Here is a 57,671-nt window from a genome sequence, read left to right as displayed (position 1 = left end):
ACCTAACACTAAACCAATTTCAGATGATAATTGCAAGACACTTGTTGTAATTGCCCAAATGATGAAAAATAACAGAGGAACAGCGGCACCAAAAGCGCCAAGCCGAAAATCTAATTGCTGAATTTTATTTGTACCGATAGCTCGTGCTAATTCTTTATTGTGTTCCACTTGCATCACTCCCTTTTACGATCTATTTTCAAACATAAGTTGTTTACAATGTAAAAACAGCATTTTATATTGTACCATATATAATTTATCTAATAAATAGGTGACCACCTGGTTATACTATAGACTTTGATAGTTAAGTGGAATTCGAGTAATATAATGCTTCTTTTTAATAGAAAATTTAAGAGTGTGCTAATTTAAGGAATATATTGTAAGGAAACTGCATAGATTTCATTAACTGAAAGGGCTTAAATCGTAATTGTTATGATTTATTGGCAAATCTATAAAATTCTATCATTAAAAAGTAAAGGTGATTATATGAGGAGAAATTTGGTATCCATTAGTCTCGATTTGTTTTTATTGTGCTTTTTTGCGATTGTGGTCTATGTAATGACACTTAATGGTTCCGTCTCTTTGTTTACTGTCCCCGATTCAGTCTATCAAGTAAATACTATATTTTTAAGTATTCTAATTGAGGCATTACCTTTCGTTTTAATTGGTGTATTAATTGCTGGATTCATTCAAATTTTTATAACAGAAGAGCAAATACGCCGTTACATCCCGAAAAATAAATATGCAGCTATTTTTATGAGTTGTGTTGTTGGGTCTTTATTCCCTGCATGTGAATGTGGAATTGTGCCAATTGTTCGCAGATTGCTGTCGAAAGGTGTTCCTATTTATGCAGGGGTAGGTTTTTTACTAACTGGACCGTTAATTAATCCTATTGTGATCTTCTCTACTTATATGGCATTTGGTAGTGACTTGCAAATAGCATTATTAAGAATGGGGGCAGGTTTTCTTGCTGCATTAATGATTAGTATACTGATTGGATTCTTTTATCAAACACATCAATTAAAAGAAAGCAGAGAATCAAATGGGTGCTGTGACCACGATCTTGAAAAAGGCGGAATAGAAAACAAAGTCGGAAAAACACTGCTTCATTCAGTTGATGAATTTTTTGATATGGGAAAATACTTAATTATTGGGGCACTATTAGCCTCATTTGTACAAGTCTATGTTTCAACAGATGTACTGGCAAGTATAGGGGATGGGCCATTCTTATCCGTATTCGTTATGATGGGACTAGCTTATCTGTTATCACTTTGTTCAGAAGCTGATGCTTTCATTGCCTCATCATTTTCGGGTGTATTTCCAACAGGGGCTATTTTAAGCTTCCTTATTTATGGTCCAATGATTGACTTGAAAAATACCTTAATGATGATCAGCGTATTTAAAAAGCGGTTTGTTGTTGTTTTAATATCCCTGATAACTATCTGTGTATTTATAATTATCACTTTCATTCAAATTTTTCTTTAGGAGGTATATGAATGTCGATAAATTGGCAACAATTTTTTCGTGCTGTTATTTTATTTTTTTTCTTTCTATTTATCCTTCGATTACATCAAAGTGGAGAATTATTAAAATTAATAAACCCGAAGTATGAGACATTGAGTAAGATAGGAGGAGCCTTCCTTTTTCTTTTACTATTTGTTGCTCAATTATCCAGGATATTTTCTACCCCAATGAAAACAAAGTGCCATCATACAACCCATCATCATGATCATGGCGATCAGCCGATGAATTGGAAGAAAGGGATTAATTATCTAATATTGATTGGCCCATTAATAACAGGATTTGTCTTTCCGCTTGTAAGCCTTAATGCCTCGATAGCACAAAATAAAGGGGTAACAATGATATTAACAAATCAAGAGGGGAATAGCAGTCCCTTGCAGGGTGAAGTGAAACAGTCTCAACAAGAGTTGCCAGTAGAGGAGTATGAAATAGATCCAAATGTGTATAAGAATACGATATCAAAGCCAGACTACGACGAACTCAAAGTCACACTGGTTAATCAATCACATATAGATATGAAAGATCCACTTTTCGCTACTATTTATCAAGAGATAACAGAGAATCCCGAATCCTTTCAAGGGAAAGAAATCTCATTAACTGGTTTTGTTTTTCGCGAATCTAGCTTCCATCCGAATCAATTGGTATTAGGAAGGTTTTTAATTACTCATTGTGTAGCTGATGCTAGTCTGATTGGATTTCTAACTGAATTTGATGAGGGACTTATAGTAAAAGATGATACATGGATGAGGATTACAGGAAAAATTAAGATAACTAATTATCAAGGATTTCAAATACCATTAATAGAAGTATCACAAAAAGAAATAGTAGAAGCACCAATTCAGCAATATGTATATCCTCTTACAGTTGAGATATTAGGACCAAGTGGGGAATAAAGTATTCTATGTTATAATCATAGATACGTTAGTAAGGAGGTTTTTTTATGGAAACAAGACTTCAAAAATGGGGGAATAGCCAAGCTGTTCGGCTTCCTAAAGCAATTCTGGAACTTGTTAATATCTCAGAGGACGATCGAATAGAGCTTAAAGTGGTTGATGGTAATATTGTCTTAGCTCCAATTCGTAAGCACCTTACCTTAAAAGATCGGATCAATCAATATGGTAATAACAATGTTAATCGGGCAGGTGAATGGGAGATAGGAAAAGATGGAGAGGAGTTGTTGTAATGTATTTACCCAATCCAGGAGACATTGTTGTATTAGAAGTCGAGACAGACTCATGGTATCAACCAAGGGAACAGCAACACCTTCTGGTGATTAGTAATGACACATTTCATAAATTCACAGAAATGGCTATTGTTTGCCCGATCATTCAAGATGGGAATCCATCCCCGTTACATATTAATTGCGATAAGCGAACAAAGACAAAAGGTATGATTTATTGTGAACATCTGAAAACAATTGACATAAGAACAAGAACCCTTACATTTAAAGAAAAAATCTCCCAAGAAATATTGACAGAAGTAAGAGATATTATTTTTGGGATAATGGAAAAGGAAGAATAATCGTTATATATAATGAAAAGCTCTTGCAGACTTTGCGGAGCTTTTTTAATTGCAATAACTTACGTGAAAAACAATCGTATGAACAAAAACTTTGTTAGATTATCTAACATAATAATATTTTCCATACTATTTGTTATGCTAGTCTTAACAATGGATGGAAGAAAACACTCGGATTCCATAATGGTTGGGAGGGAATTTAATGAAACTTAATCCTGTTGAACAAGAGAAGTTGTTACTTTTCCTTGCAGGAGAATTAGCGCAGAAAAGAAAAGATAAAGGATTGAAGCTTAACTATCCTGAAGCAGTAGCATTAATAAGTTCATATTTGTTAGAAGGGGCCCGTGAAGGGAAGACTGTTGCGCAATTAATGCAAGAAGGCAAGCATGTCTTAACATCAGAAGATGTCATGGAAGGTGTACCTGAAATGATTGAAAGTGTTCAAATTGAAGCAACTTTCCCTGATGGAACGAAACTGGTTACTGTTCACCAGCCAATTATTTAAGGAGGGATGCTTATGGTTATTCCAGGTGAAATTCGCTTACATAACGAAGATATTGAAATAAATAAAGATAGAAAAGTAATGAATATATTAGTTGCCAATATTGGTGATCGACCAATTCAAGTAGGGTCCCATTATCACTTTCCGGAAGTAAATCGCTATTTAAAATTCGATCGTGAGCAGACAATAGGGATGCGGCTCAATATTGCTGCAGGAACCGCGGTAAGGTTTGAGCCGGGTGAAGAGAAAGAAGTGGAACTAGTTGAAATAGCCGGTAAGCGTAAGGTGTTTGGATTTAATAGTCTAACAGATGGCAGTGTGACAGATACAGCTGCAATTGCTCGCAAATTACAAGATTTTGAGAGGGAGGATGGGCAATGAAGCTATCAAGAAAACAGTACGTGTCATTATATGGTCCTACAGTAGGGGATCAAGTCCGTTTAGCAGATACTGATCTGTGGATTGAAATAGAAAAGGATTATTCTGTTTATGGAGATGAAAGTGTTTTTGGAGGTGGTAAAGTACTAAGGGATGGTATGGGACAAAGCAGTACCAGAACACGTGCGGAAAACGTGCTGGATTTAGTATTAACAAATGCTATCATTATTGACTATACAGGGATTTATAAAGCAGATATCGGCGTGAAAAATGGCAGAATTACAGGGATCGGCAAATCTGGCAATCCGGATATGATGGAAGGCGTCGATCAAACCATGATTGTAGGAGCATCAACAGAAGTTATTGCTTGTGAAGGTAAAATTGTTACAGCAGGCGGAATTGATGCACATATTCATTTTATTAGTCCGCAGCAAATCAATGTTGCTTTAGCTGCAGGTTTTACCACACTAATAGGTGGAGGAACAGGGCCGGCAACTGGTACAAATGCTACTACCTGTACACCAGGTGAATGGAATATTCACCGAATGTTAGAAGCGGCAGAAGAATATCCAATTAATATTGGATTTCTGGGTAAAGGAAATGCTTCCACTCCTGAGCCGCAAAGAGAACAAATAAGTGCTGGGGCAATTGGGTTAAAGCTGCATGAAGATTGGGGAACTACTCCTGCTACGATTACACAATGTTTGAAAGTAGCAGATGAAATGGATGTACAAGTGGCAATTCATACAGATACATTAAATGAAGCAGGGTTTCTCGAAGATACTGTTCAGGCAATTGGGGAACGTATCATTCATACATATCACACAGAAGGGGCAGGGGGCGGACATGCACCAGACATTATGAAAATTGCTTCATTACCAAATATTTTGCCTTCTTCAACTAACCCTACAAGGCCGTACACTATTAATACAATTGATGAACATTTAGATATGTTAATGGTTTGTCACCATCTCGACCATAATGTGCCTGAAGATGTTGCATTCGCTGATTCAAGAATTCGTCCCGAAACAATAGCAGCAGAAGATATTTTGCATGATGAAGGGGTTATTAGTATGATTTCATCCGATTCACAAGCAATGGGTCGTGTCGGGGAAAGCATTACAAGAATCTGGCAAACTGCAGACAAGATGAAGAAGCAACGAGGTTTTTTAGAAGAAGATAAACAAAAGGCAAACGACAATACTCGTGCAAAAAGATATGTTGCTAAATATACGATCAATCCTGCCATTACACATGGAATGAGTCATGAAATTGGTTCGATTGAAATTGGTAAACTTGCAGATATGGTGATTTGGGATACGAAGTTTTTTGGTGTAAAGCCAGAAACGATAGTAAAAGGTGGCATGATTGCATATGCGCAGATGGGAGACCCAAATGCATCAATACCGACTCCTCAACCTGTCATGATGCGGCCAATGTTTGGTTCATTAGGAAAAGCGAAATACCAAACATCGATAACTTTTCTATCACAGGCTGCTTTCAATAATAAGGTGCATCAGCAATTACGTTTAGAAAAACAAATAGGTATTGTGAGAAATTGTCGAAATATTCAAAAAAAAGATTTACCATATAACGATAAGACACCGACAATCGATATCAATCCTGAAACATATGAAGTTAGATTGGATGGTGAGATTATTACATGTGAACCATTTGAAGAAGTTGCAATGGCACAACGGTATTTCTTATTTTAGAGAAAAGGAGAAAATAATATGTTAACTAAAGAAATTATCGGAAACATTGAAAAAGAACAGCAAAATCATCCTAATAGAGAGTGGATTGAATTAGATTGGGATGAATTAAATAAGAGAATTTTACGCAAAACGACAGACAAAGGAACAGATGTGGCAATTTCATTGGAAGAGAAAGTACCACTATCAGTAGGAGATATTGTTTATCAAGATCATGAACGGCAAATTGTTATTCGTACAAGGAAGGAAAAAGTCTATATTGCATATCCAGATTCGATTACTCAGATGGGGAAGACTGCTTTTGAATTAGGTAATCGCCATACACCATGTTTAATAAACGAGAATGAAATCATTGTCCGTTATGATGAAACACTGGAAAGGTTATTTCAAGAAGTAGGTGTGAAATATGAAGCAACAGAGCGAAGATTTACAGAACCATTTAAATATCGAGGACATAAGCACTAAGTTTCTATATTTAATGCATATTCATGATTCTGCTTTTCCGATTGGCACTTATACTCATTCGTTTGGGATGGAAACATATATACAGGAAGACAAACTAAGAACAAAAGAAGACTTATTTCAATTTTGCCTTAACTATATGAAGGAGAATATAGGATATACTGATGGGATATTTGCAAAGCTAGCATATGAGAAAGTCTCAGCGAATAATTGGGATGACTTGTTGAAATTAGAACAAATTTGTCATGCCAGTAAAAATGCTGAAGAAACACGAGAAGCAAGTATGATGATTGGGAAACAATTTATTAAAGCAATATTACCAGTTAGTCATTCACCTTCTTTAATAAAGTGGCAAGAAGAAGCTGGTGTATATAGTCATTTCCCGATTGTATATACATTGTATGCACATGATATGGGCTTCGATGTATACACTACCATTCTTACCTATATTTATTCTTCAACGGTTGGTCTTGTTCATAATGCCGTAAGAGCCATTCCTTTAGGACAAAAAGCAGGTATAGAGATTATCCACCGGTTAATTACAGAAATGGATTCTATTACGAGACAAATCTTAACACGTAATTTGCAAGATTTGTCCAACCATACATTGGGATTAGAAATTGCCTCAATGAAGCATAAATTTTTACAAGCAAGATTATTTATTTCTTAAGGGTATAAAAGGAGGAGATTGTATGAAACCAGTAATAGTTGGCGTAGGAGGACCAGTTGGTTCAGGAAAAACATCATTAGTAGAACAATTAACCAGAAAGATGGTTAATCAATACAGCATTGCGGTTATAACAAATGATATATATACAAAGGAGGATGCACAATTTTTAATAAAGCAGGGGATTCTTCCGGAGGAGCGAATTATTGGAGTGGAAACCGGCGGTTGTCCGCATACTGCGATACGAGAAGATGCTTCAATGAATTTTGAAGCAATTGATGAATTAAAACGTCGCTTTGATGATTTAGACATCATTTTACTAGAAAGTGGTGGAGATAATTTGTCCGCGACTTTCAGCCCAGAACTTGTGGATGGATATATCTATGTCATCGATGTTGCAGAGGGTGGAGATATTCCTAGAAAAGGCGGGCCAGGAGTGACAAGATCTGATTTATTGTTAGTAAATAAAATTGATTTAGCTCCATATGTTGAAGTAGATTTGGATAAGATGAGAGTGGATGCAAAAGCAGCAAGAAAAGACCGGCCATATGTTTTTACCAATGTAAAGAAAGGTGAGGGAGTACCGGAAGTTATTGAGTGGATTCAGCATAATATGCTGCTCGAAGGAAGTGAAGTGTGAACAAATGAATCTAGTCAAGAAGGAAAAAATGGACGGGAGACTAGATCTTACCTTTACTTATAAAAACAATAAGACGATTATAAAAGATGTGTTTCAAAAGGCGCCATTAAAAGCCAGCAGAGGACTTTATGTTGAAGATGAAAGCCGGCTAACGATGTACATTATGGAATCATCTGGTGGTCTTGTTGCTGGTGATACAAATACCTTTTCATTTGAATTGGAAGAAGGTGCAAATGTAATCATTCACCCTCAAGCAGCAACAAAAGTCTACCCGACATTAGATAATGAAACTAGCAGGCAATCAATAGAGATTACTCTTGCAAAAGATACTAATCTGACTTGGCAAAGAGAAGAAGTTATACCATTTGATGATGCGATATTTGAGAGCCGTACGACTATTCAAATGGATCAAAAAGCTTCTTTGTGGTGGGAAGAAATTTTATATCCTGGCAGGGAAAAGCGAGGAGAGTCCTTTACTTTTCAAAAATATCAAACTATTTTTGAAGTGTGGAGAGAGGATAATTGTCTTATTTATGATCCGCTTATCTTTAGGCCAGCAGAGCAAAACTTATCAGCAATTACCGTTATGGAAAATTATCATTTTATTGCGAGTCTTTGGGTAGTCAATCCTGACAAACCATATTCTATCACGCATATCCAAGCCATATTAACTGCAACTCAGGACCATCAAGTAAGCATCACCTCAATTTGCCAAGATGGATTTTTAATCAGATGGCTTTCTAACCATCTTTCGCAAATAAAAAAGGACATGGATCAGTTGAAAGAAGCCCTGGCTCCTCGATAGAGCCAGGGCTATAAGTCATAAATAAATCCTTTTTTTCCTTGTCTTTTTGCTTCATATAGGGCATTGTCTGCTTTTTTGAGCAAGGTTTTAATGTCTGAATATTCTTTGGTATATTCTATGATACCTGCACTAGCAGAAACATTTATTTGATAATCTATATTGTCCCAATTCGACAATTGATTAATTATATTCTTAGCAATTTGTTTGTTCTTTTCGCTGTCTGTCTTTCCTGGCAGGACAAGGATAAACTCATCACCGCCTATTCTAACTAACCGATCAGAAGGCTCTATTATTTCCAACATTCTATTACTAACCTCGATTAGAATCTCATCACCTATATCATGGCCATACAGGTCATTAACTTCTTTAAAATTGTCTAAATCAATAAACATAAGGCTACCATTTTCCTCAATTCTAGAAAAAAATAGATCCAGATATCTGCGATTATATAAATTAGTTAATGGGTCATAAATTGCCAACTTTTCTAGTTCTAAAACATAGGAGAATAAATTGGAGAAACTTGTTAGCGTTTCTCTATCTTCTTCAGTAAAATCAACTCCATCATTGCCTATAGCACACAATGTACCAAACATTTCGCCATTTTTGTAAAAGACAGGTACACCAAGATAGGAATGAATATTTGCTTCAGTTGTAATAGGTAGTTTACTTGTAAAAGGATGTTCTCTCGTATTATTAATGATGAGAGGTTCTTGACTCCCAAAGAATATTTGCTGGCAATAAGAACCTCTTATATCGATTGATTGATTATCAAAAACTTCAATTCCAGTATTGCTTGTATCAATTGTTCTTACTATAGTAAATGTATCATCAGTTGTTCGTCCCAGAAATATTCGCTTTCCTTTGATTGATTGGTTTACTAATTTAAGCAAATCATCAACTGCTTTGTATTCGATGCGATCACCACCTAACCTTACTATACATTATAAGTAAATCAGTAATATTCTACAAGGGTAGGATATACAGGAACTTATAATTTTTATGTTAGGTTTTCTGACATCTTATTTGTATGGTCAGATAATCTCCCTTAGCATTGGTATTGTTAAATTATCTAACTATTCAAATAGTTTTCCGGAAAAGCTGTTTAACAAAAGATGGGGGAGTAATGATGTTATCATCGACAACAGGTTATCTAATTTTACTTATTTTTGGTGTTTTCTTTACGGGCTTAACAATTATTATGCAAAAACGGAGAAAAGTAGCAATGACTGCAGAGCAATTTAGTACTGCTGGAAGAAGTGTAGGAATAGGATTGGCTAGTGCATCGATTATTGCTGCATGGACGTGGGCTGCCACATTAATGATGTCCTCATCAACTGGTTTTAAATATGGAATCAGTGGGCCGTATTGGTATGCGGCTGGTGCGTGTATTCAAGTGCTGTTATTTGCTATTGTAGCGATTCATTTAAAGCGTAAAGCACCACTGGCGCACACTTTTTTAGAGTTTGTCGGAAAAAGATTTGATAAGAAAAATCATAAATTAATGATGGGCTTCGCATTAATGACAAATATAATCGTTACAGCAATGGTTATTCTCGGTGGAGCGATTGCGCTTAATTCTCTAACAGGCATGAATGTGTATGTAGCAGCATTTTTAATTCCGCTAACATTTACTATTTATACAATGATAGGTGGACTTAAAGCTTCTTTTATCGCGGATTACTTGAACACTGTAATGATCTTCATTATCTTAACTATTTTTGCTGCGGTTGTCTATTTCAAATTTGGTATTGAATCTGTATATGAAGGCTTACGCTCTATACCAGAATCACAGCAAATGCTGACAATGGCGTCTATTCCTGGCTTATTTTTTGGAATGATAAATATTATTGGTAATTTTGGAACAGTCTTTGTTGACCAGTCTTATTGGCAACGTGCTATTGCAAGTAAAGATAGTGCTGCTTCCAAAGCTTATATCTATGGAGGAATTGCATGGTTTGCTATTCCATTCGCAATCGCGACATTCTTGGGTGTAAGTGCAGCAGGTCTTGGTTTAAATATTGGTGATCCAGATGCATCTGCTCCTTTAATGGCAGAATATTTATTAGGTTCCGTTGGTTCAATTTTATTCCTAGTAATGTTATTTATGGCTGTTATGTCAACAGGAGCAGCGGAACTGACAGCTATCACGAATATTATTGTTACCGATATTTACCGCCAGTCAATTAATCCGAAGGCATCAGGGAAACAGACACTAAAAGTTTCTCGTATCGTTACTTTAAGTTTTGGTTTAGGTATGGGATTACTGTCGATTCTATTATTTAAAATGGGGATTGGCTTAGGTTTTGTTTATATGGCAATGGGCATTTTCGTCAGTGGTGCTGTTATTCCATTGACAATTGGACTTATGTGGAAGAGAGCGACAAATACGGGTTGTTTCTATGGAGCAATTTTAGGGATGCTTTCTGGTATTACTGTTTGGTTATTGACTGCATCGCTCAAATATGGAGAAATAAGTGTGAGTACTTTAGGTGAGTTACATTCAATGCTTTATGGAAATGTGACAGTGTTTGTTGTTAGTGGTGCCATAGCTATTGGCCATGCGTTGATTAGCAATGAGGTATTTGATTTTGATTCATTAAAAGACAAGTTTCACAGCTTTGATGAAGAAGAAAAGGAACAGGTGAAGTCAGAGGTTAGAGAGGATGCTGTATAATGGAAGATTCCAAATTGATTAGAGATGCGAAACTTTGTACAAGATGGGCACTTGGTTTAACCTTTATTCTGATCATATTATTTCCAAGTATTATGTTCATAACAGGCTATACGTATAGTTTAACTTTTTTTAAAGGATGGACTTTACTTGCAGTTGTTTGGCTAATTGTTGCCGGTCTGTACACTACCATTCGCCCATTGGTGGAGTATTATTTGGAAAGGAAAACGGATGTATAATTGAGACTGGGACAAAAATATTTCTTATGAATCAATCTGGATCGATTTTTCTCGATAAAAATCTGTCCAGATTATTTATTTGTGGAAAGCAGATTCTTCATCGTTCCTTGTAAATATGCGGACCAAAGCATGCTTGGTATCGTATTCTTTGGTCGTGCACGGCGATCTGCTTTCTGATAAAATCCATAACATCAAAACCAAGGGGAGAGAGTGAAGTTATGCAGTTAAGAAAGCATCATACCATCAAAACCAAGGGATGTGAGTGAGGTTATGCAGTTAAGAAAGCATCATACCATCAAAATCAGGGGATGTGAGTGAGGTTATGCAGTTAAGAAAGCATCATACCATCAAAATCAGGGAATGTGAGTGAGGTTATGCAGTTAAGAAAGCATCATACCATCAAAATCAGGGGATGTGAGTGAAGTTATGCAGTTAAGAAAGCATCATAACATCAAAACCAGGGGGGAAGAGTGAAGTTATGCAGTTAAGAAAGCATCATAACATCAAAACCCAGGGGTGAGAGTGAAGTTAAACAGTTAGGAAAGCGCCATGGCCATCAAAACTGGGAGTTATGTTAGCTAAGAAAAAATTTTCTGCAATTTAACTAAACGGAAGTGCCTTCAAACAGTTCGGTTTTTAATTCGCTTCTTTGACTTTTAAAAAAAGATGGATCAATGACTGACTGTGTATGCTGTCCCAGCCTCATGTTTCTTCGCTGTGAAATGGTAGTATATTCAGCTCATGCATTAGCCCTCAGACTTCTAAGAAGATTAGAACGGTTTACTAATCATAAGAAGAATGACAATAATTAATAAGCTGTTTTCAACATATTCTACTTTTAATAATTTTTGAACATTTGTTTCATAGTTATCTGGTACTTTACTTAATGTTTGATCCTCGAGCATTTGTTTAATTGGTTTTGAGTACTTTTTTAATAGAGTTGGTCCTAAACCGAGTGCAGTGAAGAAGACGATCATACTTGTTATGTACCAGCCTTGTTGAAATAGATATGGTCTTAATATACCCATTAATAGTCCTGTTATCAGTACTAAGGTACCACCGATCATGGCAAAGTGATGTATCTTTTTCTTTAATGCAAACGCATATCGAATCTCATCGATGGTGTGGGAAGACTTAACTATGGTAGTCAGAATAAATCCTGGACCTATACCAACAATAGCGGAAAAGACATGAATCACTACTAACCAAGTATAGAGTGATTGCATTTTATCACCTTCTAACGATTATTATTGTTTGGGATTAAATATATCGATACCAAATGCGGTTAAAAGTCCAAATATGACAGACCAGCATCCGATGCTTATTGTTGACCACAGCAATGTTGCTTTCTTTGTTGCACCCAGTGTCATTCCGATAAATGCAGCAATGTGTGAACCAATTAATATTGGCCCGAGCATTATCATTCCAGGTAGTCCATACTTATTCCAAAACATTTTCGCACGTTCTGAACGTTTTGACTGTTTTCTTTCTCTTCGCTTATTGAGCAAATTCTTCATTTTATCATAAGCAAATATTAGTGGAATTATCGTGACCATGTTTCCGGTAAAAGCAAGTGAAATAACAATGATTGGATGTAAGCCTTTAATAATGCCAAGTGGTATGACGATGGCAATTTCAAACCATGGTATAGCAGCGCCTAAAAAAACGAGCAAGTATTCCATCATATAAATCTCCTTATATGTCTTATTGTTTATTATAATATAGAGTTAAGGGATTAACCAATTAATCATTTTCAGTAATACGTAAGTTTTTCGAACTGGTTTAAATATGTAAAAAGAATGATGCACAAATTATATGCATCATTCTTCGCTTATCTTTAGTAAGTTTTTAGGAGACTACTGCAACTTCACTTATTAATCGATCACAAAATTTCTCACAACGAATAATGTCTTCGTCTTGTGGAGTCAACTCTACTTTTAATGTGACAGCTAAATTGGTATGAACGTAAAGCATGTCACGGAATAAATCGACTGCCCCGCAATAGTAAGGGTAGAAACTATCACCAGTTCCGAAAACGCCTGTTGCCAGTTTTTTTACATCTTCTGTTTCGAAAGCTTCATATACTTCTTCCATTTCGAGCGGTATTTCACCATTATCCCAAGAGTACGTGCCTACTGCCATAATGTCATATTCATGAAAGTGGTGCTTATGGAATTCCTCCACTGGAATTAGATCTGCCGTTATCCCTTTTTCTTCCATTTTTTCATGGATAAGCTCAGCCAGTGCTGACGTATTTCCAGTAATAGATGTATATATAATGGCCGCTTTCATCGTTTCTACCTCCTATTAATTGCTTCCAAAACTTTACTTACAATTCGTCAAAACCATTGGATGAGGATACTTTGGTATAGGTGCGTGATTTCTGTTCAAAGAAGTCTGATTTCGTTTCATTCATCATTTCATCACTGAATACATGAATCCATTCCATTGGATTGTCACGTTCGGGATAATAATTATCTAAACCAATTTGCCGGAATCGTTTATTTGCTAAATATTCTACATATCCATGGAATTCTTCTAAATCAATACCTTCTATATCTTTTAAAATATAATCGGCCCATTCTTTTTCCAGTTGTACTGCCTGATCAATTGTATTATATACGAATTGAATGTTTTCTTCTGTATTCAATTCTGGATTCTCCGTTAATAGAATTCGTACAAATTGTGATACGAAGTAAGCGTGTTGCATTTCATCACGTTGAATATAACTGATCATCGTACTTGTTTTTAACATTTTTTGCTGACGAGCCAAATGATAGAAGAAGGCGAACCCGGCATAGAAGTAAATTCCTTCTAAATTAATCGAGTTAATTGCTAATTCAAATAAACGTTGAGGTGTCGGATTCTCACGGAATGATTCATAACTATCCAGAATTAACTGATTCCGTTTTCGGACGATTGGATCCTCTTTCGCTTGGTCAAAACGTTCGTTTTGCTCACGTAATGGAACTAGTGAACTTAAAATATAGGAATAAGATTCATTATGAACAGCTTCTTGTTGAGCTATAACGGCGAATATTGCCTTAAAGCTGGAATCTGTAACATAATCCATAACATGTGTCATTGTAGGTGTTTGCAGACTATCTAAAGATGCAAGTTGTGTATTGATTCTTAAAAAGATATCTTTTTCTGTTTCTGTTAAATGATCCCACTGCTTAATATCGTCTTGCATATTGATTTCCTGAGCTTTCCAGAAGTTCGCAAGTAATGTTTGGTATAAATCATACATTTGTGAATATGCAATATCGTTCCAATTTAATAACCCGGAAGATTCTCCGTTAATAATACCTGTAGCTTTGTTTGGGTAGGTGGGATTTAATAATTTAATTTTTGAAAGCGGTTGGTTGATATCAGACATAATGTTGCCTCCTTGACTTTATGTTAAATGAAAAATGTATGTAGATGGCCTCCCTGTATAGGAAAAGCAATGCCATAACAATTAGCTATGGCATGCTTCACATTCTTCAATTTCTGTTTGAGACGTACTGCGAACATAATAAGTTGTTTTTAGTCGGTTTTCCCATGCAGTGATGTGTAGATTTAATAAGTCCTTTGCTTTAATATCGTGACGAACATAGAAGTTAAAGCTAATTGCTTGGTCAATATGGCGTTGTCTTTTTGAATTTTGCTTGATGCTCCATACTTGATCTAATTCATGACGAGCACGTCGGTAATAATTATAAGTTACATGGTCTAAGTCTGGTGCAGTTACTTTAAATTTAAAGTTTTTCTTCTCTTCTGCAAATTCTACGGCGTATAGTGGGTCAATTCCATCTGTGGAACCACCGATTTTTGCTGTAGAAGAGTTTGGAGCAACAGCCATTAGCCAGCCATTACGAATACCGTTTGTTTTTACCTCTTCTCTTAGTTCATTCCAACGATCAGATTTGTATTCTCGGCGGTCGAAATAAATCCCTGTATGCCATTCTGATCCTTCGAATTCAGAGTAAGCACCTTTTTCTTTTGCTAATTCCATCGATGCTTTAATAGTGTAATAGGCAATATCTTCATACACTTTATCAGCATAATTAACAGCCTCTTCTGATTCCCAATGAATACTCTCAAGTGCTAGTAAGTGGTGCCATCCAAATGTTCCCAACCCAACTGCGCGGTATTTTTTATTAGTAACTTGGGCTTGTCCTACACTAATAGTGTTAAGATCAATAACATTATCAAGCATACGAACCTGAATGTTGATAAGACGTTCCAAAACTTCAGCACGAACTGCATTCGGTAAATTTACCGAAGATAAGTTACATACAACAAAATCACCAGGTTTACGAACAATTACAATATTGCCATCTTCGTCTTGATATTCTTTTGAGATTGTTGTTGGTGACATATTTTGAGCAATTTCTGTACAAAGATTACTGCAATAGATAGAAGTTTTCCCAAGGCCGCGTTTATGTTTGTTTGGATTTTGACGATTTACTTCATCACGATAGAACATGTATGGTGTACCTGTTTCTAATTGGGCAACCATAATACGTGCCATAATGTCCATTGCACGGTATGTTTTTCTTGGAAGTAGCGGATGATTGACAGCTTCCCAATATTTTTCGGTGAAGTATTTTTCGTTTTCTTCATCATAGAAGTCTTCTAAGCCTAATGGATTTCCATTTTCATCTTTCCAGCCCATTGTTTGTTTCACCTGGTGTGGACAGAATGTATGCCATTCCCCAATACTTTTTCCATTAGCGTCTGTTTCTTGTAATTGTTCCATAAATAAGTCAGGAATAGAAACACCAGTAAAAATATCGTGAGCTTTACGACGTTCGTCACCATTATTTGTTTTTAAATCAAGGAAACCGTTCATTATATCCTTATGGAAGACGTCTAGATAAATGGCAACAGCCCCTTGACGTTGACCAAGTTGATCGACACTTACTGCTGTATCGTTAACCAGACGAATCCATGGCACAACACCTGATGAGTTCCCTTTAAATTTCTTAATATCTGAACCTAATGCACGGACTTTTCCGTAGTATATTCCAATACCACCACCGTCTTTACTTAAACGTGCAATATCCCAGTTATTAAGATAAATTCCGTCTAATGAGTCATCAACCGTATCGATGAAACATGATGATAGCTGACCGTAGCTTTTCCCGGCGTTTGACAATGTTGGTGTAGCAACAGTCATATATAAGTGGCTTAATGCCCAATAGGCTTCTTTTACAAGTTCTAATCGTTTTTCTTTTATTTCATTTTGCATTAATGTCATTGCGATAATCATAAATCGTTCTTGAGGCAATTCATATAAATTACGGTCATGATCACGTGCAAGATATCTGTCTGCAAGTAAGAAAAGACCGATATAATTAAATAGTTCGTCACGCTCAGGCGCAATCACTTTTTCTAATTGATTAATTTCTTCTTGAGAATAGTTAGCTAATAGATCTGGGGTGTAAATTCCTTTTTCTGTGAGTGTCTCAATTAATTGATGTAAATTTCCATATTTATTGTTTGGATTATAATTACGGTTATTGGCTGCTTCTTCATACAATTGGGTTAAATGGAAATGAGCAGCAACAAAGGTCCATTTTGGTTGATCCATGGAGATTCGATTTAATGCATAAAATAGTGCTTCTTGTGTTGCTTCAGGCTGCGTTTTTGTTGAAGCTTCGATTTTTCTTTGGATTTCTGCAGTATCTAGGCCATATTTGTCTGCAGCTATCTTCAACGCTTCTGTTACACTTTGTTTAATTGATTCTACTTCTGTTGTCATGTAAAAACCTCCATTACATAATAAAAGCGCCCTTTTCTTAGAGCGGTTGGTGCTGTGATAATTTGTGGGTAATATCTAAATAAATACAATATATTGATTTTTTGAATGCTATTATAACTATATATTGTATTGTAACTTATTTTTCGTATGATTACAATAAAAAATATGAGCTGATTTTTTTGAGAAATAAACCAGCTCTATGTATTTAAAAGTTAGTGCAGCGTTATTTATTATAACGATGAGGGAGAATACAAACAAGTTATATGACCAAAAAATATGTAAAAAGTATAAATAAATTATCTATTACAAAATAGGATAAACTTTCTCAAAATAAGAGATAAAATAAATAAAAAAAGTAAGGCTGTTTAGCCCTACTTTTTATACTGAATTGCATGCAATCTGGCGAAGATACCATTTTTAGTCAGCAATTCCTCATATGTTCCTTCTTCTTCAATCCCGTCTTTCGTAACAACGATCACCCGGTCAGCATTACGAATTGTCGCAAGACGGTGGGCAATGACTAGTGTTGTCCGATTTGCTGACAGTTCATCTAAAGATTTTTGAATAAGACGTTCTGTTTCCGTATCGAGTGCGGAAGTCGCTTCATCCAGAATCAAGATTGGCGGATTCTTTAAGAAAGTACGAGCAATAGCGAGCCTCTGTTTCTGGCCACCTGAAAGCTTTAAACCACGTTCTCCTATCTGGGTATTATAACCATCAGGAAGTGCGGCAATAACTTCATCTAAGTGTGCTTTCTTGGCAGCTTCTATAATTTCTTCATCTGTTGCACTCAACCTACCATAAGCTATATTTTCTTTAATTGTCCCAGTAAATAAAAATACATCTTGTTGTACAATTCCAATTTGGGATCTTAATGATTGTATCGTCATATCCCGTATATCCATCTGATCGATTGTAATTGAACCATTATCTATATCGTAAAAGCGAGGAATTAACGAACAGATGGTTGTTTTGCCAGCTCCAGAAGGACCAACGAATGCAACAGTTTCACCAGGCTTTATCTTTAAATTAATATTATTTAAAACGGCATGATAACGATCATATGAAAAATCAACCTGATGGAATTGGATGTTGCCTTGCAGCTTGTCTACTTTCATAGCATCTGGCTTATCTTTAATTTCAGGCTCTTTGGCAATTAACTCACGAAAACGTCTAAATCCGGCCATCCCTTTAGGGTATAACTCTAATAGTGCACTTACTTTTTCAATTGGACGAATGAGAACATTTGTGTATAAAACAAAACTTACTAGTTCTCCATATTGTAATTCATCATTGAAGACGTACCATGCTCCAACGACAAGCACAACGAGTGTTAGCAAACGGGTCATCATATATATACTTGAATGGGTACCGGACATAACGCGATAAGCATTTATCTTCTCTTTTCGGAATAAACCATTATCTTTCCGGAATCGTTTAATTTCGAATTCCTCATTAGTAAAGGACTGTACGACACGTACACCTGATACTGCATCCTCTACCCGTGCATTAACATCTGCAATTTTTCCATACATATTTCGCCATGCACGGTTCATTGCATAATTACAATAAGTAACAAGCACGATTAGAAGCGGAACCATGACAAGGGCAATGAGCGCTAATGATGGGTTAACAGTAAACATAATCCAAAATGCCCCAGTAAATGTCATCAATACGATAAAAGCATCCTCGGGACCATGGTGGGCCAGTTCTCCAATATCGAATAGATCGTTTGTAATTCTGCTCATAATATGACCTGTTTTCGTATTGTCGAAGAAGCGAAATGATTGGCGTTGAACATGGGTAAACAATTGTTCACGCATATCTGTTTCGATGTTAATACCGAGTTTGTGACCGAGATAACTGACGATATATTGCAGAAATGTACTTAAGAGATATACCGCAAATAATATAACACAAACAGTAATAATGACATTCCAATCTCTATCAGGTAATAATTCATCAATTAGCCACTGTACTGCAAGGGGAAAAGCAAGTTCTAATATTGCTACAAAGACAGCACTGCTAAAATCGATAATAAACAGTCGTTTGTGTGGCTTATAATAGGAAAAAAACTGTTTTAACATAGTCTAAATACTCCTTACTTTATTTGATTAACATATTATAGCAGATAAGTTTATAAAAATAAAAAACAGTGGAAGAGTTAGAGCTCCACTGTTTCTATACTTCAGTTACTCAGTTAGCTGGTAATGATTAAAAGGAAAAATTGATGCATCGAGGAGGAATGTCGGCTGCCAAGTATGAGAGAATTAAGATCTACGCCTCATGAACTTGGGGGAGTACCATTTTTTCTTCATTAATACACCTTGAGAGGGACTGAATAATAATGCCATTAAGAAAAAGACACCAGTCATTGAAGCCATTGCTCCTGAAATGGACACGTTATACATGGAGGCAATAAAATAGCCAAAGATTGCTGATGAGATACCAATTATCCCACTCCATACCAGCACATCGATGAATTTATCTGATAGTAAATAGGCGGTTGCTCCTGGAACAATCAGCATGGCTACAACTAAAATTGCACCAACACTGTCAAAGGAAGCAACAGTGGAAAGTGATACCATTGACATCAGTAAATAATGAATATAACCAACAGGGATCCCAATTAGTTTGGCATAATTTGAATCAAATGTAGAAATCTTAAGCTCTCGATAAAAAAGTATAATGATCAGGATATTAATCACTAGAACAATGCTAAGCATCCATACAGCGACAGGTCCTAATGTGTATTTACCCAAGCTCAATGTATTCCATGGTACAAATGTGATCTCTCCCATTAACGCATGTTTTACATCTATGTGGACTTGTTTTCCAATCAAAGAAATGAGAACAACTCCTATGGCAAACAATGAGGTGAAAACAACACCAATAGCTGCATCAGAAGGGATTCCTGTTCGATGCAATGACTCAATGAAGATTGCAGTAAATAATCCGATAATTAATGCACCAACTAACATCGGGATTCCAGATAATGATTGAGTGACAAGGAATGCTAATACAATTCCAAGCAAGACTGTATGACTGATAGCATCAGAAATCATCGACATTTTACGTAGAACTAAAATAGAGCCACTTACACCACAGGTTAATCCAACTAGACTGCCGGTAATCAAGATCCAGGTTGTATATAAAGTCATGTGATCAACCTCCTTATCAAGGCTCGGTTCTGTATGCCGAATAGCAAGGAAAATAAGAAGAGCGAAGTAGCTGCAAGTACAATCATAGGCCCTGTCGGAAGCTTATAGTATATCGTACTGAAAAGGGTCCCAATCAAACCGGAGAAAGCACCAAATATTCCTGAAATCATAACCATTCTTAATAATTGTTCCGTCCAATAACGAGCTGCCAGTGCAGGAATAATTAATAGTGCTACAATTAGAACAACCCCGACCATTTGTATACCGATAATAATTACACCAACTACTAAAGAAAATAACAGACCATTAATAAAAGTAACAGGTATGCCTACACCTTTCGAGTAGGCGTAATCAAATGTAGTAAATTTAAACTCACGAAAACAAATGAAAGTAATTCCTAAAACGAGTATTGTGACAATTGCAATCGTTAGAACATCACTCCTGATAATGGACGCAGCCTGACCGAAGATAAATGAATGTATTCCAGCTTGGTTACCAGTCATGTTCTGCTGAATAAAGGTTAGTAAAACAATCCCGAACCCGAAAAATACCGACAGAATCACACCGATCGCGGCATCGGACTTTAATTTCGTCTTCTTTTCAATATACTGAATTGAAAAAGTTGCTATTAAACTGGTAATAGTAGCACCAATTAATAAAACAGGAAGAGATTTCGATTGAAACAATATATACATAAGAGCAACACCCGGTAATGTGGCGTGTGCCATTCCATCACTTATCAGACTTTGTTTCTTCAGCAAGACGAAGCAGCCGACAACGCCTGCAGAAAAACCCAGCAGGAGGCTGCCGAGAGCTACCCATCTAAAGTTGGGACTGCTCCATAGCATTATCAACTCTTCCATCATTGATCATTCCCCGCCATCGATATATCGGGAAAAACCGTTAACTTTCCACCATATGCTTTTTGAATATTGTTCACATGAAATATTTCATCTGTCTTCCCACAACCTATTGTTTTTATATTTAACAACAATACATGGTCGAAATATTCTTTTACAGTTTGTAAGTCATGATGGACAACAATAACGGTTTTTCCTTCTTGTTTCCATTTTTTCATTAAATCAATCATAACTTTTTCTGTTGCTGCATCAACACCAGCAAATGGTTCATCCATAAAGTAGATTGGTGTATCTTGCGCAAGTGCTCTTGCAAGAAATACACGCTGTTGTTGGCCGCCGGATAATTGACTGATTTGACGGTATGCGAAGTCTTCCATTCCGATTGATGATAAATGGTGGAGAGCCAACTCTTTATCTTTTTTAGAGATAGGCCGAATTTTTTTGAAATATTGATATCTTCCCATTAATACAACATCTAAAGCGTGGATGGGGAAATCCCAATCCACCTCACTGCGCTGTGGAACATAACCAATCATTTTTCGCTCTGAGTGAACAGGCTTATCATACAGGAGTATATTTCCAGACAAGATTGGTACAAGTCCTAAAATTGCTTTCATGAATGTTGATTTTCCTGCACCATTAGGTCCGATAATCCCTGTCATTGATCCTGTCGGAACTTGGAAATAGACATTATCCAAAGCCAATTGCTTATTATATTGCACACTTAATCCATTTACTGTAATTGCATGCATATTCATCTACCTTTCCTTATTTTAGTGTTTCAACAATTGTGTTGATGTTGTGTCTCAACATGCCGATATAAGTACCTTCTTCTGTCCCTTCTTCACCCATCGCATCTGAAAACAATTCTCCGCCGATTTCTACCATCTGTCCTTTTTCTTTTGCCCCTTCTATAACAGCCTGAATTGAGCGATCCGATATACTGCTTTCTACAAAGACTCCTTTAATATTCCGGTCCATAAGTAGTTGAACAATGTTATTAATATCGCTGGTACTGTAATCAGATTCTGTACTTAATCCTTGAAGTCCAACCACTTCAAAGCCATATTTTTCTCCAAAGTAATGAAAAGCATCGTGGGCTGTGACTAAAACTCGACTCTCTTCAGGAATTTGCTCAATTGAGTCCAATATATATTCTTCGGTAGCTTGTAATTCATTTAGGTACACCTCAGCATTCTTTTCATAACTCTTTTTGTTCTCACTGTCTAATTCAATCAATTCATCTCGAACAGTTGTAACGACATCTTGCCATAATGTCACATCAAACCAAACATGTGGATCAAATATGTTTGGATTTTCCGGATCAGACAGCAGTTTACTCTCTTCAATTGATTCAGCAACAGCGATCGCTGGTTTTTCTTTTTCCATCTGTTCAAACACTTGATACATTTGCCCTTCTAAATGTAACCCGTTGTAAAAGATAATTTCAGCATTATCTAATTTTTCGATATCACCTTGTACAGCGTTGTATAAATGTGGATCGATTCCAGGTCCCATTAAACTTTCTACTTCCACATGATCGCCACCAACGTTTTCTACGACATCTGCTATTTGGGCGATTGTAGTTACGACAAGAACAGGAGAGTCTGTTTCATTACTTGTATCACCATTCGTATTACTTACTGCATCACTGTCTGAACAAGCTGTTAGAAGGAAAACAGATAACAAACTTAACAATATCCATTTTTGCATTGCTTAATCACTCCTAAAAAAGTTTTATTAGGGAAACTTATGTGTTAAAAAAAAATAAACCGAATCAAATAATGTTTCCTTAGTCTAAATTATATGCGTGTGTGAAAGAATGTCAATAACTTCTTTTGTAGAAAAATGTCATTTGAAACCCATTCAGATTTCGCTGTTACAGGCCAGAATAAAAAATGCAGAGGGCAGACAATAATTGGAGTAAAATTATCGAAAATATTAGAAAAAGACTATAGACTTGTAAAAAAATATAGTGTATGATACAAAACATAAATGATATGGGAACGATTCCATTAATCATCTATTTTTTTACAATATTTTGTGGGAACGATCTCATAATTACTGGATATATTGTTCAATTCAATAGTCGCAGTAAAAGATAATATTTTATGTGGAATCGATTCCCTATATTTAAGGAGGTTCTAAATATGATGAATAATGAAGAAATAGCAAAACAAGTCGTTCATTCGATTGGAGGTAAAGAGAATATTCAGTCAGTTGCTCATTGTGCAACTAGGCTAAGAATTGTTGTGAACAACCGAGACAAGATCGACGAGGAGAAGGTAGAACAGATTGATAAAGTTAAAGGAGCCTTTTTTAATTCAGGACAATACCAGATTATTTTCGGTACTGGTACGGTTAACCGAATTTATGAAGCGATTGAGAGTATTGGGGTTTCAGAAAGTAGAGAAACTGATGTGAAAGAGAATACAAAAAAGGAAGGCTCTAAATTACAACGTGCTATTCGAACATTTGGTGATGTCTTTGTCCCTATCATACCTGTACTTGTTGCGACAGGTTTATTCATGGGGTTAAGAGGGCTTGTAACACATGAACAAATACTGGCCTTATTCGGTATGACTCCAGATAATATTTCTGATAATTTTCTTTTATTCACAGAAGTCTTGACAGATACAGCCTTCGTTTTCTTACCGGCACTTGTGGCATGGTCTACATTTCGTGTGTTTGGAGGTACGCCGGTTATTGGTTTAGTACTTGGTTTGATGCTTGTATCACCATCATTGCCAAATGCCTGGAATGTAGCAGATGGAGGCGTGGATCCCATTAATTTCTTTGGTTTTATCCCGGTGATTGGCTACCAGGGTTCGGTACTGCCAGCCTTTTTTGCTGGACTGGTTGGTGCAAAGGTTGAGAAATTCTTCCGTAAACGTGTACCGGAAGCATTAGATCTCATTCTGACACCGTTCCTAGTATTACTCATAATGATCATTCTATCATTATTTGCTTTAGGACCAGTGTTGCACATAGTGGAAAATTGGATTTTTGAAGGAACAATTGCCATATTAGAGTTACCGTTTGGGTTAAGTGGTCTTATTATTGGATTTTTGCATCAAGTAATCGTGATCACTGGTGTTCATCATATTTTTAATTTGTTAGAAATTCAATTATTAGAAAATTTAAGTTTCAACCCATTTAATCCTCTAATATCAGCAGCGATTGCAGCACAGGGTGGAGCAACTCTTGCAGTAGGTTTAAAAGCAAAATCAAAAAAAATGAAAGCATTAGCATTACCTTCATCCTTTTCTGCATTTCTAGGAATTACTGAGCCTGCGATTTTCGGGGTGAATCTTCGTTATGGTAAACCATTTATTATGGGTTTAATAGGTGGAGGAGTAGGTGGATTTTTCGCTTCAATCTTTCAATTGAAAGCAACGGGAATGGCGGTAACTGCACTACCGGGTACGTTACTCTACTTAAATGATCAAATTCTAATCTACTTACTCGTAAATATTATATCAATAGCGACAGCCTTTTTGCTCACTTATTTCTTCGGGTATAAAGAAGAAAAGCAATCATAAATGGCAACAGATGAAGGGATGGCAACAGATGAAACTAGATCAACACCTAAAGAATAAAGCAATGGATATAGTGAATAAAAAACATCCGGTTGTAAAAAAAGATCCATATTATCCTGTTTATCATATTGCACCACCTGTTGGTTTAATTAATGACCCTAATGGATGGATACAGTGGAAAGGCACTTATCATTTATTTTATCAGTGGATGCCATTTGAAACAGGCCATGGTGCCAAGTTTTGGGGGCATGTATCTTCAAAAGATTTGATTAATTGGAAGGATGAACCGATTGCACTTGCCCCAAGCAACTGGTTCGACAAGGATGGATGTTACTCAGGGAGTGCTATCTCTTTCGAAGACGAGTTATTATTATACTATACAGGGAATGTGAAAAATAATAACATTCGGGAATCTTACCAATGTCTTGCAGTTTCTAAAGATGGCCGGTATTTTGAGAAGAAAGGTGTTCAAATTGAAGTGCCACAAGGTTACACAGCACATTTTCGTGATCCAAAAGTATGGAAAGAAGATGAGCAATTTTATATGGTCATCGGTGCACAAAATGAACTAAAAGAAGGCAGTGTTGTCTGGTTTACTTCCAACGATTTAAAGGAATGGCAATTTGGCGGTACTCTAGCAACTGGATTCGGGTATATGTGGGAATGCCCTGACTTTTTTTCACTAAACGGCAAAGATATCTTATTATTTTCACCACAAGGTTTATCAGCCTCAGGGATTCATTATCGAAATATACATCAAACAGGTTATGTTGCTGGAAAATGGGATAAAGAGACCAACCAATTTACACATGGTGAGTTCAGTGAATTAGATAAAGGCTTTGAGTTTTATGCACCACAAACCACATTAGATGAGAATGGCAGAAGATTATTGTTTGGTTGGATGGGAGTGCCGGATCAAAATGAACAACTTCACCCAACAATACAACATGGATGGCTGCATCAACTGACAGTACCTAGAGAGCTAATTCTTAAGGGTGGACATATTTACCAAAAGCCGGTAGAAGAACTTAAACAATTACGACAGAATCAATTACAGAGATTAGAATTAGGGGCAGATGATCTTTGGGAAGGGCAAATACCTAGAGCGAGTGAGTTTATTCTAAACGTCAGGGGCCAGAATAGTAATATCTTAATTAATTTGTTCGGCTTTCTGAAGTTTAAGTATGATTCTGTTCAGCGGAGTATTCAATTAGTACGACCGAGAATGGAAGGAACTGGTGTAGAAGAACGTGTGGCTCTCATAGACCAAGTATCTGAAATTAGATGTTTGATTGATCATTCCTCGGTAGAGGTGTTTATTAATGAGGGGGAGATTGTATTTACATCAAGAATATTCGCAGACCCAGATAATTATACAATGTCTTTGCAAGCAAGTGGAGAACTTACTGTATGGGAGTTAGGCAAAATGTAATAACCGGCGTCAGGCGGAAAAGCATTTCAAAACAGAAAATGCTTTTTCTGCCCCAGACTGCCACCCTTTGTGTATTTTTGTGGAATTCGCTCAGTTTGATCTAACTCTAGAGTGTAATGATAATCGATTGCTCTGATGGTACGATAGAGAATCCATAACCCAAATATAACTTGTCCTATGAATAATAACTTAAATACAGTTCCTGCAAAAACTAATGCAATGAATTGATAAATAATTTGTACAAAGAGTAAGGGCCAGTGTTTTAAGAGGATAATCAAACTTGCTGTAAGTATCCCCAGGATAATAAAGAATTCTGCAGACATCTCCATGCCTCCTTTTAATAGTATATTGCCCAGCTTTGCATTTTTAGTTAGTTAATTTATATTATCTGCAATAAAGAAAATTTAATACTTGAATTAGGAGGTCATTTTGTTGAAATTAGGTGCAATAGAAGCAGGAGGAACGAAATTTGTTCTAGGAGTAGGGAATGGTCAAGGTGAAATTTTAGAAAAAGAGGTTATACCAACGGAACATCCTGAAGTAACAGTCCCAAAAATTCTTCGTTTTTTTCGAGGGAAAGGAATAGAGAAACTAGGAATAGGCGGTTTTGGGCCAATTGATATAAATTTGAATAGTGATACATATGGTCAATTACAGAAAACACCGAAAACGGAATGGGTTCATTACCCTTTAGGTGAAAAATTGAAACAAGGACTTGGTGTACCAATTATTATTGATACAGATGTTAATGTTGCGGCAATGTCTGAGGCAAAGTGGGGCAATGCAACAGATGTCGAGAGTTGCTTATATATTACAGTAGGAACAGGGATTGGGGCAGGAGCATACTTCCACGGAAAAACGTAAAAGGACTTTCTCATTCGGAAATGGGACATATTAAAGTAAGAAGACACCCGGAAGATACATATGAAGGGACATGTCCTTATCATACAGATTGCATAGAAGGTATTGCTGCAGGGCCTTCTCTAGAAAAACGATGGGGTAAAAAAGGGCATGAGCTAGCAGATGATCAAAGAGTTTGGGAAATGGAAGCATTCTATCTGTCGCAAGCATTAACGAATTATATTTATATTTTATCACCAGAAAGAATTATTATGGGCGGTGGTGTAATGAAACAGCAACAACTTTTCCCGCTTATTAGAAAGAATGTACTAGAAATGTTGAATGGTTATTAGTTCGCCGTATTTAACAGAAAAAGAAATCGACAAATATATTGTGCCACCAGGGCTGACAGATGAAGCAGGTGTAAAAGGTGCGCTTTATTTAGCGATGGATGAGTAAATTATACAACCATGTTTCAATCACTGGATTGAAACATGGTTGTTTTTATTATTTGGAATCTCATAATAACATCTCTTATAAAATTTTCCTGGAATCTAAAAATCATATTAACCAATAGTAAAGAAATTAACAATTTATCATCTAAATCCCTCTGAATACAACGATTCTTATATTTTGAACTTTACAAATTCTTCACAAATATCGAACACTTCCTTTAATCGACATTAAAATTCATCAAGTAATATATAGTCACAGAGAACAAGAATTTTAAGAGGAAAGAAAGTAACAACAAAACAGCTTGTTCTAATTCATTATAAAAAATGAGGAGGAGTTATACATGTTTAAGTTAAGAAATCCTATTATTTTCGTCTTAATCATCTCATTATTAGCAGCGTGCTCTTCTGACACTTCAGGTGCGGAAACAGAAGGTGTGTCAGGAGATTTATCTTTTTATACTTCTCAACCGGAAGCTGATGCACAACAACTAATAACAGAATTCACAGAAAAATACCCTGAAGTGAATATTTCCCTCTATCGTTCTGGTACAGAAGAAGTAATTAGCAAAGTACAAGCAGAAAAGCAAGCAGGAGAAGTACAAGCAGATGTATTACTAGTAGCAGATGCGGTGACTTTTGAGAGTTTGAAAGAACAAGATATGCTATTATCTTATGAATCAGAAGAATTGTCTGCAATCCCTGATCAATTTGTTGATCCGGACCATACATATACTGGAACGAAAGTGATGTCAACTGCATTAGTTGTGAATACTGATACAGTATCAGAATTACCAGATACATGGAAGGTACTTACTGAAGAATCAGATAACGTTGCCATGCCAAGTCCTTTATACTCTGGTGCGGCAGCATATAATTTAGGTGTATTAACACGTACAGCTGGCTTTGGCTGGGAATTTTATGAGGCTATTCAAGAGAATAATCCAACTATTACCCAAGGCAATGGTGCGGTTCTTAAAGCTGTTGCAGCAGGTGAAGTTGATTATGGGATGGTTGTTGATTTTATTGTCGCTCGTGCAAAGGCGGAAGGTTCACCGGTTGATTTAATCTACCCTGAAGAAGGTGTTCCAGTTATCACGGAACCGATTGGCATTATGAAGGATACCGAAAATGAAACTGCAGCCAAAGCATTCGTTGATTTTGTTTTATCAGAAGAAGGGCAAAAATTAGCAACGGAAATTGGTTATACACCAATCCGAGAAGGAGTAGAAGCTCCGAATGGATTGAAATCAATCAATGAAATGAAAGTAATGGATGCAGATATAACGGAATTATACCAAGCACGTGAAGAGGATAAAATGAAATTTAGTGAACTGTTTGGAAAATAGGTGGAGCTCTCATGGATAACATTTTAAACAAGAAGATAATGCCAAAGCGTGCATTATCTTCTCTCTTTACATGGAAATATATCTTGAAAATTTTCTCGTTATTTTTAATTGTCGTCGTTTTTCTTGTCCCGATTTTTCGCTTAGTCATGTTAAGTTTTCAAGTTGAAGGAACATTTTCCATAGCAAATTACACTACTATATTGCAAGAAGAAAAAACATGGTCGGTTGTTAGTAATACGATAATTATTGTCATTGGTTCAACAGTTATCTCCATTATAGCTGGTATCTTATTAGCGTGGATTGTAGCATATACGGATGTTCGAGCCAAAAAACTGATGCAGGTATTTATCATCTTGCCATTTGTCATTCCATCCTATATTTCAACATTAGCCTGGACGCAGTTCTTTGGAGCAAATGGGCTGTATGTTAAATTGTCTGGCATCCTGCCATTTACCATTGAACCGATTAATTTATATAGTATGGGTGGAATAATATTCGTTTTAGGATTTTCTCATTATCCATTAGTATATATTTTATCTTTAAGTGTCTTTCGGAAAATCCCGCGTGAAGTTGAGCATGCGACTAGAGTATCTGGTGCAAGTGGTTGGCATACATTTCTTAAGATTACATTACCTCTTGCTCTGCCGGGTATTGCGAGTGGAGGCTTCCTCGCATTCATAGCGAATTTAGACAATTTCGGTATACCGGCCTTTTTAGGGATACCGGCACAGATCGATGTATTAAGTACATATATTTATCAACAAGTTGTTGGTTTTGGACCTGCCGCTTTCCAACGCGCAGCAACATTTTCCGTGATTTTAGGGGTTATCGCACTCTTGGGAACATTTTTTCAATGGTTGTTTTTAAAAAAATCTAAAGGCATAGAGACAACGTTAGAAGATAAAAAACCGCGCTTATTCCTTGGGAAATGGAAGGTTCTTATTGAGACAGGGCTATGGACTTTCTTTTTTTTAACAAGTATCGTTCCATTTATTTCGATGGCAATGACCTCATTAATATCGGCTTATGGGTTAGGTTTTTCATGGGAAAATATTAGTTTTAAGAACTATCAATTTATTTTAGAAACAAGCCCTAAGGCCAAGAAAGCGATTGGAAACAGTTTGCAACTTGCATTCATTATTACTATTGTTGGTGTGATTATAGGAACTGTTTTTGCTTATTACCGGACAAGAAAACCTGCTGCTTGGAATCAATTCTCTGAAATTGCAATTAGTCTTCCATATGCATTACCAGGTACAGTGATGGCTCTTTCGATGATTTTCGCTTGGATGGAGCCTATCCCTGGATGGAATCCTGGAATATATGGATCTATCTTGATTTTATTTATTGCATATATAACTAGATTTCTTATTCTGCAAGTAAGAGGCAGTATTACCGCTGTACTGCAAGTAGATTATTCAATGGAAGAAGCAGCCATTGTTAGTGGATCAACAGGTTTTTCAAAATGGAGAAAAATTCTTATCCCTTTAATGTTACCAAGTATATTAAGTGGTGCATTTCTAGTGTTCTTAACCGCCTTAACAGAATTAACTGTCTCCTCACTGCTCTGGTCTAGTAATTCAGAAACCATTGGTGTGATTATATTTGGTTTTGAACAGGCAGGGTATACAACATACTCCACTGCATTTTCAACTTTAATTATAGGTTTAATAATTGCAGGATTTCTGTTTTTATCAGGACTCCAATTACTATGGAACAGAAAGGTAGTAAAAACAAAATGAGCATAAACATCAGGCAAATTTGTAAAAATTTTGATCAATTCGAGGCATTGAAAAATATTAATTTAGCAATTAAAGATGGTGAGTTTATTGCTATTTTAGGACCGTCAGGTTGTGGAAAAACGACCTTACTAAGGCTGTTAGCAGGTTTTTTATCACCAACGGAAGGCAGTATAGTAATAGGTGACAGGGAGGTTGGTACACCTAGTCGAACATTGCCTCCAGAAAAAAGAAATATTGGTATGGTATTTCAATCATTTGCGCTTTGGCCCCACTTAAATGTAAAGGATCATATTCGTTTTCCTATTCAGCATCATCGATTTATACCTTCGGAGTTAAAAAAGAATTTTAATGAAAGAATTCAGGAGGTTCTGAGCATGGTTAATTTAGAAAGATACGCTGAAAGGATGCCGAATGAATTATCTGGTGGACAGAAACAACGAGTAGCACTCGCACGTGCGATTGCACCAAAGCCCGAATTATTACTGATGGACGAACCCTTGAGCAACTTGGATGCTGAATTACGAATGGAAATGAGAAATGAAATTCAAAAACTGCACAGGTTAACAAAGGCAACGATCGTATATGTTACCCATGATCAGGGGGAAGCATTAGCAATGGCGGATCGAATTGTTGTAATGAATAATGGTAAGATTGAACAAGTTGGGACACCTGCAGAGATTTATACAAAACCGCGAACCCCCTTTGTGGCAAAATTTGTTGGAAAGGCTAATTTGGTTAAAGGAGTTTGGAATAATGACCACTTTATACCAGACTTGTTTCCAAGTGCCCAATGGACGGACATCGGTGTTGATCAAGAAATGAAATCGTACGGTTACTATCCGATACGACCAGAACAAATAGAGTTGGCAAAAGAACAACAGTACGAGACATCAATCCCTGGAGTGATCGCAAGCGTACAATATCAAGGGAAAGAAATACAGTATATTGTTCATGTTTTAGGTCAAGACTGGTCTGTCCATTCGGATGTTATGGATCATTATGAACTGAGGGAACAGGTATTCATCCAAATCAAACCTCTAATGAAAAGAAATAATTTATCTCCAGTCTGATCATAAGTCAGTTTAATCGCTTACAAAAGATGATTATGGTAAAATGAAGCTACAAATTTCAGAGATAGAGGTGGAACAACATGGAAAAATTAGAACTTGGTAATAGTGGACTACTCGCTAGTGAGATCTCACTGGGCTGTATGAGAATGGATCAACTAACAAAACAAGAGGCAAACCGAGTTATTGAAAATGCGCTGGAACTAGGCATTGACTTTTTTGACCATGCAGACATTTATGGTGGAGGTAAGTCTGAAGAGATTTTTTCAGAAGCGATTAACATGAGTCCATCTATAAGAGAAAAAATGGTGATTCAAACAAAATGCGGTATTCGGAAAGGATTTTTTGATTTTTCGAAAGATCATATAATTGCATCGGTTGATGGAAGTTTGAACCGTTTGAAAACTGATTACATAGATGTGTTACTCCTTCATCGTCCAGATACATTGGTAGAACCGGAAGAAGTAGCAGAAGCATTCAACGAATTAAAGCAAACAGGTAAGGTTCGACACTTTGGTGTAAGTAACCATAACCCTATGCAAATAGAACTGTTAAAGAAATATGTTGACCAGGACTTGATTGCCAACCAATTGCAGTTAAGCATGATGTTTACACCGATGATAGATGCAGGATTGAATGTTAATATGTTGCATGAACCAGCTATTGTCCGTGACGGAAGCATCTTAGACTATAGCCGTCTCAATGATATGACGATTCAAGCATGGTCACCCTTCCAGCATGGCTTCTTTGAAGGGGTTTTTGTTGACAATGATAAGTTTCCGGAATTAAATCAAAAATTAGCCGAATATGCAGTAACAAAAGGTGCAAACAAATCAGCTATTGCCATTGCGTGGATTTTGCGCCATCCAGCAAGAATACAACCAGTCGTTGGTACAATGAGTACAGAGCGATTAAACGATATCGCCATGGCTTCAGATATTACGTTAACAAGAGAAGAATGGTACGAATTATACCGGGCAGCAGGCAATAAATTACCATGAAAAGAGAAGATTGGAACCGCCCCAAAAAGTTTTAGTAGAAAACTAACTTTTCGGGGTGTTTTTTCTATATGACGGGATAGCAACTAAAAATAACAGTAAAATGAATGGCAATTAGAGATTTTAAAGTGGTTGAAAAGCATAATGATAGTATCCCTTTAGACAGCGATGTATAATGAGAGTGTATTATTTGGAGGTGGAATAATGGATAAAAAACAAAAAAAGAATCAAATTGTCGAAGCCTTTCATTTCAGGCATGCTACTAAAAAATTTAATCCAAATAAGAAAATTTCTTCAGATGACTTTCGCTTTATATTAGAAGCAGGATATCTCTCTCCCAGCTCTTTTGGTAGTGAACCATGGAGGTTCCTTGTTATTCAGAATGAACGTCTGCGTGAAAAAATTAAAGATACTTCCTGGGGGGCAAAGGGTAAAATAATGGATGCGAGCCATTTTGTTATCTATTTAGCTCGAACAGAGAAAGATTTAAAATATGATGCGGACTACTTAAAAGACCATTTTACGAATATTCATGAATATCCAGATGAACGAGTAGAAGGACTACTTTCCATGATCGAAAACTTCCAAAAAAATGATTTTGAACTGACAGACGAAAGAAGAATATATGATTGGGCAAGTAAACAGACATATATTGCCTTAGCTAATATGATGACAGCTGCCGCTCTAATTGGAATAGATTCCTGTCCTATTGAAGGTTTCTCAATCAAAGAGATGAATGAATTATTGAGAGAAGAAGGGGTACTTGAAAATGACTCCTTGTCTATTTCTGTAATGGCTGCTTTTGGTTACCGTGAAATAGATCCACCTGGCAAAAGAAGACGCCCGTTGCACGATGTAATTAAATGGATAGAGTAAGAAAAGGTAAATAGACTTTTTCTATTTACCTTTTTTATTATAGATTAGGAAACTACAAAATTCTTGGTTATGGAACATCATCCTGATCCACTTTTGCCACAGTCAGCTACTTCCAGAAACTAGGCTGCTTCTCAAAACACCCTGCGAAAAGTCACCATCGGTTTGCAAACTACCGTAATTCCTTAGAATTGCTTCAGTCGTTACGTTTTTAAAGGGGCACTTTCCCATTTGTTCTCACCAATATAAAGTTGCTAACATGATTCCTAATGTCTCCTCATAAATTTCACTAAATTGACTAATTGGCAGTGGATTAGTGCCTCTTCCTAACTCGACCGTAAATCCCGGTTTTCTAAATTGTTGAATAAACCAATCTTTATAACCAGCATAACTATCAACAAACTGAACTGGTAAATAACCGCTCACTCGTTGATACTCATTAACTATTGCTTCAGATTCAGCAGGCTCTAAGCCTTCAAATCCCCAATAGATTACTTTACCTTGTGTATGGAATGCATTCATTATATCGAAGTTTTTTTCTTGAGCAAGTTGGGCCATGGCGTTTGCTTCCGGCTCTGTTAAAGGTCGATATCCTGGAAAGTCGCTTGGGCTAGGTGAGGCAGGTTTTCTAGCTGCTTCTGTTTCCCATAATGCGGGATATTGATTATTTAAATCTACCCCATTGATATTAGCTTTCCAGCTATTAAAATTGGGATTTTGCCGATTTATTTGTAATACCTGATCACGCAAATTATCAGCAGCATCTGGCCCATTTAATACAAGATTGACACCGTCAGGATTAACCATAGGTACGAAAGAGAGACGGACGGTTTCAAAGTAGGGCAGGAGATAGAGCCCTCTAATTGGCTGATTGTTCATTATAGATAGTGCGTACTCGTTAATAAATTGCATAATAATTGGTGTTGTAATCCACTCATTAGCATGGAAGGATCCATTAATGTTACGAGTGCTTTGCCCAATTCCTATTTCTAATTCAAGTATATCTTTATTTAGAACCGATCTTCCAATAGCTCTCCTTTTAATAAAGGGATATATAGTAACGAGATGATTAATATCAGTGACCATTCTTTCATAAGTATATTGACTAACATCTGACATGATAAGGTTTGTAACCCGGATTGGGATAGATAATTGTTGTCCGATCTGTAAGTATGAGGGTTGAATAGCCGGATTGAGTAAGAATAAACTATCCATTGGTATATTAAAATTTCTTGCAATGTTCCATAATGTATCATTCGATTTAATTGTATATGAGTGTATTGTATAGCCCGGAATGTCGATTTGTTGCCCAACATATAACTGAGATGGTGAAATAGTGGGATTAGAAGCAATAACTAATGATATTGGTAAGTTAAATAATTGACTATAATACCATAAAGAGTCACCTTGTCTTACGAAGATTTTCATAATTGACCACCTTTTACGGAAGTAATGTAATTGTTTGGAGAGAAATAGAGATATTAATTAACACGATTGATTTTTTTGGCAAGATAAAGGATAATTAATAATTGTTTATAAATGTTTATGAAGAGGAAGGTTTCCATATGATTGCAAAAACCGAAGAAGATTTTATTGGGTTAAAAGAAATTGGGAAAATTGTGGCAACTATTAGAGATGATATGGTTAGGAATACAATTCCCGGAATAACAACAAAAGAGCTTGATTCTCTCGCTAAAGAGCTATTTGAAAAAGCTGGTGCAATTTCTGCACCAAAAGGAGAGTATGATTTTCCTGGCTATACTTGTATTAGTGTTAATAAGGAAGTGGCGCATGGAATACCTGGTGACCGTGTAATTAAAGATGGGGATTTAGTAAACATAGATGTATCAGCATCCAAGAACGGCTATTTTGCCGATACAGGAGTTTCCTTTGTCGTGGGAGAAGGTACTCAATTACAGTATAAGCTCTGTGAAGTTGCTAAGAAAGCTTTCGAAGAAGGGCTTAAGTATGCAAACCCAGGTTCTAAAATAAGTGATATAGGTAACGCAGTCTATGAAACTGCAAAGAAAAATGGTTTAACGGTTATTAAAAACCTTACCGGACACGGTATCGGCAGAAAAATACATGAAGCACCTGACCATATCTATAACTTTAAAAATACATGGGATGATGAAATATTAAAAGAAGGCACAGTTATCGCATTTGAACCATTTATTTCGTCTTTTGAAGAAGAAGTATTTCAGGGAGAAGATGGATGGACAATTGCCACTGAAAGAAGTTTTGTAGCTCAAATAGAACATACGCTAATCTTAACTAATAATGGACCAGTTATTACTACACTCTGACTAATTGGGAATTTAATTAGATACTTTTTAAACTCCCACCTTACCCTTCATAAATAGGTGGGAATTTACTGTATCCAAAAAGAAGAATCACTGTTTTATTACCCCTTTTTTCAAAAATTCCAGCTGGGATTTGTAATTTTTCACTGCTACATCTAAGGGCAGTTCCTTAGAAAATTTTTCAATTATTGCATGAACAGTAACTGATGATAAGAGTTTCATTAATGGAAGTAACTCATCATGTGACTTTAGCTTCAATTCTTGGAAATTGATAATAGTGGTGATAGCATTGAAATGACCTGCTCTTTTTTCATCAGTAAAAATATTAGTGAATGCATTTTCCATTCGGTGATTCATGTTTAACAATGCATTTTTAAAAAAGTGAAAGTTCTTTTTTTCCTCTATAATTACTTCAAAGAAAGCTAACATTGCTTCAAACAGTCGTCCATCATGTTTCTTTAATTTGGATAAGAATGTTTCCATTGCAATGTGAACATGTTGATCAAAGAGATAATAAAATGCATCCTCTTTATCATGAAAATATTGATAAAAACTCCCCCTAGGTATATTAGCATACTGAATAATGTTAGCAACAGACGCATCAGCAAGAGCTGCCTGGGAGAACTCATGTTGCAATGCTTCCATAAGTACTAGTTTTTTCTCTGCAGGTAAATTATAAAAAGTTTTCTTTGGCACGCCCTCACTCCTTGTCATATGACTCACTTAATAAAGGCATAAGAAGATCCGCGGGGAACTTGGGATCGTCATTGACCATAGCAGCATCTTCCGCTTCTTTTAGCACATTAATTTCCCGATGAATCCTTTCCATTTTTTTGTCGAGTTCATTAGCTGACTTGGCAGCATCTTTCAACTCGTCACGTAAATGTTGAGGAATCTCTCTGTTGTACTTATAGTATATTTTGTGTTCCAAGCTTGCCCAAAAGTCCATTGCAATTGTTCGAATTTGTATTTCCGTATAAATATTTTCTTCCCGGTCTGACATAAAGATAGGTATTTGAATAATTAAATGAAGACTTTTGTATCCATTCGGTTTTGGATTTTTTATATAATCTTTCTTTTCGATAACTGTTATATCTTTTTGTTTTTCTAACATATTGGCAATCTTATAAATATCCGTAACAAATGAACATGTTATTCTGATACCAGCTATATCTCTGATTTTTTCCTGGATAGCAGGGATATTTAAAGGGATTTTCTTCTTTTTTACCTTTTTCAGTATACTTTCTGGTGATTTCACTCGTGATTTTACGTGTTCGATTGGGTTATAATCATGTACATATTCGAATTCTTGCTGAAGAATGTTAATCTTTGTATTTATTTCCTCTAAGGCAAATTCATAGGCCATCATAAATCTCATTAACTCTGTTCTAATTTGTTTGATATTTAAATGGACAAGCTGATTTTTCATTGTAAATTAGCCCCTTCCTAGGTAAATGACACAATGTCACCTTTCCATTATAAATGACATTATGTCACATTTCAAATGATGCTCTTGTGAGGCGACTTGCAATAATTCTAAAATACGATTAAGATATAAATATAATTTGTTTAGTAAACAAACTTTTAATAAAAGGGAGATGAAAAGCTTGGTAAAGCAACAGGTAGGTGTGGTAGGTCTTGCTGTAATGGGGAAAAATCTAGCTATGAATATAGAAAGCAGAGGGTATTCAGTCTCTGTATTTAACAGATCTTATGAAAAAACGAAAGCGTTTTTTCAAGAGGAAGCGAAAGGGAAAAATTTTACTGGGGCTAAAACGATAGAAGAATTTGTACACTCATTAGAGACACCGCGTAAAATTTTATTAATGGTGAAAGCGGGACCAGCAACTGATGCAACAATTGAATCATTGAAACCTTATTTAGAAAAGGGAGATATCCTAATAGATGGGGGTAACACACTATTTACTGACACAATTCGTCGAAATAAAGAGTTAGATGATACAGGCATCCATTTTATTGGAACAGGTGTATCTGGAGGAGAAGAAGGAGCATTAAAAGGGCCATCGATAATGCCGGGAGGACAAAAAGAAGCATATGATTTAGTTGCTCCAATACTTGAAGCAATATCAGCAAAAGTAGAAGGAGATCCATGTGTAACATATATTGGCCCAAATGGCGCAGGCCATTTTGTCAAAATGGTACATAACGGGATTGAATATGGTGATATGCAATTAATTGCAGAAGCGTATTATATTTTACAAAATGTAGCAGGATTAACTACTGATGAACTTCATGAAGTGTTTACAGAATGGAACAAAGGAGAACTTGACAGTTATCTTATTGAAATCACTGCAGACATTTTCACGAAGAAGGATGAAGAAACAGGAAAACCATTGGTTGATGTTATTCTGGATGCTGCAGGTCAAAAAGGTACTGGTAAGTGGACAAGCAAAAATGCACTTGATTTAGGTGTTCCTCTGCCATTAATCACAGAATCAGTATTTGCTCGTTTTATATCTGCACTGAAAGAAGAGCGTATTGCAGCCAGTAAACAATTAAGTGGTCCGTCTATCCAATATAACGGTGAGAAAAAAGAGCTGATTGAGTTAGTTCGTAAGGCATTATATATGAGTAAAATCACTTCATATGCCCAAGGTTTTGCACAAATGCGGCAAGCTTCGGAGGAAAATGACTGGAATCTGAATTATGGAGAAATAGCGATGATTTGGCGCGGGGGATGTATAATTCGTGCTCATTTCTTACAAAAAATAAAAGAGGCTTATGATCATGACCCGAAACTAGCGAATTTAATGCTTGATCCATATTTTAAAGAAATTGTAGAAGGGTATCAATCCGCATTACGTAAAGTGGTCTCTGTAGCAATTGAAAATGGTATAGCTGTACCGACGTTTGCAAGTGCTATTGCTTATTATGACAGTTATCGCTCTGAAAATCTTCCAGCAAATTTAATTCAGGCACAAAGGGACTATTTTGGTGCCCACACCTATCAAAGGAAGGATAAAGAAGGTGTCTTCCACACCGAGTGGATGAAATAAGTTACAGATAAAATAATGATAGATAATCCGAACAATGACCCGAATGCTCGTGTTGACATTCTATTCAATTGTTCGGATTTTTACTTTGTTACTTTACTAATATAATTTCTAAAAAATATCCGTTTGATTTATGTTTGTGGCATATGGTTCAGCTTTTTACTGTTTATGCACTATCACTATTATTTGTATAAGCTAAAGATAGTTTTGGCAAATCTAGGAACTTCTGTATTCCTAAAGCACAAGCACCAATAACTGAAGATTTGGCCCCGAGTCCTGAAATAACGATAGCCCGGTAATGCGAAACAGATGAGGTTAAGTGATTACTAATCTCTTCTAATGAATTAGAATATAATTTTAATAGCGGACTATTTAAAACGATCATTTCAGGATTATAAAGATTGATGATGTTATTTATTCCTATCGAAATATCGGAAATCCATTTATGAAGTGCCAGAAAAATTTCATCTTTGTTTGCATCGATAAGTTTTTTTACTTCAGAATGGGAATAAATATTATGATCCACTAACCTGTTTACATATTCAAAAAAAGCAGGTTCAGAAGCATATCGTTCCCAGCAGCCTTCGTTCCCGCAACGGCATGGTTTTCCTTTAGGGTATATAATCATATGCCCCATCTCGCCGGCATGTCCCAGAAAGCCTCGGTGTAACTCACCATTAATAATAATTCCTGCTCCAATACCTGATGATAAATTAATATTTAATAAATTCTCACTATTATTAAATTGGAACACTTTTTCTGCGTAGGCAGATAAGTTTGCATTATTTTCTATAAATACATGTTTAACTCCTCTATGTATTAAATCATTCTTCAGATCTTTATCCCGCCATTGATAGGCTGGCACAAAGTGAATGGTTTCATCTGTTGAAACAGTCCCATGAACAGCAATATAGGTATGGACCAATCCGTATTTTGCTATACTATATTCTTGTTCATATCGCTTGATTTTCTTTGCTGCAAAGTCAACTATTTCATCATAGACATCTGTATGTAAGTCAAATTTTTCGTATTTTACTGTATCCCCTCTTAAATTGGTGACATTGAAAAGAATGTGATGGTAATCCAGATCAATTCCTAGAAAGTATGCAGCGCTTTCATTGATTGATAACATGATTGGCCGTCTACCGACTACATTATGTTCTTCTGTTGTTTCATAGATTAATCCATCATTAAGAAGGTCATTAACTTGCACAGATACAGTCGCCTTATTTAATCCCGTCACTTTTGCCAGATTAGCACGTGAAATCTTTAAATTTTCAAAGATAACATTTAATATGTATTGGCGATTAATCTTCTTAATATATGCTCCATCTCCTGTTAACATAGTCAACCTCCTGTATGATATGTTTGTTTAGAAAACAAACTAAATTTTAAAGAAATAAAAATGTGTGAGCTTAGTATACCAAAATATCGCTTATTTTACTATAACATAACAAATTGACTATGGACTGATCATGAAAAGGGAATAATAGGTTATAAGAATAATTAGTATATTGTTTTCTTTTTATAGATAATATGCTAATATATTAATAACAACGTTGTTATTAAAAAGGAAGGCTATTATGACAGAATTTCTAGTAATCTTTAAAGATATAATTCTCCCGGTCTTTATAATAATGGCAATTGGTTACTATTTGTATATAAAATTCACATTGGACCTTTCGACATTAGCAAAATTAAATATATACTTCTTAGTTCCTGGTTTCATTTTTGTCAAACTGTATGAAGCTACGTTCGGTTTGGACTTGTTCCTGCAAGTATTGGGATTTTTTATATTGCTTGTTTTGTTATTGTATATCTTTGCAGTGATTATAGCGAAACTCCTGCAAATTACCGGTAGTAAACGGAATACTTTTGCAAATAGTGTCATGTTCTTCAATTCAGGAAACTATGGGGTTCCTGTTAATGACCTTGTTTTTAAAAGTGATCCATTTGCAATGTCTATTCAAGTGATTATGTTGACATTACAGAATATCTTTTTATTTTCTTACGGGATTTTTACACTAAGAGCCGCAGATGAAGGGAAGCTCCGTGCAGCACTTGGTTATTTTAAAATGCCTGTACTCTACGCCATGTTATCTGGTGTTCTTCTAAATGTATGGAACATTAAAGTTCCTGAACCTATATTGGTATCAGCTAATTATATTGCCGATTCTATGATAGCGCTTGCTCTCTTGACTTTAGGAGCTCAAGTAGCAAAAATGGAATTTAAAAAAGGCCTTGTTTCTGTTTATATAAGCATTCTCTTACGCCTTATAGGCGGGCCAGCCACTGCAATCATTATCATTTGGCTGTTTCAATTGGAAGGGATTTTGGCTCAAGCATTATTTATTGCATCTGCAATGCCGACATCGGTGAATAGTTCTGTGATTGCTGAAGAGTATAAAAGCCATCCAGATTTTGCTGCACAAACCGTATTATTTTCTACTGTGTTTAGTATGCTTACAGTAACTATTGTTATTTATTTATCACATATTATTTTCTGAAAATAATTACTTTGAGCACTAAACAAATCAGTGCTATACTAGAAATAGATATAAATAGAGGAGTGAAATTGATGAGTATTTTACATGAATTAGTCCGTGATATTCCCATACCGAAGATGGTCAAAGTAAAGCAAAATTTTGACGATCAACAGATTGATGATCTCGGTCGAGAATTGATGGTTCAGCTAGATGAGAAAGGACTAGAACATCAAATAAAACCGGGAATGGAAGTAGCGGTTGCTGTGGGATCCAGGGGATTGGATCGTTTAGTGGAATTAACAAAAGTTACGATAGACTTTTTGAAAAAACATGGCGCGAAACCATTTATTGTCCCATGTATGGGAAGTCATGGCGGCGCTACCGGTCCAGGACAAAAAGCAGTGCTGGAGCACCTGGGAGTTAGAGAAGAGGTAGTTGGTGCGGAGATTCGCTCATCAATGGAGGTTATTCAAATTGACCAACTTGAAAACGGTTTACCTATTTATGTAGATAAAATTGCATCAGAAGCTGATGGTATTGTAGTTATTAACAGAGTAAAGCCGCATACAGCATTTAGAGGACCTGTTGAAAGTGGCATTATGAAAATGATTAGTATTGGTCTGGGAAAACAAAAAGGGGCAGAAGCATGTCATCAATTAGGTTTTAAACATATGGCAGAGCATGTACCAGCAATGGCAAAGATTATTATTGACAAAATGCCGATTATGTTTGCGGTTGCAACTGTCGAAAATGCGTTTGATAAAGTTGCGAAATTAGAGGTGCTTTTATCAGAGGAAATTGAAGAGAAAGAACCCGACTTGCAAAAACTAGCGAAAGCCTCGTTACCGAAACTATTCTTTGACCAGATTGATGTTTTGGTCATTGATGAAATCGGAAAAAACATTAGTGGTGACGGGATGGATCCAAACATTACCGGACGTTATCCTACACCATACGCTTATGGGGGACCGGATGTTACGAAAATGGTAGTACTAGATTTAACGGAACAAACAGAAGGAAATGCAAATGGGGTTGGAACAGCAGATTTTACTACACAAAAGCTGGTGGACAAAATGGACACAGAAACTACTTACGCCAATGGTTTAACATCTACTGTTGTTGGACCTACACACATTTCTACAGCAATGCCATCTGATAGGACAGCAATTCAAGCAGCAATTAAGACATGTAATATACTTGATTTTACAAAAGCAAGAGTTGTGAGGATTAAAAACACATTAGAAATTGGTGAAATCGAAGTGTCTGAAAACATGTTAGCAGATGTTGAAAGCAACGATAATTTAACAAAGCTTACAGACCTTTATGACCTGGAATTTGATGAAAATGGAAACTTAATCTAATTAATAGGGGGAGAATGATTGTGAGTAAATTATTTGATTTAACAGGGAAAGTAGCAGTAGCACTTGGAGGAAACAGTACATTGGGAGCCTCCATTGCAAAAGGATTAGCGGATCATGGAGCAAAGGTTGCCATTGTTGGACGCAACCTGGATACGGCAACAGAAGTAGCGGAAGAGATTAATACAATTGGAGGGCAAGCAAAAGCATTTCAAGCAGACGTTAGTGATTTAGCTACAGTGGAACAAGTAGCATCAGAAATTGAAGCATGGTCAGGAGGGTGGGATATCTTACTGAATGCACCAGGGATGAATAGTACTACCCCCTTTTTAGACTTAGCGACAGAAGAATGGGACAAGATTATGGATGTTAATCTTAAGGGGATTGTTTTTGCAACCCAAATCTTTGCGAAGAAAATGGTCGAACAAAACCGTGGTGGAAGCATCATTAATATTTCATCAGTATCATCAACCACACCATTATCGAAAGTATTTACTTATTCAGCATCGAAAGCTGCAATGAATAGTGTGACACAATACTTAGCGCGGGAATTCGCACCTAATAACATTCGGGTTAATGCAATTATTCCAGGATTTTTCCCGGCTGAACAAAATCGCAAAATTTTAAGTGAAGACCGTGTAAATTCAATAATGAATCATACACCGATGAACCGTTTTGGTGAACCGGAAGAATTGCAAGGTGCAGCTGTTTACTTAGCATCAGATAAAGCTAGCGGTTTTGTTACAGGAACATTTATTAGAGTAGATGGCGGTTTTGGAGCGATGACGATATAATATTTTTAATAGTTAGCCATAATAGTTACTTTAGGAGGAGATAGAATGGATATCAATAGAAAATACGAAACATTGACTTCTATTCTCCAAGATATGAAGAAAGTTGTCGTGGCCTTTTCAGGTGGTGTTGACAGTACTTTCTTATTAAAAGCTGCTGTGGATACATTAGGAGCAGAAAATGTGTTAGCAGTCACAGCAGATTCAGAAACATATCCAACAAGTGAGTTAGAAGAAGCGAGGAAGCTTGCTGAGCATATTGGTGCAAAACATCTAGTTATTGAAACAAGTGAACTAGCAATACCTGGTTATACAGAAAACAATCCAAATCGTTGCTATTTTTGCAAAAACAGTCTGTTTGATCACCTAGTACCAATCATGCAAGAAAAAGGATTCAGCAATATTGTTTATGGTGTAATCGCCGATGATATGAATGAATTCAGGCCTGGTATGCGGGCAGCGAAAGAACAAGGGGTACGTGGACCGTTACAAGAAGCGGATTTGTTTAAAGATGAGATTAGGGAATTGTCGAAAGAAATGGGTCTGCCAACATGGGATAAACCTTCATTTGCTTGTTTATCATCAAGAATTGCTTATGGTGAAAAAATAACACAAGCCAAATTAACGAAAGTAGATCGCTCAGAGGCATTTCTGAAAACCATTGGCTTGCGACAAGTACGAGTCAGAACACATGGCGAAATTGCCAGAATTGAAGTAGAACCACAAGATATGCAAAAATTACTTGCTAATCATCAGAGAGTAACAGAAAAATTGCAAAGTTATGGGTATAAATTCGTTACAATGGATCTTGTTGGCTATAAAAGTGGTAGTATGAACCGTGCTTTATCATAGACCCCGGATGTTGAAAAGCTTTGGATCTTTCCAAAGCTTTTCGTATTCATACTGTAAGATACTATCATAATACTAGTGATTATAAAGGAAGAAGAAAACAAACGCCAACAGACCTGGTGACAAGCGAAGATTCTTATTATAATGGTATTGGAATTGTCGCTTAATCTGATAGGGGGGAATTGGAATGAGAGAGTTAGTTATCGGCCTGGATTTAGGAACAACGAGTGTAAAGGCTGTTGCATTTGATTTGAAAGGGAATGTAATTAAAGAATCAGAACAATTAATTGAAACAATATATCCCCAAGACTCGTTTGTCGAACAAAATCCTGCTGTTATAGAGCAGCAAACACGGGGAGTACTTACAGACATTTTTAAGAAAACGAAAAATGAAAAAGTGTTAGCGGTTGGTATATCTTGCGCCATGCACTCCTTGATTTGTGTAGGTGAGAATGGTGAAGCATTGTCTAATATGCTTATATGGTCAGATGGACGAAGCAGTTCACTTGTAGAAAGAATGGATCCAGTTTTGAAAAAAGATATTTACACAAAGACGGGTACACCTGTTCATCCAATGTCTCCACTCTTAAAATTAATGTGGATGAAAGAATATAATTATCGTCCTTATCAAGAAGCAAAGTATTTTATGTCAATGAAGGAGTATTTTATTTACAAATGGTTCGGAAAACGTGTGATTGACTATTCGATGGCTTCAGCAACTGGATTAATGAATATTAAATCATTATCATGGGATGAAGAAGTATTGCAATATGCCGGGGTGAAAATAGAGCAGCTTTCCCGGATTGTCGCACCAACAGAAATTATTGTCGGCTTAAAAGAAGAATTGGCAGAAGAAATGAACTGGCCGAAAGATGTTAAGTTAGTGATTGGTGCTGCTGATGGGCAACTTGCAAATCTGGGAAATGGTGCAATTAAGCCAGGAGAAGTAGCTGTCTCTGTTGGGACAAGTGGTGCAATTAGACAGCTGATTGAGGGTCAACATGTCAATCAAAATGGGGAAACCTTCAGTTATGCATTTACTGCTGATACTTCCATCATCGGTGGTCCAACAAACAATGGCGGGATTGCCTTACAATGGTTAAAAGAAATGATGGAATTTGAAGGAAGCCATGAAGAATTTTTAAAAGGCGCAGAAGATACAGCAATTGGTGCTGATGGTTTATTATTTATACCATATGTGAATGGTGAACGGGCTCCAGTGTGGAATCAAAAAGCTCGGGGCAATTTCTATGGATTAAGTGTAACTCATCGTAGACCACAACTTGTACGAGCGGTTCTTGAGGGGATTGTCTTTAATTTGTATCAAATTGGACAATCTTTAGAAGCAATTGCAGGAAAGCCAACAAGCATTTCAGTTAATGGCGGGTTATCTAAATCAACCTTATGGGTGCAAATTATGGCGGATGTATTTGGCAAAGAAATTCAATTGGCAGACACACACCATGGTGCAGCATGGGGTGCGGGATGGACCGCACTTGTTGCAATAAACAAAGTGGCATCATTTGAACAAATAAAAGAAAATATACCAGTTGACCAGGTAATCCAGCCTAATTTGGATAATCACGAAAAATATAAGAAAGTATTTGCTCGATATCAACAATTAGCTAAAGATATTGAGAAATACTTCTGAAAATAGGTTGTGACAACATGTTAGAAGATATTTTAAAGCAAGTAGAATCAGGAGAATTAAGTGCAGATGAGGCAAGGGAACAACTTGCTACGTTTGAGAATCTGGGCTTTGCAAAGGTCGATCATCACCGCAAAAAACGCCAAGGCTTCCCTGAAGTGATTTTTGGGGAAGGGAAAACATCGACACATATTATCGATATTTCCCGGGCAATGATGGCGAAAAATGAAAATATTCTAGTGACAAGAGTGAATAAAGAAAAAGTAAAAAAGGTTCGAAAAGAATTGCCCGATTTTGAATATCATGAAATCGCAAATCTACTTTTTATGAAAAATTCAACTGACACTCCCCAATTCCAAGGGTATATTGCAATAGTTTGTGCCGGTACATCAGATCTATCCGTCGCAGAAGAGGCGGCATTGACTGCAGAAGCTTATGGAGTGGAAGTAAGGCGGTATTATGATGTGGGTGTAGCTGGTATCCACAGGCTGCTTGCTCATATTGATGAAATACGGCAAGCTACAGTTACGGTTGTTATAGCAGGTATGGAAGGAGCATTGCCTAGTGTTGTTGGCGGGCTTGTCTCCCATCCAGTTATCGCTGTACCAACAAGTGTGGGATATGGTGCGAATTTTCAAGGGTTATCAGCTTTATTAACAATGTTGAATTCCTGCGCATCGGGGATTAGTGTTGTAAATATTGACAATGGTTTCGGTGGCGGCTATAACGCTGTATTGATTCATAGACTTGCAAATCAAAAGTAAACAGCAAGACTATTTTATCCGGACTGTGCTGAGGATGCGGCTTCAATTAACCTGGTAAAGATAAATGGTTACCCGGTGTATTTTCAGCTCGTGCTATTCCCGCATTAGTCTCCGTATGTTGCCTTGCTTTGTAGTTATACGGTTTAGTAAGGAAAAACCATTTAGAATACTCATTTACTTAGAAATCTTATAAAGTGCACTGTCAAAAGAGAATAGTCTTGCGGAGCTATGGATATGCATTTCAATTTAAATAGAGGTAAATGGAGTACGCTACGTCGAATTATATATTCACCAAATAACCCGAACGAATTCGAATGGTAAGTGAAAATTCGACTCATCGTTCGGGTTTTTTTGACGAAGGAAATTACTTACGTCCCAACTTCTTTATTTTCTTACTGTAATAATAAGTTGTAAAAGATTGCTAGTCGATTATCATTCTATTATGTATAATTAGTAATGAACTTTTTTAATATGAGGAGAACATTCAATGAAATATAAATTATGGTTAATAGTATTACTTGCAATTATTTTAACAGCATGTAATGAAAAAAAACTCGTGGATCCTGAGGAACAATCACAAACAGTTATAGAAGAAAACCAATTAACATTAGCGATTGGTGGCGAACCCGAATCTGGTTTTGACCCAACGACTGGCTGGGGAAGATATGGATCACCGCTTTTTCAAAGCACCCTATTGTCCAGAGACCAATCGTTAAATATCACAACAGATCTTGCAACAGACTATGAAGTTTCACAAGATGGGCTTATATGGACAATTGAGCTAAGAGATAATGTAAAGTTTTCAGATGGAGAATCTTTAACAGCAGATGATGTGATTTTCACTTATGAAACAGCAAAAAAATCACAATCTATCGTTGATTTAACTAATGTAGACCAAATCGAAAAATTAAGTAATAGTGAATTAGCATTTTATTTAAAAAGGCCGCAATCTACCTTTGTTACAACATTACAAACATTAGGTATTGTTCCACAGCATGCATACGATAGTGGATACAGTGAGAATCCGATTGGTTCTGGACCATATCAATTGGTCGAGTGGCGTAAAGGGGAACAATTAATTGTAGAGAAAAATCCATATTATTATGGGGAAGATATAGTGTTTGATCGTTTGACATTTTTGTTCGCTGCAGAAGACCAGGCCTTAGCGGCAGCAAAAACTGGTCAAATAGATGTATTATCATTACCGATTACTTTTGCAACAGAGGAAATAGACGGAATGGAGCGAATTTCTTTAAAAAGTGTTGATAACCGTGGTGTCATGCTACCCGTTACGGTGCCCTTTACAAATGAAGAAGGGGAACCGGTTGGTAATAAGGTTACAGCAGACATTGCTTTACGTCGTGCGATGAATATAGCAGTGGACCGGGAGGCAATAGTCGAAGGTGTTTTAAATGGAGAAGGAACAGCGGCATACTCTAGTGTTGATGGATTGCCATGGGGTAGCGATGAAGCGAAGGTTGAACATAATTTATCAGAAGCAGAGCAAATTCTTAAAGAAGCGGGCTGGACTAAAGAAGAAGATGGTTTTTATCAGAAAGATGGATTAAAAGCAGCATTTACACTGTACTACCCGTCAGGTGACCAATTACGGCAGTCTTTATCTCTAGTATTCGCTGATCAAATGAAGAATTTCGGTGTTGATGTGGCTACAGATGGAAAGAGCTGGGCGGAACTGGAAAATTTAATGCATGCCCACCCTGTTATGATGGGGTGGGGAAGTCATGACCCGATTGAACTCTATTACTTATATGGTTCTAACATGCAGGGTATTGATTATTACAATAGTAACTATTATCAAAATGAAACAATAGACCAATATTTTGATAGAGCAATTCATGCATTGTCGGAAGAGGATGCAAACGAGTATTGGCGTAAAGTTCAATGGGATGGAATAACAGGAGTTAGTGCTAAAGGGGATGCACCTTGGGTGTGGCTGGTTAATCTGAATCATATTTATTATATAAACGAAAATTTAAATATCGGTGAGCAAAAAGTGCAACCACATGGCCATGGATGGCCAATTACTGATTTTATTACTGAATGGTCTTATGAAGAGTAAAGAGGGGTAAACATATGCAACTAGCTATATTTATTGTGAAAAAAATTACGCGTCTGCTATTGCTGCTAGTTGCAGTAAGCTTAATTACTTTTTTGTTAGTCAGTTTATCGCCAGTTGATCCTGTCCGGGCATATATTGGTGCAGATATGCTTATGATAAGCCCTGAACAAAAGGTGGCTATTGAGGCTTATTGGGGGTTGAATGAGGCGCTTTTCATACAGTACTTTAACTGGTTAACCAGTTTATTATCGGGAGATTTCGGTATTTCCCTAATCTATCGGTTACCAGTTATAGATGTTATAGCAGACCGCTTTGTTTCTTCGTTCCTCCTGATGGGGATGGCATGGGGCCTAGCAGGTGTATTTGGTGTAATACTAGGTTCATTTGCTGCAATGAAACAGGGGACATGGATCGATAGATTGATAAGAGGATATTGCTTCATTTTATTAGCAACACCAGGATTTTGGCTGGGTTTAATCTTATTAATGATATTTGCTGTTTGGTTAGGCCTGTTGCCAATCGGATTAAGTGCACCAATTGGTGTCCTATCCAATGAAATATCAATTACGGACAGACTCTATCATGCCATTTTACCTGCATTAACGCTTAGCATAATTGGTGTTGCCAATGTATGCTTACATACTAGAGAAAAACTATTGGAAGTATTAGAACAACCATATATTAAACAAGCTAGAGCCAATGGATTGAATGGAAAGAAGCTATTTTTCAGGCACGGTCTGAGAAACATGATATTACCGGCAATTTCTGTCCATTTTGCCTCATTTGGTGAATTGTTTGGTGGGGCCATTTTAGCAGAACAAGTATTTAGTTATCCAGGGTTAGGACAAGCAATTGTTAATGCTGGTTTGAATGGAGATGTGCCGCTTTTATTAGGCGTCGTGATAATTAGTGCATGCTTCGTCTTTTTAGGCAATTTCCTGGCAGATATGTTTTATTTCATGGTTGATCCAAGGTTAAGAGTTAGAAGAGGGGGAAGATTTTCGTGAAAAAATCTATGTACCTCCCTGTTATTCTGTTAGGATTTCTTTATATAGTCTCAATATTTATTGATACAAATAGTATAAGCATCCAATTAGAGGCTAAAAATCTTCCGCCCAGTCTATCTCATTTGTTCGGCACAGACTGGCTAGGAAGGGACATGTTTCTCCGAACAATGAAAGGATTAGAACTTAGTATTAGTATTGGCTTAGTAACTGCAGTGGTTTCAACGGTTGCAAGCTTTTTGCTGGCAATATTAACCTCCATTCATAAAAAAATCGACCAATTCATTAGCTGGCTGGCAGATTTATTTCTAAGTTTGCCCCATCTGGTGACATTAATTTTAATTTCGTTTACATTAGGTGGTGGTGTAAAGGGTGTAGTGGTTGGCCTTGTGCTAACACATTGGCCAAGCTTAACCAGAGTGCTGCGTGCGGAAATATTACAATTGAAAGAAATGAATTATGTAAAAGTTTCGAAGAAATTTGGAAAAGGTTTTTGGTGGCAGGCTTGGTACCATTTCTTGCCTCATCTATATCCACAAATGTTAGTAGGTTTTACTCTGATTTTCCCACATGCTGTTTTACACGAAGCTTCAATTACTTTTTTAGGGTTTGGGCTTTCAGCAGAGCAGCCAGCCATTGGTGTCATATTATCTGAAGCAATGCAGTATTTGTCAACAGGTTTATGGTGGTTAGCTTTCTTCCCGGGTTTGGTATTACTACTCATTATTTTACTGTTCCAAATAGGTGCCAAAGGATGGAAAAACTATTTTGAAAAGGATCAATCATATGAAGGCATTGGTAGAGATTAAAGGATTAAGTGTATTTCATCGACATAGCAAGCAAGAAATATTGAAGGATATATCTTTAACGATTAACAAAGGAGAAATTGTTGCATTAGTTGGTGCAAGTGGCTCTGGAAAAAGCCTGCTTGCTGAAGCGATTTTTCACATCTTACCCAGTACAATGGATTACATGGGAAAAATGTTATTACAAAATCACCGAATAGAACAATCAATGAACGGCAAGAAGATTGTATTAGTTCCACAGTCTGTAAATGCATTGGATCCATTAATGAAAATAGGGAAACAAATCCAGCTGTTTTCACATGATGTAAACAGGATAAAGAGGATCCTTAATCAATTACAGTTAACGGACAATGTTATGAGTAAATATCCGTTTCAATTATCTGGCGGGCAAGCGAGACGTATATTAGTAGCTACTGCATTAATTAGCAATGCCAGTTTCATCGTTGCCGATGAGCCTACACCGGGATTGGATGAACAAGCACGGCATGAAATGTTACAACTCTTGAAATCGATCCAATCAGATGACAGAGCATTGCTTATGATTACCCATGACTTTCAAGCAGCACAAGAAATAGCAGATAAGATAGCGGTACTCTATCAGGGGGAAATTGTGGAAGTTGTTAATAAGATCGCTTTCGATAAAGAAGGTTCAAAACTAGTTCACCCTTATACAAAGGCATTATGGAAAGCATTACCTGAGAATTATTTTTCAATAAAGGGGACTTCTTATGCTAATAGCTAAAAGTATTGATTATTATTATGAGGGAGCAACCCCATTATTTTTAAATGTAACGTTTTCTATGCGTGAAGGTGAAATTATTGGTTTGATGGGGAAAAGTGGGAGTGGTAAGACAACTTTTGCAAAAATATTAGCTGGTTATGAGCAACCAAATAATGGGGCAATTTCTATTAAACAGAAGAAAGGGAATGCACATCCCGTTCAATTAATTTGGCAGCATCCTGAGCAAGCTGTAAATCCCAAATGGCGCATTAAAAAAATCTTAGGGGAAGCTGGTCAAATTGATCAGAGAATGTTAAATCTGTTTAAAATAAAGAAAGAATGGTTAGATCGATTTCCGTTGCAGCTATCAGGTGGTGAGTTGCAAAGAGTATGTATTGTGAGGTGTCTACTAGCTAATCCTTCCTATATCATAGCTGACGAAATGACGACAATGCTTGACCCGATATCTCAAGTTTCCATTTGGGAAACCTTGTTACAAATTGTGAAGGAAAGACAGATTGGTATGCTAATCATTAGTCATGATAAACTGCTGCTCCGTAGATTATGTAAAAAGATCCTTACTTTTGATCAATTAGTTCATTAGAAATGAAACTTCTACGCTGTATCTTTCGTAATACTAAAAAGAAAATGTCAAAGGGAGGATTTTATTATGCGAGAACAACCATCGGAGAGAATTGCACTAGATGCTGTTAAAGCCTGGCAATTAACTGCACATTTAGTCGCAATAATTCCACTTGTTTTAGGGATTGCTGCACTTATAGTTTCCTATTATTTAGACTTTATTACATATTGGATTGGTATTGGTTTACTGGTTTTTACTGGATTGGAATGGTTAATAACGGCCTTCTTTATTCCTCGGTTACGTTGGAAACGTTGGAGATATCAAATATATGATCAAGAAATATATATCCAACATGGGATCATCATTGTTACTAGAACGGTTGTTCCTATGATTCGCGTACAACATGTTGACACAGAACAAGGCCCTATCTTAAAAAAATATGGACTATCTACATTACAAATTTCCACAGCAGCAACAAAGCATGAAATTCCTGCATTGTTAGAAGGAGAAGCTGCTGATTTACGTGACCAAATTTCTGAGTTGGCAAGGGTGGAGCAAGATGATGTCTGAACCGAAACGATTGCATCCTGTTGCTATGATCTTCTCTGTAATTAAATCAATTCGGCAGTCTGTTTTTGGTTTGTTACCAATGATTATATTAGCTGTAGGTAACAATGCTTGGCTGTACATTGTTATAGGTGTCATTGTTTTTTCTGCCTTTATCATTATAGGAAGTGTATTATCATGGTTAAGATACACATATCAATTAGAGGAAGATCAAATAAAAATTGAACAAGGAATTTTAATAAGAAAAAAACGAACCATTTCAAAACATAGAATTCAATCAATTGATTTGTCACAAAACATTCTTCACCGTATTTTAGGACTGACAAAGGTTCAAATTGAAACTGCAGGCAGTGACCAAAACATTGATGCATCTCTCCATGCGGTAACTATGGAAGAAGGAAAAAAACTTCATGATCAATTAAAGTATAAGAAAAAAACTGTTGGAAATGGCGTTTCCGGGAGTAAAGATTCTCTAGAGGAAAAAGAAAAGGAATATCCTTCAGAATCAATCACACCTAAAGCATTGTTTCTTGCTGGATCAACATCAGGAGCTTTTGGTGTCATCTTAGGGTTATTTGGTTTAGCTTTTTCCCAGGTTGAATCCTTTATACCTGACCAATTCTATAACCAAGCATCAAGTTGGTTGTTTGCACAAGCATTGCAAGTTTTAATCATGCTGGCGATCATAACATTAATAATTCTTTGGGGATTGGGAATTATTGCAACAATCGTTCAACATTGGAATTTTAAGATTACAAGATACGAAAAAGAGTTATTTATAACAAGAGGGTTACTTGAAAAGAAACAATCTACAATTCCCCTTAAGAGAATTCAAGCAATAGGAATTAAGGAATCGATCATACGTCAGCCACTAGGCTTAGCAACATTGTATGTAGAAATTGCTAGTGGTGAAGTAGGGGATAAAACTCAAACAAATACATTACTATATCCCCTTATAAAAAAACAACAAGTGGAAGAGTTTTTAACAAAGCTTTTACCAGAATATAACTATAAGCAAATGGACTGGATAAAGTTACCTAAAAGGGCACTACCTTACTATTTATTTAGAAATATGATTCTTCCTTTCCTTGCAACAATCGGTACTTTCTTCTTCTTGAGGGAGTGGATAATTATCCCAATAGTTGTTATACTGCTTGCAGGTATTTTAAGTATCTTCCAGTTTCATACTATTGGTTATCGAATAGACGGAGAGCATCTGTTTATTCAGGATCGTCTATTTAGCCGTGATACGATTATAGTGAAGCATAAAAGGTTACAATCTTTTCAGAAAAAGCAACATATTCTGCATAGGAAACAGCAGCTTGCAACAGTTGATACAGCTATTTTAAATAAGTATGTTGGTCGTCATTTTGTTTTAAGAGAATTAGAATTAAAGGATGTTGATAAGATTGCGGATTGGTATTCGTATCGAGATAAATTATAGGAACGCTCATTCTTAGATGAGCGTTTTTTTAGTAAAGTAAAAGTTATATTAAAGGGATAATAGGGTAATGTGAGGAAGAACGGTTTTAGGACTCCTTCATTATTCATAATGTAATTGACGAAGTCTGTACCATTGAATCCGTGAGCTGATTTTAAATAAAAATATTGACGAAATTTTAGATGAGGAGTAAGATGTTTCGTAAGTGAAACTTTTTGCTAAAGCAACATATACTACTTTAGCTAGTTATTTCACTATGTAGGGAGAGGTGTATCAGGTCTATGGCAGAAATAGATGGTGTCTTAATAGCATTTGGTTTAACGTTAATGGCAGGGCTTGCAACAGGTGTTGGTAGTTTATTAGCTTTTTTCACTTCAACGACGAATACAAAATTTTTATCATGGGCATTAGGTTTCTCAGCAGGTGTAATGATTTATGTTTCAATGGTAGAAATATTTATTAAAGCACAAGATGCACTCACTGATGCGAAAGGTGATGTATTAGGTCAATGGCTGACAGTGATTGGGTTCTTTGGCGGGATGTTATTAATTGCGCTTATAGATAAATTTATCCCTTCTCATGGAAATCCTCATAATTTGAAGAAGGTTGAGGATATGAATAAGAATAAAGCAGCAAATGGAGATGGTGCATTACTGAAAATGGGGACATTTACTGCATTAGCTATTGCCATTCATAATTTCCCTGAAGGGATCGCAACATTTACTGCGGCTTTACAAGATCCTGCATTAGGATTTGCGATTGCTGTTGCGATTGCTATTCATAATATCCCTGAAGGAATCGCTGTATCTGTTCCAATTTATTTCTCAACAGGTGATAAGAAAAAAGCATTCAAACTGTCTTTCTTATCAGGTTTAGCTGAACCTGTTGGTGCTTTAATGGCATTCTTATTCCTTATGCCATTCTTAAATGATTTAATGTTTGGAATAATTTTTGCAGCAGTTGCGGGAATTATGGTGTTTATTTCACTGGATGAACTTTTACCTGCAGCAAAAAAGTATGATGAAGCACATACTTCAATATATGGGCTTATTGCCGGCATGGCTGTTATGGCAATAAGTTTGTTGTTGTTTATCTAAAATAAATATTTGCAGTAAAAAAGCGGACAGTTGTCCGCTTTTTTATTTCCGTATCATTTTGTAAATAAACACGATCAATGCTACAACTAGTAGAATATGAATTAGTCCACCAGCAACATCTAATAAAAAGCCAACAATCCAAATTAAAAGTAATATACCTATAATTGTCCAGATCATTATATTCTCTCCTATTCATTAAGTATTTGTATATATAATACCCTTTGTGAATGGAAGTAAACTCTTTTCAATATATACTTGCATTTAATGTAGGTAATTGTTATAATTAGACCAATGATTTTGTTAAGTATTTGTAAAACATTGTTGAAGTTTTAGTAAAGAGGTAGATTTATAACTTTTTATGCGGGTGTAGTTTAGTGGTAAAACCTCAGCCACGAGCATAACATCTACCGAGTAAGGGACGAGTTGCCCCGAAGCATTAACTTCCTAGAATATGCGGGAAGATACAGGGGCATGGATGAGCGTGAAAAACATATGTGATATATTTAATTTACAATGCGGGTGTAGTTTAGTGGTAAAACCTCAGCCTTCCAAGCTGATGTCGAGGGTTCGATTCCCTTCACCCGCTCCATACATAGGTGTGAACGTAGTGTTTCGTTTTAAATGAAGCATTACGTTTTTTATTTTATAAAAAATTTGCTTCATTCCCTTGAGTAAATGTATCCTATAAAAAGGAGTACAATTAATGAGGAGTTTTGCTTAGTGAAACAATTACAAAAATACTTAAATAACATTGATGGGAAAGGTTATAAAGCATATAAATCGATACAAGGCAGTTATAAATTTTCTGACTTTCAACTACATGTAGACTATGTACAAGGTGATCCATTCGCATCACCATCCAGGATTCGGATTATTGTGCCAAATAACGCACGTCCAATTAAAAACGAGTGGAAAGAGAATAAACAACGAAGGGTTTATGTGAGTGACCGAATAGCAAGAAAAGTATCAGAAGCTATTCAAAAGGAATCTGATAAAGCTAAAGGGTCGGGAAAGAGTGGACTAATTTATATAGATAGTCCTGGACAAGAAATTTTAGAAAGAACAGCAGTGTTACTAGGTGAAAATGAGTGTACTATTTGTTTGTCAATTGGTTTACCCGCAAATGGAAGAAGGATTAATGGACGGGAGGCAGAAAGATTATTTCTTAAACTCATTCCCTCTATTTTGCAGAGATCTATCTTTTCCATATCAGATAAAGAATTAAGGGAGAGTGCCCAGTTAGCTGATCAGCATATAGAAATCCGTAAACAAATGAGAGAAAATGGGTGGATTGTGTTTATTGCAGATGGATCAGTGTTACCAAGAGAAAGTGGTATCAGTAACAGACCGCTTAAGAGCGCTGTTCCATTCAGAAGCCCTAAAGAAAATAGGGTGGAAATAATGATACCACATAGGGAGAAGCCATTATCAGGAATGGCGCTCAAGCAGGGGATTAACTTAATCGTTGGAGGAGGATATCATGGGAAAAGCACGTTACTGCATGCAATCGAAAGAGGTGTTTACCCTCATATAAATGGTGATGGCAGAGAGTATGTAGTAACAGACCCATATGCTGTCAAAATCAGAGCAGAAGATGGCAGACAAATCACTTCTGTTAACATTTCAACATTTATTAATGACCTGCCCCATGCTCAAGACACAAAGAATTTTTCTACAGAGAATGCTAGCGGAAGTACCTCGCAAGCGGCGAATGTAGTTGAGGCAATAGAGGCAGGCGCTGCCACATTACTTATTGATGAGGATACAAGTGCAACCAACTTTATGATACGTGATGCTAGAATGAACGCACTAGTACATCAAGATAAAGAACCGATTACTCCATTTATTGATAAAATCAAACAACTGTATAATGATTTAAATGTATCTACGATTCTTGTGATGGGCGGGTCTGGTGACTATTTTGATGTCAGTGATAATGTGATAATGATGGATCATTATTTACCTCACAATGTAACAAAAGAGGCAAAAATGATTGTAGAAAAGTACCCATTAAACAGAACATTCCATGTAACAGATATATCTAAGCATGAGAATAAGAGAGTTTTTTTACCGAATAGTTTATCATTGAGAAAAGGGAAGAAAAAGAGAGTACAGGCGCGCGGGCTATCTTCAATTCAAATGGGCGAAACATTGATTGAACTAAGTAACGTAGAACAATTAGTGGATAGCTCTCAAACAAATACACTGGCGGAAATTATTCGTTATTTGGAAGAAAATAGTGTGCTTAAAAAGGAATGGACTTTAATGGAGTTATTAGACTATTTGGAATCTGTAATGGAGGAAATGGGGTTACAGGAGCTGTCGCAGTATCCTGGCAAACATCCTGGAGATCTGGCAAGACCGAGAAGATTCGAAATAGCTGCATGTTTCAATCGAATGCGAACAGCAAAAGTGAAATAATTCAAGGAGGTGAGTGTAATGGCATATGAAAAACTTAAGGAAGAGATAATTTTATATAGCAAAGAAATTGGGATCGATAAGATTGGATTCGCAAGTGCGGCCCCATTTTCTCAACTAAAAGCAAGATTGGAAGAACAACAGGAATTAGGTTATGCATCGGGGTTCGAAAAAGGTACCATTGAAGAAAGGACAGAGCCAACTCGTCTTATGAAAGGTGCGGAATCCATTATTGCTATTGCACTCGCATACCCGACAAGAATTAAAAATGGGCCGAAAAGTGTAAAAGGTGATAGACGTGGGATGTTCTGTCGTGCATCATGGGGAACAGATTATCATATTGTTCTTGAAGAGAAATTAACTAAACTAGCAGATTTTATTAATCAGAAAATAGATGGTTTCGCTTATCGCTCTATGGTAGATACAGGGGAATTATCTGATAGAGCTGTTGCTGAACGTGCAGGAATTGGGTTTAGTGGGAAAAATACATTAATGATCTCCCCGGAATTAGGATCTTACATTTATTTAGGTGAGATGATTACAAATATTCCTTTTCAACCTGATTTG

General features: G+C 36.4%; 56 protein-coding genes, 1 tRNA gene and 1 pseudogene (2 of these 58 cut by a window edge). 40 read left to right on the top strand and 18 right to left on the bottom strand.

Annotated features, from left to right (window positions below):
* Positions 1-174: the beginning of a Na+/H+ antiporter NhaC family protein gene (locus tag ACFOY7_RS02385; protein WP_390249028.1), read on the bottom strand. 1,293 nt of this gene lie to the left of the window's left edge; the window shows 174 of its 1,467 coding nt (coding positions 1-174); the start codon lies at positions 172-174; the stop codon falls past the left edge of the window.
* Between the two features lie 309 nt (positions 175-483).
* Here ACFOY7_RS02385 and ACFOY7_RS02380 point away from each other — a divergent pair, with 309 nt between their 5' ends.
* The 11 genes from ACFOY7_RS02380 to ACFOY7_RS02330 all read left to right on the top strand — a co-directional run bounded on the left by ACFOY7_RS02380 (position 484) and on the right by ACFOY7_RS02330 (position 8,202).
* On the top strand, positions 484-1,482 hold the full coding sequence (locus ACFOY7_RS02380; protein WP_390249026.1) for a permease: 999 nt from the start codon (positions 484-486) through the stop codon (positions 1,480-1,482).
* A gap of 11 nt (positions 1,483-1,493) precedes the next feature.
* Complete coding sequence (locus ACFOY7_RS02375; RefSeq protein ID WP_390249024.1) at positions 1,494-2,411, top strand: TIGR03943 family putative permease subunit; 918 nt, start codon at positions 1,494-1,496, stop codon at positions 2,409-2,411.
* A gap of 47 nt (positions 2,412-2,458) precedes the next feature.
* On the top strand, positions 2,459-2,701 hold the full coding sequence (locus ACFOY7_RS02370; protein ID WP_390249021.1) for an AbrB/MazE/SpoVT family DNA-binding domain-containing protein: 243 nt from the start codon (positions 2,459-2,461) through the stop codon (positions 2,699-2,701).
* On the top strand, positions 2,701-3,039 hold the full coding sequence (locus ACFOY7_RS02365) for a type II toxin-antitoxin system PemK/MazF family toxin (protein WP_390249019.1): 339 nt from the start codon (positions 2,701-2,703) through the stop codon (positions 3,037-3,039). Before ACFOY7_RS02370 ends, ACFOY7_RS02365 begins: the two co-directional genes overlap by 1 nt.
* A gap of 199 nt (positions 3,040-3,238) precedes the next feature.
* On the top strand, positions 3,239-3,541 hold the full coding sequence (ureA, locus tag ACFOY7_RS02360; protein ID WP_390249017.1) for an urease subunit gamma: 303 nt from the start codon (positions 3,239-3,241) through the stop codon (positions 3,539-3,541).
* Between the two features lie 12 nt (positions 3,542-3,553).
* Entirely contained in the window at positions 3,554-3,919 is a 366-nt protein-coding gene (gene ureB / locus ACFOY7_RS02355; RefSeq protein WP_390249015.1) for an urease subunit beta, read from the top strand.
* Positions 3,916-5,631, top strand: coding sequence for an urease subunit alpha (gene ureC, locus ACFOY7_RS02350; protein WP_390249013.1), 1,716 nt, complete (start codon positions 3,916-3,918; stop codon positions 5,629-5,631). The genes ureB and ureC overlap by 4 nt, the downstream gene beginning before the upstream one ends.
* A gap of 18 nt (positions 5,632-5,649) precedes the next feature.
* The gene (locus ACFOY7_RS02345) at positions 5,650-6,093 is read left to right on the top strand and encodes an urease accessory protein UreE (RefSeq protein ID WP_390249011.1); all 444 of its coding nucleotides are present in this window, start codon (positions 5,650-5,652) and stop codon (positions 6,091-6,093) included.
* Complete coding sequence (locus ACFOY7_RS02340; RefSeq protein WP_390249009.1) at positions 6,035-6,760, top strand: urease accessory protein UreF; 726 nt, start codon at positions 6,035-6,037, stop codon at positions 6,758-6,760. The genes ACFOY7_RS02345 and ACFOY7_RS02340 overlap by 59 nt, the downstream gene beginning before the upstream one ends.
* A gap of 22 nt (positions 6,761-6,782) precedes the next feature.
* Positions 6,783-7,397 (top strand): urease accessory protein UreG, encoded by a 615-nt coding sequence (ureG, locus tag ACFOY7_RS02335; protein WP_390249007.1) that lies wholly within the window; start codon positions 6,783-6,785, stop codon positions 7,395-7,397.
* 4 nt (positions 7,398-7,401) lie between these two features.
* Positions 7,402-8,202, top strand: a complete 801-nt coding sequence (locus ACFOY7_RS02330; protein WP_390249005.1) for an urease accessory protein UreD — start codon at positions 7,402-7,404, stop codon at positions 8,200-8,202.
* Positions 8,203-8,210: 8 nt separating this feature from the next.
* On the opposite strand, the gene ACFOY7_RS02325 is transcribed toward ACFOY7_RS02330, so the two are convergent.
* Positions 8,211-9,092: a sensor domain-containing diguanylate cyclase gene (locus tag ACFOY7_RS02325; RefSeq protein ID WP_390249003.1), complete on the bottom strand. Its 882-nt coding sequence runs from the start codon at positions 9,090-9,092 to the stop codon at positions 8,211-8,213.
* Between the two features lie 236 nt (positions 9,093-9,328).
* On the opposite strand from ACFOY7_RS02325, the gene ACFOY7_RS02320 reads away from it, so the two are divergent.
* Positions 9,329-10,876 (top strand): sodium:solute symporter family protein, encoded by a 1,548-nt coding sequence (locus ACFOY7_RS02320; protein ID WP_390249001.1) that lies wholly within the window; start codon positions 9,329-9,331, stop codon positions 10,874-10,876.
* The gene (locus ACFOY7_RS02315) at positions 10,876-11,112 is read left to right on the top strand and encodes a hypothetical protein (protein WP_390248999.1); all 237 of its coding nucleotides are present in this window, start codon (positions 10,876-10,878) and stop codon (positions 11,110-11,112) included. Before ACFOY7_RS02320 ends, ACFOY7_RS02315 begins: the two co-directional genes overlap by 1 nt.
* Before the next feature lie 770 nt (positions 11,113-11,882).
* On the opposite strand, the gene ACFOY7_RS02310 is transcribed toward ACFOY7_RS02315, so the two are convergent.
* The 10 genes from ACFOY7_RS02310 to ACFOY7_RS02265 all read right to left on the bottom strand — a co-directional run bounded on the left by ACFOY7_RS02310 (position 11,883) and on the right by ACFOY7_RS02265 (position 22,595).
* Entirely contained in the window at positions 11,883-12,338 is a 456-nt protein-coding gene (locus ACFOY7_RS02310) for a DUF2269 family protein (protein ID WP_390248997.1), read from the bottom strand.
* A 21-nt stretch (positions 12,339-12,359) separates the two neighbouring features.
* Entirely contained in the window at positions 12,360-12,797 is a 438-nt protein-coding gene (locus ACFOY7_RS02305) for a small multi-drug export protein (protein WP_390248995.1), read from the bottom strand.
* Positions 12,798-12,960: 163 nt separating this feature from the next.
* Positions 12,961-13,404: a flavodoxin domain-containing protein gene (locus tag ACFOY7_RS02300; protein ID WP_390248993.1), complete on the bottom strand. Its 444-nt coding sequence runs from the start codon at positions 13,402-13,404 to the stop codon at positions 12,961-12,963.
* Between the two features lie 37 nt (positions 13,405-13,441).
* Entirely contained in the window at positions 13,442-14,491 is a 1,050-nt protein-coding gene (locus ACFOY7_RS02295) for a ribonucleotide-diphosphate reductase subunit beta (protein ID WP_390248991.1), read from the bottom strand.
* 81 nt (positions 14,492-14,572) lie between these two features.
* The gene (locus tag ACFOY7_RS02290; protein WP_390248989.1) at positions 14,573-16,861 is read right to left on the bottom strand and encodes a ribonucleoside-diphosphate reductase subunit alpha; all 2,289 of its coding nucleotides are present in this window, start codon (positions 16,859-16,861) and stop codon (positions 14,573-14,575) included.
* Between the two features lie 371 nt (positions 16,862-17,232).
* Complete coding sequence (locus ACFOY7_RS02285) at positions 17,233-18,948, bottom strand: ABC transporter ATP-binding protein (protein ID WP_390248987.1); 1,716 nt, start codon at positions 18,946-18,948, stop codon at positions 17,233-17,235.
* Positions 18,949-19,131: 183 nt separating this feature from the next.
* Complete coding sequence (locus tag ACFOY7_RS02280; protein WP_390248985.1) at positions 19,132-20,022, bottom strand: metal ABC transporter permease; 891 nt, start codon at positions 20,020-20,022, stop codon at positions 19,132-19,134.
* Positions 20,019-20,885: a metal ABC transporter permease gene (locus ACFOY7_RS02275; RefSeq protein WP_390248983.1), complete on the bottom strand. Its 867-nt coding sequence runs from the start codon at positions 20,883-20,885 to the stop codon at positions 20,019-20,021. The genes ACFOY7_RS02280 and ACFOY7_RS02275 overlap by 4 nt, the downstream gene beginning before the upstream one ends.
* Positions 20,885-21,634, bottom strand: a complete 750-nt coding sequence (locus ACFOY7_RS02270; protein WP_390248981.1) for a metal ABC transporter ATP-binding protein — start codon at positions 21,632-21,634, stop codon at positions 20,885-20,887. Before ACFOY7_RS02270 ends, ACFOY7_RS02275 begins: the two co-directional genes overlap by 1 nt.
* 16 nt (positions 21,635-21,650) lie before the next feature.
* A complete protein-coding gene (locus tag ACFOY7_RS02265) occupies positions 21,651-22,595 on the bottom strand; it encodes a metal ABC transporter solute-binding protein, Zn/Mn family (RefSeq protein ID WP_390248979.1) in 945 nt (314 codons plus the stop codon).
* Between the two features lie 437 nt (positions 22,596-23,032).
* On the opposite strand from ACFOY7_RS02265, the gene ACFOY7_RS02260 reads away from it, so the two are divergent.
* Both ACFOY7_RS02260 and ACFOY7_RS02255 read left to right on the top strand, forming a co-directional pair.
* A complete protein-coding gene (locus ACFOY7_RS02260) occupies positions 23,033-24,424 on the top strand; it encodes a sucrose-specific PTS transporter subunit IIBC (protein ID WP_390248977.1) in 1,392 nt (463 codons plus the stop codon).
* A 28-nt stretch (positions 24,425-24,452) separates the two neighbouring features.
* The gene (locus ACFOY7_RS02255; RefSeq protein ID WP_390248975.1) at positions 24,453-25,853 is read left to right on the top strand and encodes a glycoside hydrolase family 32 protein; all 1,401 of its coding nucleotides are present in this window, start codon (positions 24,453-24,455) and stop codon (positions 25,851-25,853) included.
* Between the two features lie 26 nt (positions 25,854-25,879).
* On the opposite strand, the gene ACFOY7_RS02250 is transcribed toward ACFOY7_RS02255, so the two are convergent.
* Positions 25,880-26,176, bottom strand: a complete 297-nt coding sequence (locus ACFOY7_RS02250) for a hypothetical protein (protein WP_390248973.1) — start codon at positions 26,174-26,176, stop codon at positions 25,880-25,882.
* Positions 26,177-26,285: 109 nt separating this feature from the next.
* Here ACFOY7_RS02250 and ACFOY7_RS02245 point away from each other — a divergent pair.
* The 6 genes and pseudogenes from ACFOY7_RS02245 to ACFOY7_RS02220 all read left to right on the top strand — a co-directional run bounded on the left by ACFOY7_RS02245 (position 26,286) and on the right by ACFOY7_RS02220 (position 33,177).
* Positions 26,286-27,152, top strand: a pseudogene (locus ACFOY7_RS02245) (ROK family protein).
* 337 nt (positions 27,153-27,489) lie between these two features.
* On the top strand, positions 27,490-28,494 hold the full coding sequence (locus ACFOY7_RS02240) for an ABC transporter substrate-binding protein (protein WP_390248971.1): 1,005 nt from the start codon (positions 27,490-27,492) through the stop codon (positions 28,492-28,494).
* A gap of 11 nt (positions 28,495-28,505) precedes the next feature.
* On the top strand, positions 28,506-30,236 hold the full coding sequence (locus ACFOY7_RS02235) for an ABC transporter permease (protein ID WP_390248969.1): 1,731 nt from the start codon (positions 28,506-28,508) through the stop codon (positions 30,234-30,236).
* The gene (locus ACFOY7_RS02230) at positions 30,233-31,306 is read left to right on the top strand and encodes an ABC transporter ATP-binding protein (protein WP_390248967.1); all 1,074 of its coding nucleotides are present in this window, start codon (positions 30,233-30,235) and stop codon (positions 31,304-31,306) included. The genes ACFOY7_RS02235 and ACFOY7_RS02230 overlap by 4 nt, the downstream gene beginning before the upstream one ends.
* Before the next feature lie 80 nt (positions 31,307-31,386).
* Positions 31,387-32,304 carry an aldo/keto reductase gene (locus tag ACFOY7_RS02225; RefSeq protein ID WP_390248965.1) on the top strand — a complete coding sequence of 306 codons (918 nt, stop codon included), beginning with the start codon at positions 31,387-31,389 and terminating at the stop codon, positions 32,302-32,304.
* A 201-nt stretch (positions 32,305-32,505) separates the two neighbouring features.
* Positions 32,506-33,177, top strand: coding sequence for an NAD(P)H-dependent oxidoreductase (locus tag ACFOY7_RS02220; RefSeq protein WP_390248963.1), 672 nt, complete (start codon positions 32,506-32,508; stop codon positions 33,175-33,177).
* Positions 33,178-33,411: 234 nt separating this feature from the next.
* Here ACFOY7_RS02220 and ACFOY7_RS02215 read toward each other — a convergent pair whose 3' ends face one another.
* Complete coding sequence (locus tag ACFOY7_RS02215) at positions 33,412-34,602, bottom strand: M14 family metallopeptidase (RefSeq protein ID WP_390248961.1); 1,191 nt, start codon at positions 34,600-34,602, stop codon at positions 33,412-33,414.
* A gap of 137 nt (positions 34,603-34,739) precedes the next feature.
* Between ACFOY7_RS02215 and map the strand changes: the two genes are divergently transcribed.
* Positions 34,740-35,480, top strand: coding sequence for a type I methionyl aminopeptidase (gene map / locus ACFOY7_RS02210; RefSeq protein ID WP_390248959.1), 741 nt, complete (start codon positions 34,740-34,742; stop codon positions 35,478-35,480).
* A gap of 87 nt (positions 35,481-35,567) precedes the next feature.
* Here the strand turns inward: map and ACFOY7_RS02205 are convergent, their stop codons facing one another.
* Together ACFOY7_RS02205 and ACFOY7_RS02200 are read right to left on the bottom strand one after the other, a co-directional pair.
* A complete protein-coding gene (locus ACFOY7_RS02205) occupies positions 35,568-36,173 on the bottom strand; it encodes a TetR/AcrR family transcriptional regulator (protein WP_390248957.1) in 606 nt (201 codons plus the stop codon).
* A 4-nt stretch (positions 36,174-36,177) separates the two neighbouring features.
* Complete coding sequence (locus tag ACFOY7_RS02200; RefSeq protein ID WP_390248955.1) at positions 36,178-36,906, bottom strand: GTP pyrophosphokinase; 729 nt, start codon at positions 36,904-36,906, stop codon at positions 36,178-36,180.
* A 178-nt stretch (positions 36,907-37,084) separates the two neighbouring features.
* Between ACFOY7_RS02200 and gndA the strand changes: the two genes are divergently transcribed.
* Complete coding sequence (gene gndA / locus ACFOY7_RS02195) at positions 37,085-38,494, top strand: NADP-dependent phosphogluconate dehydrogenase (protein ID WP_390248953.1); 1,410 nt, start codon at positions 37,085-37,087, stop codon at positions 38,492-38,494.
* Positions 38,495-38,657: 163 nt separating this feature from the next.
* Here gndA and ACFOY7_RS02190 read toward each other — a convergent pair whose 3' ends face one another.
* Positions 38,658-39,836: an ROK family transcriptional regulator gene (locus tag ACFOY7_RS02190; protein WP_390248951.1), complete on the bottom strand. Its 1,179-nt coding sequence runs from the start codon at positions 39,834-39,836 to the stop codon at positions 38,658-38,660.
* A 238-nt stretch (positions 39,837-40,074) separates the two neighbouring features.
* Here ACFOY7_RS02190 and ACFOY7_RS02185 point away from each other — a divergent pair, with 238 nt between their 5' ends.
* The 14 genes from ACFOY7_RS02185 to zupT all read left to right on the top strand — a co-directional run bounded on the left by ACFOY7_RS02185 (position 40,075) and on the right by zupT (position 54,686).
* Complete coding sequence (locus tag ACFOY7_RS02185; RefSeq protein ID WP_390248949.1) at positions 40,075-40,998, top strand: AEC family transporter; 924 nt, start codon at positions 40,075-40,077, stop codon at positions 40,996-40,998.
* A 71-nt stretch (positions 40,999-41,069) separates the two neighbouring features.
* Positions 41,070-42,338: a nickel pincer cofactor-dependent isomerase, group 22 gene (locus ACFOY7_RS02180; protein ID WP_390248947.1), complete on the top strand. Its 1,269-nt coding sequence runs from the start codon at positions 41,070-41,072 to the stop codon at positions 42,336-42,338.
* Positions 42,339-42,358: 20 nt separating this feature from the next.
* Positions 42,359-43,129, top strand: a complete 771-nt coding sequence (locus ACFOY7_RS02175) for a glucose 1-dehydrogenase (RefSeq protein ID WP_390248945.1) — start codon at positions 42,359-42,361, stop codon at positions 43,127-43,129.
* 45 nt (positions 43,130-43,174) lie between these two features.
* Positions 43,175-43,978 carry an ATP-dependent sacrificial sulfur transferase LarE gene (gene larE, locus ACFOY7_RS02170; protein WP_390248943.1) on the top strand — a complete coding sequence of 268 codons (804 nt, stop codon included), beginning with the start codon at positions 43,175-43,177 and terminating at the stop codon, positions 43,976-43,978.
* 184 nt (positions 43,979-44,162) lie between these two features.
* Positions 44,163-45,626: a gluconokinase gene (locus ACFOY7_RS02165; protein ID WP_390248941.1), complete on the top strand. Its 1,464-nt coding sequence runs from the start codon at positions 44,163-44,165 to the stop codon at positions 45,624-45,626.
* A gap of 17 nt (positions 45,627-45,643) precedes the next feature.
* Positions 45,644-46,387, top strand: a complete 744-nt coding sequence (gene larB, locus ACFOY7_RS02160; protein WP_390248939.1) for a nickel pincer cofactor biosynthesis protein LarB — start codon at positions 45,644-45,646, stop codon at positions 46,385-46,387.
* 487 nt (positions 46,388-46,874) lie between these two features.
* Positions 46,875-48,467 (top strand): ABC transporter substrate-binding protein, encoded by a 1,593-nt coding sequence (locus ACFOY7_RS02155; protein WP_390248937.1) that lies wholly within the window; start codon positions 46,875-46,877, stop codon positions 48,465-48,467.
* A gap of 14 nt (positions 48,468-48,481) precedes the next feature.
* Positions 48,482-49,474 (top strand): ABC transporter permease, encoded by a 993-nt coding sequence (locus ACFOY7_RS02150; protein ID WP_390248935.1) that lies wholly within the window; start codon positions 48,482-48,484, stop codon positions 49,472-49,474.
* Positions 49,471-50,280, top strand: a complete 810-nt coding sequence (locus ACFOY7_RS02145; RefSeq protein WP_390248933.1) for an ABC transporter permease — start codon at positions 49,471-49,473, stop codon at positions 50,278-50,280. The genes ACFOY7_RS02150 and ACFOY7_RS02145 overlap by 4 nt, the downstream gene beginning before the upstream one ends.
* Positions 50,258-51,019, top strand: coding sequence for an ATP-binding cassette domain-containing protein (locus tag ACFOY7_RS02140; protein ID WP_390248931.1), 762 nt, complete (start codon positions 50,258-50,260; stop codon positions 51,017-51,019). Before ACFOY7_RS02145 ends, ACFOY7_RS02140 begins: the two co-directional genes overlap by 23 nt.
* Entirely contained in the window at positions 51,006-51,602 is a 597-nt protein-coding gene (locus ACFOY7_RS02135; RefSeq protein ID WP_390248929.1) for an ABC transporter ATP-binding protein, read from the top strand. The genes ACFOY7_RS02140 and ACFOY7_RS02135 overlap by 14 nt, the downstream gene beginning before the upstream one ends.
* Positions 51,603-51,668: 66 nt before the next feature.
* Positions 51,669-52,151 (top strand): PH domain-containing protein, encoded by a 483-nt coding sequence (locus ACFOY7_RS02130; protein ID WP_390248927.1) that lies wholly within the window; start codon positions 51,669-51,671, stop codon positions 52,149-52,151.
* Positions 52,144-53,592 carry a PH domain-containing protein gene (locus tag ACFOY7_RS02125; protein WP_390248925.1) on the top strand — a complete coding sequence of 483 codons (1,449 nt, stop codon included), beginning with the start codon at positions 52,144-52,146 and terminating at the stop codon, positions 53,590-53,592. Before ACFOY7_RS02130 ends, ACFOY7_RS02125 begins: the two co-directional genes overlap by 8 nt.
* Positions 53,593-53,870: 278 nt before the next feature.
* Positions 53,871-54,686 carry a zinc transporter ZupT gene (gene zupT, locus ACFOY7_RS02120; RefSeq protein ID WP_390248923.1) on the top strand — a complete coding sequence of 272 codons (816 nt, stop codon included), beginning with the start codon at positions 53,871-53,873 and terminating at the stop codon, positions 54,684-54,686.
* Between the two features lie 42 nt (positions 54,687-54,728).
* Here the strand turns inward: zupT and ACFOY7_RS02115 are convergent, their stop codons facing one another.
* Positions 54,729-54,863, bottom strand: coding sequence for a lmo0937 family membrane protein (locus ACFOY7_RS02115; RefSeq protein ID WP_390248921.1), 135 nt, complete (start codon positions 54,861-54,863; stop codon positions 54,729-54,731).
* Between the two features lie 338 nt (positions 54,864-55,201).
* On the opposite strand from ACFOY7_RS02115, the gene ACFOY7_RS02110 reads away from it, so the two are divergent.
* From ACFOY7_RS02110 to queG, 3 genes are all read left to right on the top strand, one after another.
* Positions 55,202-55,275: transfer RNA gene (locus ACFOY7_RS02110), tRNA-Gly, on the top strand.
* Between the two features lie 131 nt (positions 55,276-55,406).
* Positions 55,407-57,107: an ABC-ATPase domain-containing protein gene (locus ACFOY7_RS02105; RefSeq protein WP_390248919.1), complete on the top strand. Its 1,701-nt coding sequence runs from the start codon at positions 55,407-55,409 to the stop codon at positions 57,105-57,107.
* Between the two features lie 18 nt (positions 57,108-57,125).
* Positions 57,126-57,671: the 5' portion of a tRNA epoxyqueuosine(34) reductase QueG gene (gene queG / locus ACFOY7_RS02100; protein WP_390248917.1), read on the top strand. The gene runs 585 nt beyond the window's last position; the window shows 546 of its 1,131 coding nt (coding positions 1-546); its start codon is at positions 57,126-57,128; the stop codon falls past the right edge of the window.

The sequence above is a fragment of the Gracilibacillus xinjiangensis genome, from assembly GCF_042651765.1.
Classification (GTDB): Bacteria; Bacillota; Bacilli; order Bacillales; family Amphibacillaceae; genus Gracilibacillus; species Gracilibacillus xinjiangensis.
This window is presented reverse-complemented; position numbering and strand designations above follow the sequence as displayed.

Coding starts and splice junctions, on each gene's coding strand:
- ACFOY7_RS02190 (WP_390248951.1), bottom strand. CDS start 39,836: ATGTTAACAGGAGATGGAGCATATATTAAGAAGATTAATCGCCAATAC.
- larE (WP_390248943.1), top strand. CDS start 43,175: ATGGATATCAATAGAAAATACGAAACATTGACTTCTATTCTCCAAGAT.
- ACFOY7_RS02345 (WP_390249011.1), top strand. CDS start 5,650: ATGTTAACTAAAGAAATTATCGGAAACATTGAAAAAGAACAGCAAAAT.
- map (WP_390248959.1), top strand. CDS start 34,740: ATGATTGCAAAAACCGAAGAAGATTTTATTGGGTTAAAAGAAATTGGG.
- ACFOY7_RS02280 (WP_390248985.1), bottom strand. CDS start 20,022: ATGACTTTATATACAACCTGGATCTTGATTACCGGCAGTCTAGTTGGA.
- ACFOY7_RS02275 (WP_390248983.1), bottom strand. CDS start 20,885: ATGGAAGAGTTGATAATGCTATGGAGCAGTCCCAACTTTAGATGGGTA.
- ACFOY7_RS02225 (WP_390248965.1), top strand. CDS start 31,387: ATGGAAAAATTAGAACTTGGTAATAGTGGACTACTCGCTAGTGAGATC.
- ACFOY7_RS02135 (WP_390248929.1), top strand. CDS start 51,006: ATGCTAATAGCTAAAAGTATTGATTATTATTATGAGGGAGCAACCCCA.
- ACFOY7_RS02215 (WP_390248961.1), bottom strand. CDS start 34,602: ATGAAAATCTTCGTAAGACAAGGTGACTCTTTATGGTATTATAGTCAA.
- ACFOY7_RS02310 (WP_390248997.1), bottom strand. CDS start 12,338: ATGCAATCACTCTATACTTGGTTAGTAGTGATTCATGTCTTTTCCGCT.
- ACFOY7_RS02155 (WP_390248937.1), top strand. CDS start 46,875: ATGAAATATAAATTATGGTTAATAGTATTACTTGCAATTATTTTAACA.
- larB (WP_390248939.1), top strand. CDS start 45,644: ATGTTAGAAGATATTTTAAAGCAAGTAGAATCAGGAGAATTAAGTGCA.
- ACFOY7_RS02380 (WP_390249026.1), top strand. CDS start 484: ATGAGGAGAAATTTGGTATCCATTAGTCTCGATTTGTTTTTATTGTGC.
- ACFOY7_RS02185 (WP_390248949.1), top strand. CDS start 40,075: ATGACAGAATTTCTAGTAATCTTTAAAGATATAATTCTCCCGGTCTTT.
- ureA (WP_390249017.1), top strand. CDS start 3,239: ATGAAACTTAATCCTGTTGAACAAGAGAAGTTGTTACTTTTCCTTGCA.
- ACFOY7_RS02140 (WP_390248931.1), top strand. CDS start 50,258: ATGAAGGCATTGGTAGAGATTAAAGGATTAAGTGTATTTCATCGACAT.
- ACFOY7_RS02220 (WP_390248963.1), top strand. CDS start 32,506: ATGGATAAAAAACAAAAAAAGAATCAAATTGTCGAAGCCTTTCATTTC.
- ACFOY7_RS02265 (WP_390248979.1), bottom strand. CDS start 22,595: ATGCAAAAATGGATATTGTTAAGTTTGTTATCTGTTTTCCTTCTAACA.
- ACFOY7_RS02240 (WP_390248971.1), top strand. CDS start 27,490: ATGTTTAAGTTAAGAAATCCTATTATTTTCGTCTTAATCATCTCATTA.
- ureC (WP_390249013.1), top strand. CDS start 3,916: ATGAAGCTATCAAGAAAACAGTACGTGTCATTATATGGTCCTACAGTA.
- ACFOY7_RS02375 (WP_390249024.1), top strand. CDS start 1,494: ATGTCGATAAATTGGCAACAATTTTTTCGTGCTGTTATTTTATTTTTT.
- ACFOY7_RS02115 (WP_390248921.1), bottom strand. CDS start 54,863: ATGATCTGGACAATTATAGGTATATTACTTTTAATTTGGATTGTTGGC.
- ureG (WP_390249007.1), top strand. CDS start 6,783: ATGAAACCAGTAATAGTTGGCGTAGGAGGACCAGTTGGTTCAGGAAAA.
- ACFOY7_RS02250 (WP_390248973.1), bottom strand. CDS start 26,176: ATGTCTGCAGAATTCTTTATTATCCTGGGGATACTTACAGCAAGTTTG.
- ACFOY7_RS02305 (WP_390248995.1), bottom strand. CDS start 12,797: ATGATGGAATACTTGCTCGTTTTTTTAGGCGCTGCTATACCATGGTTT.
- ACFOY7_RS02300 (WP_390248993.1), bottom strand. CDS start 13,404: ATGAAAGCGGCCATTATATATACATCTATTACTGGAAATACGTCAGCA.
- ACFOY7_RS02365 (WP_390249019.1), top strand. CDS start 2,701: ATGTATTTACCCAATCCAGGAGACATTGTTGTATTAGAAGTCGAGACA.
- ACFOY7_RS02285 (WP_390248987.1), bottom strand. CDS start 18,948: ATGTTAAAACAGTTTTTTTCCTATTATAAGCCACACAAACGACTGTTT.
- zupT (WP_390248923.1), top strand. CDS start 53,871: ATGGCAGAAATAGATGGTGTCTTAATAGCATTTGGTTTAACGTTAATG.
- ACFOY7_RS02295 (WP_390248991.1), bottom strand. CDS start 14,491: ATGTCTGATATCAACCAACCGCTTTCAAAAATTAAATTATTAAATCCC.
- ACFOY7_RS02125 (WP_390248925.1), top strand. CDS start 52,144: ATGTCTGAACCGAAACGATTGCATCCTGTTGCTATGATCTTCTCTGTA.
- ACFOY7_RS02270 (WP_390248981.1), bottom strand. CDS start 21,634: ATGCATGCAATTACAGTAAATGGATTAAGTGTGCAATATAATAAGCAA.
- ACFOY7_RS02290 (WP_390248989.1), bottom strand. CDS start 16,861: ATGACAACAGAAGTAGAATCAATTAAACAAAGTGTAACAGAAGCGTTG.
- ACFOY7_RS02150 (WP_390248935.1), top strand. CDS start 48,482: ATGCAACTAGCTATATTTATTGTGAAAAAAATTACGCGTCTGCTATTG.
- ACFOY7_RS02130 (WP_390248927.1), top strand. CDS start 51,669: ATGCGAGAACAACCATCGGAGAGAATTGCACTAGATGCTGTTAAAGCC.
- ACFOY7_RS02200 (WP_390248955.1), bottom strand. CDS start 36,906: ATGAAAAATCAGCTTGTCCATTTAAATATCAAACAAATTAGAACAGAG.
- ureB (WP_390249015.1), top strand. CDS start 3,554: ATGGTTATTCCAGGTGAAATTCGCTTACATAACGAAGATATTGAAATA.
- ACFOY7_RS02330 (WP_390249005.1), top strand. CDS start 7,402: ATGAATCTAGTCAAGAAGGAAAAAATGGACGGGAGACTAGATCTTACC.
- ACFOY7_RS02165 (WP_390248941.1), top strand. CDS start 44,163: ATGAGAGAGTTAGTTATCGGCCTGGATTTAGGAACAACGAGTGTAAAG.
- ACFOY7_RS02235 (WP_390248969.1), top strand. CDS start 28,506: ATGGATAACATTTTAAACAAGAAGATAATGCCAAAGCGTGCATTATCT.
- ACFOY7_RS02340 (WP_390249009.1), top strand. CDS start 6,035: ATGAAGCAACAGAGCGAAGATTTACAGAACCATTTAAATATCGAGGAC.
- ACFOY7_RS02260 (WP_390248977.1), top strand. CDS start 23,033: ATGATGAATAATGAAGAAATAGCAAAACAAGTCGTTCATTCGATTGGA.
- ACFOY7_RS02320 (WP_390249001.1), top strand. CDS start 9,329: ATGTTATCATCGACAACAGGTTATCTAATTTTACTTATTTTTGGTGTT.
- ACFOY7_RS02230 (WP_390248967.1), top strand. CDS start 30,233: ATGAGCATAAACATCAGGCAAATTTGTAAAAATTTTGATCAATTCGAG.
- ACFOY7_RS02180 (WP_390248947.1), top strand. CDS start 41,070: ATGAGTATTTTACATGAATTAGTCCGTGATATTCCCATACCGAAGATG.
- ACFOY7_RS02370 (WP_390249021.1), top strand. CDS start 2,459: ATGGAAACAAGACTTCAAAAATGGGGGAATAGCCAAGCTGTTCGGCTT.
- ACFOY7_RS02255 (WP_390248975.1), top strand. CDS start 24,453: ATGAAACTAGATCAACACCTAAAGAATAAAGCAATGGATATAGTGAAT.
- ACFOY7_RS02315 (WP_390248999.1), top strand. CDS start 10,876: ATGGAAGATTCCAAATTGATTAGAGATGCGAAACTTTGTACAAGATGG.